General features: G+C 52.1%; 49 protein-coding genes (1 of these 49 cut by a window edge). 42 read left to right on the forward strand and 7 right to left on the reverse strand.

The window, feature by feature from the left end:
* The 10 genes from WB371_RS18645 to WB371_RS18690 all read left to right on the forward strand — a co-directional run.
* Positions 1-1,397, forward strand: partial view of a DNA topoisomerase III gene (locus WB371_RS18645; protein ID WP_336221526.1) — the 3' portion only. The gene continues 409 nt to the left of window position 1, outside the view; the window shows 1,397 of its 1,806 coding nt (coding positions 410-1,806); its start codon lies beyond the left edge, outside the window; the stop codon is at positions 1,395-1,397.
* 467 nt (positions 1,398-1,864) lie between these two features.
* Positions 1,865-2,164 (forward strand): hypothetical protein, encoded by a 300-nt coding sequence (locus WB371_RS18650; RefSeq protein ID WP_336221527.1) that lies wholly within the window; start codon positions 1,865-1,867, stop codon positions 2,162-2,164.
* A gap of 34 nt (positions 2,165-2,198) precedes the next feature.
* Positions 2,199-2,522, forward strand: a complete 324-nt coding sequence (locus WB371_RS18655; protein WP_336221528.1) for a hypothetical protein — start codon at positions 2,199-2,201, stop codon at positions 2,520-2,522.
* An 86-nt stretch (positions 2,523-2,608) separates the two neighbouring features.
* Positions 2,609-4,927 (forward strand): autotransporter outer membrane beta-barrel domain-containing protein, encoded by a 2,319-nt coding sequence (locus WB371_RS18660; protein WP_336221529.1) that lies wholly within the window; start codon positions 2,609-2,611, stop codon positions 4,925-4,927.
* Positions 4,928-5,052: 125 nt separating this feature from the next.
* The gene (locus WB371_RS18665) at positions 5,053-5,517 is read left to right on the forward strand and encodes a response regulator (protein ID WP_336221530.1); all 465 of its coding nucleotides are present in this window, start codon (positions 5,053-5,055) and stop codon (positions 5,515-5,517) included.
* A 10-nt stretch (positions 5,518-5,527) separates the two neighbouring features.
* Entirely contained in the window at positions 5,528-6,226 is a 699-nt protein-coding gene (locus WB371_RS18670) for a TIGR03759 family integrating conjugative element protein (protein ID WP_336221531.1), read from the forward strand.
* Positions 6,202-6,726 (forward strand): transglycosylase, encoded by a 525-nt coding sequence (locus WB371_RS18675; protein ID WP_336221532.1) that lies wholly within the window; start codon positions 6,202-6,204, stop codon positions 6,724-6,726. The genes WB371_RS18670 and WB371_RS18675 overlap by 25 nt, the downstream gene beginning before the upstream one ends.
* A 20-nt stretch (positions 6,727-6,746) precedes the next feature.
* Positions 6,747-7,250, forward strand: coding sequence for an integrating conjugative element protein (locus tag WB371_RS18680; RefSeq protein ID WP_336221533.1), 504 nt, complete (start codon positions 6,747-6,749; stop codon positions 7,248-7,250).
* Positions 7,247-9,313: a type IV conjugative transfer system coupling protein TraD gene (gene traD, locus WB371_RS18685; RefSeq protein ID WP_336221534.1), complete on the forward strand. Its 2,067-nt coding sequence runs from the start codon at positions 7,247-7,249 to the stop codon at positions 9,311-9,313. The genes WB371_RS18680 and traD overlap by 4 nt, the downstream gene beginning before the upstream one ends.
* A 25-nt stretch (positions 9,314-9,338) precedes the next feature.
* Positions 9,339-10,049, forward strand: coding sequence for a TIGR03747 family integrating conjugative element membrane protein (locus tag WB371_RS18690; protein WP_336221535.1), 711 nt, complete (start codon positions 9,339-9,341; stop codon positions 10,047-10,049).
* 9 nt (positions 10,050-10,058) lie between these two features.
* On the opposite strand, the gene WB371_RS18695 is transcribed toward WB371_RS18690, so the two are convergent.
* On the reverse strand, positions 10,059-10,880 hold the full coding sequence (locus WB371_RS18695; RefSeq protein WP_336221536.1) for a DUF6708 domain-containing protein: 822 nt from the start codon (positions 10,878-10,880) through the stop codon (positions 10,059-10,061).
* A 232-nt stretch (positions 10,881-11,112) separates the two neighbouring features.
* Here WB371_RS18695 and WB371_RS18700 point away from each other — a divergent pair, with 232 nt between their 5' ends.
* From WB371_RS18700 to WB371_RS18740, 9 genes are read left to right on the forward strand one after another with little or no spacing between them, the layout of a single operon-like run.
* On the forward strand, positions 11,113-11,427 hold the full coding sequence (locus tag WB371_RS18700) for an RAQPRD family integrative conjugative element protein (protein ID WP_336221537.1): 315 nt from the start codon (positions 11,113-11,115) through the stop codon (positions 11,425-11,427).
* Positions 11,417-11,650: a TIGR03758 family integrating conjugative element protein gene (locus WB371_RS18705; protein WP_336221538.1), complete on the forward strand. Its 234-nt coding sequence runs from the start codon at positions 11,417-11,419 to the stop codon at positions 11,648-11,650. Before WB371_RS18700 ends, WB371_RS18705 begins: the two co-directional genes overlap by 11 nt.
* Before the next feature lie 16 nt (positions 11,651-11,666).
* Complete coding sequence (locus tag WB371_RS18710) at positions 11,667-12,005, forward strand: TIGR03745 family integrating conjugative element membrane protein (RefSeq protein ID WP_420704063.1); 339 nt, start codon at positions 11,667-11,669, stop codon at positions 12,003-12,005.
* Entirely contained in the window at positions 12,005-12,364 is a 360-nt protein-coding gene (locus WB371_RS18715) for a TIGR03750 family conjugal transfer protein (RefSeq protein ID WP_336221573.1), read from the forward strand. Before WB371_RS18710 ends, WB371_RS18715 begins: the two co-directional genes overlap by 1 nt.
* A complete protein-coding gene (locus WB371_RS18720; RefSeq protein ID WP_336221539.1) occupies positions 12,361-12,996 on the forward strand; it encodes a PFL_4703 family integrating conjugative element protein in 636 nt (211 codons plus the stop codon). Before WB371_RS18715 ends, WB371_RS18720 begins: the two co-directional genes overlap by 4 nt.
* Positions 12,993-13,835 carry a TIGR03749 family integrating conjugative element protein gene (locus WB371_RS18725; protein WP_336221540.1) on the forward strand — a complete coding sequence of 281 codons (843 nt, stop codon included), beginning with the start codon at positions 12,993-12,995 and terminating at the stop codon, positions 13,833-13,835. The genes WB371_RS18720 and WB371_RS18725 overlap by 4 nt, the downstream gene beginning before the upstream one ends.
* The gene (locus WB371_RS18730; RefSeq protein WP_336221541.1) at positions 13,835-15,238 is read left to right on the forward strand and encodes a TIGR03752 family integrating conjugative element protein; all 1,404 of its coding nucleotides are present in this window, start codon (positions 13,835-13,837) and stop codon (positions 15,236-15,238) included. Before WB371_RS18725 ends, WB371_RS18730 begins: the two co-directional genes overlap by 1 nt.
* Complete coding sequence (locus WB371_RS18735; protein WP_336221542.1) at positions 15,238-15,633, forward strand: TIGR03751 family conjugal transfer lipoprotein; 396 nt, start codon at positions 15,238-15,240, stop codon at positions 15,631-15,633. Before WB371_RS18730 ends, WB371_RS18735 begins: the two co-directional genes overlap by 1 nt.
* Positions 15,633-18,329 carry a conjugative transfer ATPase gene (locus tag WB371_RS18740; RefSeq protein ID WP_336221543.1) on the forward strand — a complete coding sequence of 899 codons (2,697 nt, stop codon included), beginning with the start codon at positions 15,633-15,635 and terminating at the stop codon, positions 18,327-18,329. Before WB371_RS18735 ends, WB371_RS18740 begins: the two co-directional genes overlap by 1 nt.
* Before the next feature lie 50 nt (positions 18,330-18,379).
* Here WB371_RS18740 and WB371_RS18745 read toward each other — a convergent pair whose 3' ends face one another.
* From WB371_RS18745 to WB371_RS18755, 3 genes are all read right to left on the reverse strand, one after another.
* On the reverse strand, positions 18,380-19,411 hold the full coding sequence (locus WB371_RS18745) for an IS630 family transposase (RefSeq protein WP_336221544.1): 1,032 nt from the start codon (positions 19,409-19,411) through the stop codon (positions 18,380-18,382).
* Between the two features lie 133 nt (positions 19,412-19,544).
* The gene (locus WB371_RS18750; RefSeq protein WP_336221545.1) at positions 19,545-21,209 is read right to left on the reverse strand and encodes a BBE domain-containing protein; all 1,665 of its coding nucleotides are present in this window, start codon (positions 21,207-21,209) and stop codon (positions 19,545-19,547) included.
* A gap of 286 nt (positions 21,210-21,495) precedes the next feature.
* Positions 21,496-22,266, reverse strand: a complete 771-nt coding sequence (locus WB371_RS18755) for an IclR family transcriptional regulator (RefSeq protein WP_336221546.1) — start codon at positions 22,264-22,266, stop codon at positions 21,496-21,498.
* A 250-nt stretch (positions 22,267-22,516) separates the two neighbouring features.
* Here WB371_RS18755 and WB371_RS18760 point away from each other — a divergent pair, with 250 nt between their 5' ends.
* The 6 genes from WB371_RS18760 to WB371_RS18785 are packed head-to-tail and all read left to right on the forward strand — an operon-like array spanning position 22,517 to position 28,768.
* On the forward strand, positions 22,517-23,554 hold the full coding sequence (locus WB371_RS18760) for a 2-dehydro-3-deoxygalactonokinase (RefSeq protein ID WP_336221547.1): 1,038 nt from the start codon (positions 22,517-22,519) through the stop codon (positions 23,552-23,554).
* Positions 23,551-24,192 (forward strand): 2-dehydro-3-deoxy-6-phosphogalactonate aldolase, encoded by a 642-nt coding sequence (locus WB371_RS18765; RefSeq protein WP_336221548.1) that lies wholly within the window; start codon positions 23,551-23,553, stop codon positions 24,190-24,192. Before WB371_RS18760 ends, WB371_RS18765 begins: the two co-directional genes overlap by 4 nt.
* A complete protein-coding gene (locus WB371_RS18770; RefSeq protein WP_336221549.1) occupies positions 24,189-25,628 on the forward strand; it encodes a D-aminoacylase in 1,440 nt (479 codons plus the stop codon). Before WB371_RS18765 ends, WB371_RS18770 begins: the two co-directional genes overlap by 4 nt.
* A 13-nt stretch (positions 25,629-25,641) precedes the next feature.
* A complete protein-coding gene (locus WB371_RS18775) occupies positions 25,642-26,034 on the forward strand; it encodes a RidA family protein (RefSeq protein ID WP_420704064.1) in 393 nt (130 codons plus the stop codon).
* A 35-nt stretch (positions 26,035-26,069) separates the two neighbouring features.
* Positions 26,070-27,554, forward strand: coding sequence for a sodium:solute symporter family protein (locus tag WB371_RS18780; RefSeq protein ID WP_336221550.1), 1,485 nt, complete (start codon positions 26,070-26,072; stop codon positions 27,552-27,554).
* The gene (locus WB371_RS18785; RefSeq protein WP_336221551.1) at positions 27,551-28,768 is read left to right on the forward strand and encodes an amino acid deaminase; all 1,218 of its coding nucleotides are present in this window, start codon (positions 27,551-27,553) and stop codon (positions 28,766-28,768) included. Before WB371_RS18780 ends, WB371_RS18785 begins: the two co-directional genes overlap by 4 nt.
* Before the next feature lie 95 nt (positions 28,769-28,863).
* On the opposite strand, the gene WB371_RS18790 is transcribed toward WB371_RS18785, so the two are convergent.
* Positions 28,864-29,091 carry a hypothetical protein gene (locus tag WB371_RS18790; RefSeq protein ID WP_336221552.1) on the reverse strand — a complete coding sequence of 76 codons (228 nt, stop codon included), beginning with the start codon at positions 29,089-29,091 and terminating at the stop codon, positions 28,864-28,866.
* Positions 29,092-29,259: 168 nt separating this feature from the next.
* On the opposite strand from WB371_RS18790, the gene WB371_RS18795 reads away from it, so the two are divergent.
* Genes WB371_RS18795 through WB371_RS18815 form a run of 5 tightly spaced genes read left to right on the forward strand, consistent with a single transcriptional unit; the run spans position 29,260 to position 33,769 of the window.
* Complete coding sequence (locus tag WB371_RS18795; RefSeq protein ID WP_336221553.1) at positions 29,260-29,670, forward strand: TIGR03757 family integrating conjugative element protein; 411 nt, start codon at positions 29,260-29,262, stop codon at positions 29,668-29,670.
* Positions 29,667-30,596: a TIGR03756 family integrating conjugative element protein gene (locus WB371_RS18800; protein WP_336221554.1), complete on the forward strand. Its 930-nt coding sequence runs from the start codon at positions 29,667-29,669 to the stop codon at positions 30,594-30,596. Before WB371_RS18795 ends, WB371_RS18800 begins: the two co-directional genes overlap by 4 nt.
* Before the next feature lie 3 nt (positions 30,597-30,599).
* Positions 30,600-31,976, forward strand: a complete 1,377-nt coding sequence (locus WB371_RS18805; protein ID WP_336221555.1) for an integrating conjugative element protein — start codon at positions 30,600-30,602, stop codon at positions 31,974-31,976.
* Complete coding sequence (locus WB371_RS18810; RefSeq protein WP_336221556.1) at positions 31,977-32,297, forward strand: hypothetical protein; 321 nt, start codon at positions 31,977-31,979, stop codon at positions 32,295-32,297.
* Positions 32,294-33,769, forward strand: coding sequence for a conjugal transfer protein TraG N-terminal domain-containing protein (locus WB371_RS18815; protein WP_336221557.1), 1,476 nt, complete (start codon positions 32,294-32,296; stop codon positions 33,767-33,769). Before WB371_RS18810 ends, WB371_RS18815 begins: the two co-directional genes overlap by 4 nt.
* A gap of 15 nt (positions 33,770-33,784) precedes the next feature.
* On the opposite strand, the gene WB371_RS18820 is transcribed toward WB371_RS18815, so the two are convergent.
* A complete protein-coding gene (locus WB371_RS18820; RefSeq protein ID WP_336221558.1) occupies positions 33,785-34,132 on the reverse strand; it encodes a DUF3742 family protein in 348 nt (115 codons plus the stop codon).
* A gap of 292 nt (positions 34,133-34,424) precedes the next feature.
* Between WB371_RS18820 and WB371_RS18825 the strand changes: the two genes are divergently transcribed.
* The 4 genes from WB371_RS18825 (at position 34,425) to mobH (ending at position 38,010) form a co-directional block, all read left to right on the forward strand.
* Positions 34,425-34,904, forward strand: a complete 480-nt coding sequence (locus tag WB371_RS18825; protein ID WP_336221559.1) for a JAB domain-containing protein — start codon at positions 34,425-34,427, stop codon at positions 34,902-34,904.
* A gap of 333 nt (positions 34,905-35,237) precedes the next feature.
* Positions 35,238-35,867, forward strand: a complete 630-nt coding sequence (locus WB371_RS18830) for a ParA family protein (protein WP_336221560.1) — start codon at positions 35,238-35,240, stop codon at positions 35,865-35,867.
* 36 nt (positions 35,868-35,903) lie between these two features.
* Entirely contained in the window at positions 35,904-36,158 is a 255-nt protein-coding gene (locus WB371_RS18835; RefSeq protein WP_336221561.1) for a toxin-antitoxin system HicB family antitoxin, read from the forward strand.
* Between the two features lie 52 nt (positions 36,159-36,210).
* On the forward strand, positions 36,211-38,010 hold the full coding sequence (mobH, locus tag WB371_RS18840) for a MobH family relaxase (protein WP_336221562.1): 1,800 nt from the start codon (positions 36,211-36,213) through the stop codon (positions 38,008-38,010).
* Between the two features lie 40 nt (positions 38,011-38,050).
* Here the strand turns inward: mobH and WB371_RS18845 are convergent, their stop codons facing one another.
* Positions 38,051-38,320, reverse strand: coding sequence for a helix-turn-helix domain-containing protein (locus WB371_RS18845; protein ID WP_301709925.1), 270 nt, complete (start codon positions 38,318-38,320; stop codon positions 38,051-38,053).
* A 358-nt stretch (positions 38,321-38,678) separates the two neighbouring features.
* On the opposite strand from WB371_RS18845, the gene WB371_RS18850 reads away from it, so the two are divergent.
* The 8 genes from WB371_RS18850 (at position 38,679) to WB371_RS18885 (ending at position 50,267) form a co-directional block, all read left to right on the forward strand.
* Positions 38,679-40,100 (forward strand): APC family permease, encoded by a 1,422-nt coding sequence (locus WB371_RS18850; RefSeq protein WP_336221563.1) that lies wholly within the window; start codon positions 38,679-38,681, stop codon positions 40,098-40,100.
* Positions 40,097-41,785, forward strand: coding sequence for an amidohydrolase (locus WB371_RS18855; RefSeq protein ID WP_336221564.1), 1,689 nt, complete (start codon positions 40,097-40,099; stop codon positions 41,783-41,785). Before WB371_RS18850 ends, WB371_RS18855 begins: the two co-directional genes overlap by 4 nt.
* Before the next feature lie 72 nt (positions 41,786-41,857).
* A complete protein-coding gene (locus WB371_RS18860) occupies positions 41,858-42,793 on the forward strand; it encodes an endonuclease/exonuclease/phosphatase family protein (protein ID WP_336221565.1) in 936 nt (311 codons plus the stop codon).
* Positions 42,794-43,026: 233 nt separating this feature from the next.
* Positions 43,027-43,764 carry a Crp/Fnr family transcriptional regulator gene (locus WB371_RS18865; protein ID WP_336221566.1) on the forward strand — a complete coding sequence of 246 codons (738 nt, stop codon included), beginning with the start codon at positions 43,027-43,029 and terminating at the stop codon, positions 43,762-43,764.
* A 312-nt stretch (positions 43,765-44,076) separates the two neighbouring features.
* A complete protein-coding gene (locus tag WB371_RS18870) occupies positions 44,077-44,853 on the forward strand; it encodes a restriction endonuclease subunit S (protein ID WP_336221567.1) in 777 nt (258 codons plus the stop codon).
* 9 nt (positions 44,854-44,862) lie between these two features.
* Positions 44,863-46,242 (forward strand): Shedu immune nuclease family protein, encoded by a 1,380-nt coding sequence (locus WB371_RS18875; RefSeq protein WP_336221568.1) that lies wholly within the window; start codon positions 44,863-44,865, stop codon positions 46,240-46,242.
* The gene (locus WB371_RS18880; RefSeq protein WP_336221569.1) at positions 46,239-48,257 is read left to right on the forward strand and encodes an ATP-binding protein; all 2,019 of its coding nucleotides are present in this window, start codon (positions 46,239-46,241) and stop codon (positions 48,255-48,257) included. The genes WB371_RS18875 and WB371_RS18880 overlap by 4 nt, the downstream gene beginning before the upstream one ends.
* Positions 48,258-48,506: 249 nt before the next feature.
* On the forward strand, positions 48,507-50,267 hold the full coding sequence (locus tag WB371_RS18885; protein ID WP_336221570.1) for a DUF4209 domain-containing protein: 1,761 nt from the start codon (positions 48,507-48,509) through the stop codon (positions 50,265-50,267).
* The last annotated feature ends 592 nt before the right edge of the window (positions 50,268-50,859 follow it).

A 50,859-nucleotide genomic window follows, 5' to 3' on the forward strand; every position in this document is an offset into this window, starting at 1 on the left:
GCAAAGCCCTGGACTCGCTGAAAGCCGGTGAAGCGACAGAATCACTGTATCAGGCAGGGCTGGGACGCGCCCGCGCAGACTGGCTGGTCGGCATGAACCTCACCCGCTTGTATACTCTGAAAGGACAAAAAGCGGGCCAGAAAGGCATCTTTTCAGTCGGTCGTGTACAGACACCGACGTTACGATTGATTGTTGACCTTGACAAACAGATTGCCAGCTTTATCCCCCATGACTACTGGACGCTGGCCGTCGCACTCACCGGGAAAAATGTCCCTTTTCAGGCACAGTGGCTGGCACCAGAAATGATATGCGATGAAGAAGGCCGTTGCATTAATCAGTCAGCTTTGCAACGGGCATCGACGGAGATCAGTCGTACCAGACAAGCCCGGGTCATCAGCACAGAAACAAAGCGCATCAAAGAATCCGCGCCTCTGCCTTTTGACCTTGGCACTCTGCAACAGGTTTGCTCTAAAAAATGGGGGATGGGAGCACAACAGGTACTGGATATCGCCCAGAGCCTGTATGAAACTCACAAAGCAACAACCTATCCACGTACCGACTGCGGATATCTTCCGCAGTCCATGCAGGCCGAAGTACCACAGGTTTTCAACGCGCTGCAACAAACTGACCCGACATTAAACCCCTTCCTGGCGCAGTGTAATATTCAGCAAAAATCCCGCATCTGGAACGACAGCAAAATTACCGCTCACCACGCTATTATCCCGACCACACAGCCCGTGGATATCAGCAAAATGAGCGAGGATGAACATCGCGTCTATGACCTGATCCGCCGCCATTATCTGGCACAGTTTCTGCCGCTGTATGAGGTGGATAACACGCAAATACGGCTGGAATGCGCCGGGCATATGCTGGCGGCAGCCGGAAACGTAGTGGTCACACCTGGCTGGAAGATGCTGTTCAGCGAAGATAAAAGTGAGGCAGATGATAATAAGCATTCACTGCCGCAACTGGCGGAAAATGCACAATGTCCTGTTACCGGTACAAATATCCGGGAGCTAAAAACCAGCCCACCAGCGCACTACACCGAAGGAACGCTGATTGCCGCAATGAAAAACGCCTCCCGGTTTGTTAACGACGAACAGCTGAAACAGCGCCTGAAAGAAAGCGCGGGGCTGGGAACCGAAGCCACCCGCGCAGGCATCATCGAAACGCTGCTGAAACGCGGGTATATCCGTCGGGAAAAACGCCACCTGATCGCCACCCGCAGCGCCACCACGCTGATGGCGATGCTGCCGGATATCGTGAAAGATCCGGGGATGACTGCTTTGTGGGAACAGGCGCTGGATGAAATCGCCGGCGGTAAATTACCCCTGGCGCTGTTTTTACAGAAACAATCCATGTGGGTCAGCAAAATGGTGGAGCAGGCCCGGCAATAATCCCGGCACGCTTATTTTCTTTTTTTCCGGTTTTGAATTAACCGATCCCCTGCCTTATCAAATCCGGCATATTACCCGCACATGGCTATAGTGACATCCTGCCTTGCGCCGGGGCCGACCGGCAAAAAAACGGAGCCGTTTGTGCTGATAAAAAAGCGCCATGTTATCGATCCGTCTCCCCGTACGCGGATCGGTCCTGCCAGTTCGGCAGAATCCGGGGATTTGTTCACATTATTCTGTTTTCTCTTTCAGGCTCATCCCTGCCAGCGCCGTTCTCCGGCGCTTTCCTTTTTTATTTAGTCAAAAATGAGTTCTTTATTATTTTCCTCTCCCCGCCCTGTTTTACTTACCCGGCAACTGGCTGTCGCAGACAGCGCCTTTTTATCTCTGTGGTTTCCTGCAAACAGAGAGTCTCTCCGGACCGGAAACTATCATTACACTCCCCCATAACACCAGAGGAATAAACTATGATCCGCGATTTCACTGTTATGCGCCATTCGCTCAAAGATCCCGATACCGGAAAATATACTGAATATTTTCATGTCAGCCTGTATTACGCCAATGTTTCTGACGATCCCTGGAGTCGGTTCGATCACTATCTGCTGTTTCCGACGTATGAACTGGCCGAGAGTTTCCTGAATTATATCCGGATTGCCCGTAAACCGCTTGACTGGCGCTACTGGATATTACTGGATGCCGACAGTCCGGCAGAGCCCTGTAACCAGACCGCTGAGGTGGAAATGCAGATAGTGTCCCTGTCGTATTAATCCTTCCGTAAAATAATTACCGGAGCAAATATCAATGACAGTCATTCCCCCGGAATTACAGGCTGAACTGAACAGTCTTTTTGACGAAGAAAAAAATGCTGTCGGCCACATGCTGTTGCTTGCTGTACAGCACGGATTCTCTCTGACTGAACTTACCCGTCTGGCTGATAAATACCATGTCAGCGCCGCCTGGCTGGAAACACAGGCCGGTAATTATTATGTCAGTTATGCCACGGCTAACGGTTTCTTCCACCGTCGTTTTGGCAACAATAAACCTGACGCGGAGAACTTTACCGCTTCCTTTATTTTTCACAATAACTTGCCATTCAGAGAATTATCCTCCTGCCGCCATAATTAATGTTTTCATTCGATTATCAATATCCTCTGTTTCTGTTTGTTATTCACCGCTTCAATCTTCCGACCAGATAATGCCGGGAGAAAACAATGCCACGTCTTATTATCCATCTCTTACCACTCTGCCTGCTGCCCATCCTGTTACCAGGATGGGCAGCCTATACCTCTGAAGTCAGCGCCGGTACTACGGTTTCCGGCGAAACCATTGACGGCACTCAGGGCGATCAACAGGTTTACGGCACACTGACCGATTCCACCGTCACCGGAAACGGGAGCTACAGCGATATCAATACCGGCGGGAAAACTGAACGAATTACGGTCACTGACGGGGGCACTTTGTATTCCCTGCCCGGCGGGCAAACTGAACAAACGTATGTCACACAGAGCGGTTATCTGCAAATCAACGGCTCCGCGACGGATACCACCGTGGATAATGGCGGCCAGGTTTATATCAATGCAGGCACCAATGGCACTGAAGACGCCACACAGGGCGGATTTACCACGCAGACCACCGTGGGTAACGGCGGCGAGATGGTTAACCGCTACGGTGTCGATGAGAATACTGTCGTACAGGCTGGCGGCGAGCTGGATACCGGCTGGAACCAGCAGTATGAAACCCGCGACACGGGCATTTCCCGTAATGCGGAGATCCAGAACGGTGGCAAACAGCAGGTCACCAATGGCGGCACCAGTGAAAACAGCCAGGTGGATGCCGGGGGAACGTTGCTGGTCACCGGAACCCGGCATTATGACTCTGTCACTGACACGTCCACTGACTGGTATTACGGTACTGCCGTCAACAGCGTGGTCAGCGGTGAGATGCAGAACCTGGGCGGTATTGATCAGGGTACGCTAATTCAGTCAGGTGGTTTATACCTGCTGGATGGCAACGGGCAGAGCAGTAACCTGCGGGTCGAAGACGGCGGCAGCGTGCAAATCAACCAGGGGTCGCTGGATAACTTCTGGCTGGCAGGCTCAATGTATATCAGTGACCAGGCAACCCTGACGGGTAGCGGTGATGTGCAAAGCGGCGGCGAACTGACCCTCAGCGAAGGCGCGCAGACATCCGGTGCCAACCTGACGCTGGCAGGCGACCTGGTATTAAATAATTCCTCCTCAACCGCTGGTCACAGTTACTCGCTGGACAGCCTCGGCATGAACGATGGCAGCGTTTACTTCGATTCGGCGTCTTTCGCCACACTCAATCTGAGCACACTGTCCGGCAGTGGCAATTTTTATATGAACACCGATATCGCCGGAAAACAGGGGGATATGATTAACGTCTCCGGGGAAGCAAACGGTGATTTCGGCATCCTGATAGCCGACACCGGCGAATCACCGCAGGATAATCAGTCACTGCAAATCGTGCATACCAGCGGGGGTGATGCGCAGTTCAGCCTGCTTAATCCGGGCCAGCAGGTGGATATCGGCACCTGGGAATACCAGTTGACGCCGGATGGTCAGGGTAACTGGTCGCTGACGCCGGGCGGCACGCCTACGCCGACGCCCTCCACCGATGCCGTGCTGGCGCTGGCGAACGTCGCCCCGACTATCTTTCAAACCGAAATTGCCGCCCTGCACAACCGCCTGGATGTGGTACGCCCCCGTCCTCATGACGGAGAGTTCTGGATGCAGGCACTCAGCAACCGTTTCGATGTCAACCGCACTGGTAGCGCCACCTATCGCCAGATGCTTGGCGGTGTGGTACTGGGCTACGACACCCGAATGCCGCTCCGTTCAGGGGCGTTGACCCTGGGCGTTTCCGGCAGCTATAGCCGTTCAGACCTCGACCTGAGCAATGATGGCGACGGATCCGTGGACAGCTACAGTACCGCGCTGTACGGCAGCTATTATGACCGCAGCCACTTCTGGCTGGATGGGGTACTGAAGGGCAATATATTCAATCAGCACCTCACTGCACGGATGAGCTCCGGAGGACTGGCGGATGGCAGCTATACCACGCCTGGTATCGGTGGTAGCCTGACGACCGGCTATGATTTTCAGTTGTCCCGCACCACGCTCTCTCCATTTATCGGCTTCAGCGGCTTTACGGCGCAGGGCGATGATTACCGGTTATCCAACGGCATGCAGGCCCGTCCCGGCACCGCAAAATCAGCACTGGCGCAGGCCGGTCTGTGGCTCAGCCAGCATAATGTCGCTCAACGGGGCGCAACGTTCACCCCCTGGATAAAAGTCTCGCTGGAGCAGGAGTTCGTCCACAACAATGAGGTTCGGGTAAACGAAGACACCTTTAACAATGACAGTGCCGGAGTTCGGGGCAGTTACCAGCTCGGCCTCAGTGCCACTATCACGCCGCAGACCCGGCTGACCGCCAGCGCACAATATGAGAAAGGCGACGGCGTTGAGTCGCCGTGGGCCGGTATGCTGGGATTCAGCCACGCATTTTAGGATTTCAGGCAGCAGGCTCCGGTATCGGGGCCTTTTCTTTTTTCTCCGTTCTGGTTTTCCTGCTGAATCCACCGCCATACAACCGCATGCTGCTCCTCACATTTCTTCTGAAGGGAGCCCACATCATGAAAAAATTCATTCCATTCAGCCTGCTATTTCTGTCCGGCTGTGTCGCCCCACCCGCGCCGTCTGTTCCCTGTCCCGGTACACCACCGGTTCCTGAAGTACAGGCGAAAGAGCGGGTGCATACCGCGCGCTATACGCTGGTCGATATTGCGCCATCGCAGGCGCTGCGCTTCCCGTTGCAGCAGATAATTACCCGCACGCTCCCTGCACCGGGAAAATACCACCGTCGCCTGACGCGTGAAGAAGCAATTCAGGGCTGGCTGAATGGCAGCGGCTATGGCCTCTGTCTGCCCGTCACCACAACGATGAAGCTGTTCTATGGCAGTCCGCTGCCTGATGCCCAGCGCCGGATGGGGCCGGTACGCGTGGAACGGGCATTGCAGACCATCGCAGGCAGCGCCTGGATAATGACCACTGACGAAGTCAGCCGAACCGTCTGCTGGCAACCGGCTCCGGTTGTCTGAGGGGGTCATTATGCAAAACAGATTATCACTGGCCATTCCCCTCTATTGTCTCAGCCTGAACGTACTGGCTGCGACTGAAACCACGACGGTAACGCGCCAGAGTACAGAACAAACGCTCAGTGCTGAACAACAGGCACAAAGCTGGGGGCTGAGCCGGGAGGAATGGAGTCGTTATCTGCAACTCCGCCAGGGCGAACGCGGGATCTGGTCGCCCGGGCTCGATCCACTGACCACACTGGGTGTGGAAGCAAACAACGATGAAGAGCGGCGCAAATACGCCGATCTTCTGGTGGAAAAAGAGTCTCAAAGGGTGGAGAAAGAACTGGCCTTTCAGAGGGCGTACGATGCCGCGTGGAAACGACGCTATCCGTCACTGATGCCGGTGGCGGATGCTCACCGTCAGACGACGCTCTCCCCGACCAGCCGCCTGGCCGTTTTTGTGCGGGAGAACTGCCCGCCCTGTGATACACGACTGAAAACCCTGCTGCACTCGGCACACCCGCTGGATATCTGGCTGGTTGGCAGCCAGAACGATGATACCCGTCTGCGGCGCTGGGCGCTGACGCAGCACATCGATCCACAGCGGGTCAAAGCGCGGGAAATCACACTCAACCACGATGCCGGACGCTGGCAAAAGCTCGATGGCGGGCAGATCCCTGCGGTACTGGAACAACAGGAGGGGCAATGGCAAATCGTTACCTCCCCCTGATACTGTTGCTGCCTGCCCTGAATTGCCTGGCGGCACCACGGATCCCGGCAGGCTACCAGCAGGTGGCTCAGCGGGCGCGCGTTCCCGCTGAACTGCTCTATGCCGTCGCCCTGACCGAAAGCGGCACACAGCTTTCCCGCGGCATTCATCCCTGGCCCTGGACCCTCAATGTCGGTGGCCGGGCGTATCAGTATGCCACCCGCCAGCAGGCCTGTATCGCCCTGAACCAGTTTTTACGCACCCGCGATCCCCGGCGCATTGATGCCGGGTTGGGGCAAATCAATATCGGCTGGAACGGGCAGTTCTTCGCCACCCCCTGCGATGCACTCGATCCGTACCTGAACCTGCATGTGTCAGCACGTCTGTTACGGGAACATTTCGATAAACAGCACAGCTGGCTGCATGCCGCCGGACGCTATCACCATCCTGCCGGAGGGCCACCCGCCAGGCGCTATCGCCAGAAAGTCACTCGTTATCTGCAAAAGCTGTTGTCCTCATGAAAGAAGGAAAGCATGACATCATGAAAAACACATTTCCTGCGCTGCTGCTGATTCTGTCAGGACCGGCCTTTCAGGCCACGGCGGAACTCACCGTGGTCGGTGATTTGGGTGGAGAACCCACTGCGCCACTGTATGAAGCCATTCAGCCGGACAGCAACAATCCATCACCAGCGCCTTCCGGCCCGACCGCTTTCACTGAACAGGATGTGCTCCCCGTCACTTCACCTCATCTGCATCCCGGACAGCTGGAGCCCCGGCCACTGTCACTGCCCGGCTTTTCGCCGTTGTTTTTAATCGGCGTCGATCCCCTGTCGGTACGCTGGCTGAAACAGCGTAAAGAGAAGCTTCTCGCCCTTCATGCCACCGGACTGGTGGTCAATGTTTCCACCGCAGGACAACTGGATAACCTGCGCCAGCAGGCTCCCGGTCTGACGCTGCTACCGGTCAGCGGTGAGGATCTGGCGCAACGTCTGCAACTGACCACGTATCCGGTGCTCATCACCGAAAGCGGGCTGTCGCAATGAGCAACCGCCACGTCATTGAGACCCTGCTGCGCCCGGCGGTGGAGCTGTACAGTGCCATTACCGCGCTGGCGGCGGGATACCTGTGCCTGGCGGCTCCGTGGGCGCTGATGCTGTCACCATCCGTCAGCGTTGTTCTGGCGGGCGGATTTTTCCTGTTTGCCTGCATCCGGGGACGACAGGGGCTGACTGTCCTGCGCTACCGCCGCAATATTCGCCGCCTGCCCCGCTATGCCCTGAAAAGCCAGCAAATCCCGTTAAGTCACCGGACGCTGTTTATCGGCCTCGGATTTCGCTGGCAATCCCGGCATACCCAGCGTCTGCTGGCCTGCCGACGCCCGGAATGCGAGCACTATATTCAGCCCGGCTGGTTATACCGTCAGGCTCGCAGGCTGGAAAAATGGGGGGAGCATCATTTCCCGGCCCTGACCCGCCTGCTCTCCCGTGACCATATTCTCAATCCGGTTCGCCCCCTGCCGCCGGTCGGTGGCAGCAGCCTGCTGCACGGGATTGAGCTGAAAGAAACCGGGGTGACGTTACCGCTGGGTGAGCGCGTCGGTCACACCCTGGTGATGGGCACCACCCGCGTCGGCAAAACCCGGCTGGCAGAACTGTTTATCGCCCAGGATATCCGACGCGGTGAGGTGGTGATTGTCTTTGATCCGAAAGGCGATGCCGATTTACTGATGCGAACCTGGGCCGAAGCCAGACGCGCAGGACGAGAGGATGAGTTTTATGTCTTCCACCTGGCTTATCCTGATATTTCGGCGCGTTACAACGCGGTGGGCCGCTTCGGGCGGATCTCCGAAGTGGCATCACGCATCGCCGGGCAGTTATCCGGAGAGGGTAATTCTGCCGCCTTCCGTGAATTCGCCTGGCGTTTCGTCAATATCATCACCCGCGCCCTGGTGGCGCTGGGACAGCGACCGGATTACCTGCTGATTGCCCGCCATGTTCTGAATATCGACGATCTGTTTGTCAGCTATGCCCGGCATTATTTATCCCGCAATGAGCCAAAAGCCTGGGAGGTGATCGCAAAGATAGCTGGTCAGGTGAACGATAAAAACACCCCGCGAAATCTGCTGGGACGGGATAATCATGTGGTGGCGCTGGAGCAGTATCTGGCTTCGACAAAAGTGTATGACCCGATCCTCGATGGTCTGCGCTCAGCCGTGCGTTACGACAAGACCTACTTTGATAAAATCGTCGCGTCCCTGCTGCCGCTGCTGGAGAAACTCACCACAGGGAAAACCGCGCAGTTGCTGGCCCCTTCGTACAGTGATTTGAACGATCCCCGCCCGATTTTCGACTGGCAACAGGTGATCCGCAAACGCGGCATCGTGTATGTCGGACTGGACGCGCTGTCAGACAGCGAGGTCGCCGCCGCTGTCGGTAACAGTATGTTTGCTGACCTGGTCAGCGTCGCCGGGCATATCTATAAATTCGGCGTCAACGACGGCCTGCCCGGTCAGCCGGTGGCAAAAATCCCCGTCAACCTGCACTGCGACGAGTTCAGCGAACTGATGGGGGACGAGTTTATTCCACTCATTAACAAAGGTGGCGGCGCGGGTTTGCAGGTCACCGCCTACACACAAACCTTATCCGATATCGAAGCCGGGATTGGTAACGCGGCGAAAGCCGGCCAGGTAGTGGGAAACTTCAACAATTTAGTCATGCTGCGTGTGCGGGAAACCGCCACCGCTGAACTGCTGACCGGACAGTTACATGACGTTGAAGTGCTGACCAGTACCGTGATTTCCGGCGTGACGGATTCATCCGATCCGCAGAGCCAGAGCGATTTTATCAGCAACACCCAGGACAGAGTAAGCTCTCTCAGCGTGCCACTACTGGAACCCGCAGCGCTGATCCAGCTCCCTAAAGGTCAGGCATTTGCCCTGCTGGAAGGTGGGCAGCTCTGGAAAATCCGCCTGCCCCTGCCGGTTGCTGAAAACGACGGGCTACCGGAACATATCCAGCAACTGACTGAATATATGCGTCAACACTATCACACTGGTGAACAGTGGTGGACCGGAACAACGTCCGGTCCGATGAAGGAGCCGATATGACAAACAGGTTCCGGAGCGGGTGCTGATGAGCGATCAGAGCACAACGCTACAACCCACCACAGCCAGAGGGCTGATCGCCACGCCTCTGACCTGGCTGGGGCATATTGTTGCCACGCTGCTGACGGCATTGTTTTTACGTCTGGTGGTGGAATGGATGGGGATCGCTTTTTTCTGGCCTGAGCAGGGCGCAGAGCATGCCCGGGCATTGATGCACAGCGAACTGATGTGGTATTCCGACAACGTTATCCAAAGCGTTCTCATGGCCGATCCTGTCGGGCATCTGGAACTGGCATTATCTCAGGTCAGGCAGTGGCTGTTTGTGGATACCGGCATGTCCGCCTGGTGGCAGCAGGAACATTACCGTGTTCTGGCCGATACTACCTCATGGTGTCATGGCCTGAACACGTATATTCAGGCCACGGCCTGGACCATCATGACCTTTGTACTGCGTCTGTTTTTACTGCTGCTGACAGCGCCGCTGTTCATCCTGACCACGCTGGTCGGTATCGTTGACGGGCTGGTGCGGCGTGATATCCGCCGTTTTGGCAGCGGGTATGAATCAGCGTTTATCTATCACCATGCCCGGCGCACCGTTCGCCCGGTCTTGTTCTTGCCCTGGTTGATTTATCTGTCACTGCCCTTCTCTCTGCACCCCGGTGTTATTTTGCTGCCAGCAGCGTTATTGCTGGGGTTGTCGGTATCAGTGACTGTTGGCTCATTTAAAAAATATTTATAGCGCATAAATTCAATCAACACTACGTGATGCTTTGTCAAACTCGTCAGGCCACTTTATCAACCATTTGTTCGCCAGAAACCATGGTGATGGCGGTGACAGATATCCCATTGAGTCGATCCTGAACTCCATATAACGTTGACAAAAACACCATATTGACTCTATATAATTTATATATGTCATTCTTTTTTTAAGACTCCATGGTGTTCCTACTATATATAACACCGTATGCCCCATGATATATTCAGTTCCGCGCAATATGCTGACAAAATGAAGACCTCTGTAAGGCAGTCCTTTATAAACTTTTTCTGTCACATGAAATGCCTGAACATTTTCCCAATCCATTACATTTATTGTTACGGGCCAACGACTATAAGGGTTCATATTTACTTTCCGCTCATAGAAGTATATTTTTTGTTTATCCCTGTTAAATCTGACGGGTAGAACGTGAGGGGTAAAATACACATAACGAATGGTTAATGGTAAAAGATAAAAAACTGAAAGAATCAAAATAATTGCCAGAAAACCATAATGAAATAGCACCCCCTCTTTTATCATTAAGAAAAAAATAACGCTATTAATAATAGCTAAAAAAGAAAGCATAAACATCATCACGCCTTTCACGCCATAGACGACCCTTGGAAATTCTATATAATCCTCATTTATTTCTGTTAAGTAAGGCATGCAGGGAGTGGATGTATTATTCGAACTATCCCCGGGCAGTTTTTCGCAAATTAAAGATTCCGGAGCAAACATGGGATGTCCCAACCTGGCTTTTTCGTGAAAAAAAATCTGCATGCGTTTATGAGAGATCGTCTTCTCTGGTCGTAACATTATTAACTATCTCCAGTAATCCATATTATCTTAATTTATCACAAAAAAAGATGTTCTCTTCGTTTATCACGTACAGGGTTGAAATGAAATATCTTATATTGGACTAACAAGAACTGCGGTACTGAATCCAGTACTGGTTAAATATCACTCATCAAAAAACAATTTATTGAGGTAAACCTCTTTCAGTTACGCCATCTTTCGGTCTCCCGCAGACAACCCGGAGACATTTCTCATGAAAGGCATCGTACTGCTAACCGGCATGGTACTGGCCTGCACCGCCCATGCCGCCCCTACCACAGAGCAGGCTAATCTGGCGCTGCTGACTCAACAACTGAACCAGATTGAAAGCACGCTTCAACGTGCCGAAGCCCAGGCAAGACTCGCACCGGATACCCGTTATCGCTTCGATTATTCACAGGCATTCGCTGATATCCACACCATCCGGCGCGGCATTCACGATTACCTGTCACCAGCCCGCACTCAGCCCCGTAATGTTAATGCTCTTTCCGGACTCTACCGCCGCGAGGCTCACGCCGATGAGCGATGAACAGATGGCCGCCTTTCAGGCCGGGAGTTCAGCAAAACCCGGCGATGTCAGTCTGGTGCTGCTGGGGTTGCTTAGTGCTGCGTTGTTTTTGTGGGCCGCCTGGTGTCTGGTCAGCCTTTACCGGGGTTTCTCCACAAACACGCTAAGCCTGCGTCAGCTCGGCGGTACGACAGCTCGTCTTTTCTTATTGCTGCTGATCAGTTTCTGGCTCGTGCTCAGTTAACCCAGGGAGTCACATCATGAAGTTACGTATTCGCACGTTTATTACTTCACTCACAACATTTCTTCTCCCCTTCACTGCCCGGGCCGATCTGCCGGATATGGAAGATCCTTCACGAGGCAAAGGCGACGGCATCATGGAGACCCTGCAAAACTACGGCTATGACATCGTGATCCTGATGTCGCTGGCAATCTGCGCGGTGGGTTTCCTGGTAGTGGCCAACAGCTGCATTGGCACTTACGCCGAAATTCAGAATGGCCGCAAACAGTGGAAAGACCTGGGGGCGATGGCCGGTGTCGGCGCGATCCTGCTGGTGATCACCATCTGGCTGCTGACCGAAGCGGGGGACATTCTGTGATGGCACTGACAATTGAATTCCTGCCCGACAGGCTGAACCGGGAGCCGGTGGTTTTCCGGGGAATGACCACAACCGAGCTGTTGCTGGTCTTTCTCTGTGGATTTATAGCCGGTCTGCTGGTCGGCATTCTCCCGGCCATCACCCTGCATATCTGGGCGTTGATCCCAACAGGTGCTTTGCTTGGCTCCACGCTGTGCGTGCTGGCCGGAGGCCGCTTTATGTCGCGACTCAAACGGGGCCGTCCGGATACGTGGATGTATCAGGCCATCAGCGCTCATCTGGCGCGCCGTGGTTTTGGCGATCGCCGTCTGATCCAGCAAAGCACCGTCTGGACTGTCCGCAGGAGTGATAAATCATGAGCCCGTTTAAACACGCCCTGGCGGCAAGGGATGCGCATATCACGTCGCTGCGACTGGCGCTGGGGATCATGGCCGTGATGCTGCTGGCTTTCGGCTACGGCTGGTATCGTGCGCCGGAAGATCTCACCATCCATATTCCCCCTGATTTGCGCCACGGCAGCACCCGCCCCTGGTGGGAAATTCCCACCGGTGATGTCTATACCTTTGCCTTTTATATCTTCCAGCAACTGAACCGCTGGCCGACAAACGGTGAACAGGATTATCAGCATAACATCACCCGCCTGCGGGCCTGGCTGACCCCGTCCTGCCAGGCAAAGCTGAACCTGGACTGGCAGCAGCGAAAGGATCGGGGCGAACTGCGTGAACGGGTGCGCGGCATCTACGAAATTCCAGGCCGGGGATTTAAACCGGACCGGGTGGAAATCATCAGCCGCGACAGTTGGACGGTCACGCTGGATCTGAGCGTCGATGAATACTACCAGGCCGAACCCGTGAAACGGGCGCTGGTCCGCTATCCGCTGAACGTTGTCCGTCTCGATATCGATCCGGAGAAAAATCCCTGGGGACTGGCCCTTAACTGCTTTGCCAGTACGCCTCAGAAACTGGAAGCCGCCCCGGAGGCCAGACCATGAAACACGTCCGACTATTACCTCTTCTGCTGCTGATTTGTTCCAGCGCCAACGCCACTGAGCTGATGCAGTGGGAGCGCATTCCCCTGCCGGTTGAGCTGCATGTGGGTCACGAACGGGTGGTGATGGTTAACAAAAATGTTCGCGTCGGCTACCCCGCAGGACTCGATGACAAACTGCGCATTCAGAGCAGCGGCGGCACGGTGTACTTGCAGGCGCAAAAGCCCTTTCCTGATGCCCGCCTGCAACTTAAAGATGTGGACTCCGGCGAGCTTATCCTGCTGGATGTCAGTGCTACCGAGGGCGATGCACTTGAGCCGGTCGAACTGCAATACGCTGCCGTTTACGGTAATGATGCTGATGACACCGCTGACCATCCGTCTGACGATTCTGGTGCAAGTGATGACAACCTGAACTCAGCCCTCCCTGCCACACCTGACCCCGTGGCGCTGACGCGCTATGCCGCCCAGATGCTGTATGCGCCTCTGCGCACGGTAGAACCTCTCGCCGGAGTCCGCGAGGTCTCCCCCCGCCTGCCCGCCCGCATCACCACGTTGCTGCCGGGAGAGCCGGTCAGCGCCACCCCGCTGGGCGCCTGGCAACTGAATGAGGATACCGTTACCGCTATCCGGTTGCAGAATCAGGGAGCGCAACGCATAACGCTGGATCCCCGGACACTACAGGGCACCTTCTACGCCGCCACCTTTCAGCATTCCTGGCTGGGTGCCAGCGGTACGGCGGAAGACACCACCGTGGTCTATCTGCTGACCCGGAAAATGCAGGCAGATGAGGCCATTCTGCCTGAACCTGTGCCACCGAAGAGCAGTAAGGGGAAACAGTAATGCAGATAAAATCTAACCATTTGCTGAAACTGCTGATCCCGCTGGTACTACTGGCCGCCGGTTTTGTCGGCCTGAAAGCCTGCTCGGTATCGCATGAAAAAAAACCAGTACGAGCCGACACAGTGGCCGATCTCAGCGATGAAGAGCTGAAAGCGTTGGGGATTGATGGCGACACCCCTGCCGACACCGTCGCCACCCTGGTCGGCCAGATGAAGCAGTACCGCCAGGAAGTGGCGACGCTGCGTAAGGACAGTACCACCCTGCTTCAGGAAAACCAGCGGCTGCGCCAGCGCGATCAGAATGTGGAAAAACGCATCAATACCGCTGTTCACCGCGAACGGGAGCACTTCAGCACAGCGTTGCAACAGCAACAAGCTACTCTGCTGGACAGCTTCCAGCAGAAACTGGATCAACTGACCCGCAAACAGTCAGGCACTGACAGCGATATGCCGGTCGGTTTAGGTCTGGACGGCGAAAACCCGCCAGCCGGGGCCATTCGCTGGGTGGAACCCGCCGATGCCGTTATTGTCGATCCTCACAAACAGCACGGCAGCGAAACCCGCTATCCACGCCAGTTTAGCAATGCGACGGATAGTACCGGTGACAAAGCGGACAGCCATTCTGCACATACCACCAGCAACACAGTACCAGCAGAAAATGCCGTCCCCGTTTATACCCTGCCGGAAAACAGCACCCTGATTGGTTCGGTGGCGATGACCGCCCTGCTGGGGCGCGTGCCGATCAACGGCACGGTCAGCGATCCCTACCCGTTCAAGATCCTGATAGGCCGTGACAACCTGATTGCCAACGGCATTGAGCTGCCTGATATGGAAAGCGCGGTGATGTCCGGCACCGCATCCGGCGACTGGACGCTGTCGTGTGTACGCGGCAACGTCCATTCCATCACCTTTATCTTCCGGGATGGAACCGTGCGCACACTCCCGCAGCAGAGCGACAGCGGGAGTCTCAACAGTGATGGCAAATCACAGGACAGTACGATTGGCTGGCTCTCCGATCCCCAGGGATTGCCCTGTATTCCCGGCGACCGTAAAACCAATGCCGGTGAATACCTCTCCTCGCAGTTTTTGCTGGCAGGCTCTGCCGCCGCAGCCGACGCCTTCGCCAACGGCGAAACCACGACCACAGTCGAAGATGGTTCTGTTACCTCAGCCGTTACCGGCAGCAACGGCCAGTATGTGCTGGGACAGGCGCTGGGCGGCGGGCTGAAAGAATCCGCCGACTGGTTTAAGCAACGTTACGGCCAGATGTTTGACGCCATTTACGTCAAACCCGGCCAGGCGGTGGCCGTCCATATCACCCGACAGTTACGTATCGACTACGAACCTCACGGGCGAAAAGTGAAGTATCCCACTCAATCCTCACGTACAGGAGAGCCGGACTGATGAATAAGACCACCATTCTCATAGTGATGATGTTTCTGGCTGGCTGCTCCACGTCGCAGGAAACCCTGTTACCGGTGGATCCGGACACCAGCATGATGACGCTCTGGAACCAGCGATCCGGTGGCGCACAGGCTCTCGCAGAACAGCGCAGCCAGCTCCGCAGACCACTGAACGATCCCGCAGCATCAGCAAAGGAGCAGCAGAGCTATTCCCGTACTGCCGCCGATGAAATCCGCTCACAGTTTGTGCGCCTGCCGAATCCTGACCTGGTGATGTATATCTTCCCTCACCTGTCAGGGGAATCCCCCGTTCCGATCCCCGGCTACTCAACAGTCTTTCCGCTTTACACCAGAGTGCAGTACGCCATGCCCGGCGAGCGCACGGAGGATTTATAATGATGCAACAGACAACTGCACGTCCGCGCAGCGGCAGACTGACGCAGCGGGATGTGGATACGCTGTATCAGAAAGGCCCCTCATTTGCCGATCTGCTGCCATGGGTTGAGTACCAGCCTGAGAGCCAGACCCTGTTGCTCGACGACGGACGCTCTGCCGGCGCGGTTTATGCTATTACCCCAGTGGGCACCGAAGGCCGATCGCAGCAACATCTGGCACAGATCCGTGACATCGTGAAAGATGCGTTACAGGACTCGTTCGACGAACGGGATCGCAACCCGTGGGTGGTACAGTTCTTCTGCCAGAACGAAGAGGATTTGTCCGGTTATCTGGATACTTTACGCGACTACGTCACCCCGGCAGCACAGGGTTCCGCTTTCAGCGAAGCTTGGCTTAGCGAGATGGCAAACCATCTGCGGGGGATCTCAAAGCCCGGTGGATTATTTTTTGACGATGTGGTGACGCAAACCCCGTGGCGAGGTCAGCGGCAATGTACCCGAATGGTCATCTACCGCTGGTCAGAAAACAGCAGGCCGGGCGTTCTGACGCCGGAAGAGGTTCTGAATAATACCTGCGCCCGCGTGGTCGCGGCCCTTGCCGGAGCAGGACTGACAACACAGCGGTTGTCTGAAACAGCGCTGCGCCGCTGGCTGGTAAGCTGGTTTAATCCCGCCCCGGCAGGCGATTCCCCCCAGTCTTTTTATAAGACAGTGGCACAAGTCGATGTACCGGATGACGGCACTCCGCCGGTGCTTACTGATTTTGCCGAATCGCTGCTGTTCAGTGAGCCGGTATCTGATGCCACACAGGGGTGCTGGTACTTCGATAATCATCCCCACTGTACCGTCGTGGTGGACAGGCTGCGTAAAGCCCCGCACATCGGGCATCTGACCGGGGAAAATCGCAAGGGCGACAGCATTAATGCGCTGTTCGATCTGCTGCCAGAGTCCACCATCATGGCGTTAACGCTGGTGGTCAGCCCGCAGGATCTGCTGGAAGCCCACCTGAATCAACTGGCCAACCGCGCCATTGGCGAAAATACCGAATCGGAATACACCCGCAAGGACTGTCGTGAGGTGAAAAACTTTCTGAAAGACAGGCACAAGCTGTACCGTTCTTCACTGGTTTTTTATCTGTCGGCACCCGATATTTCTGCGCTGAATACACAACGCCGTCAGCTTAACAGCGTACTGCTGAATGCCGGGCTGGTGCCGGTTCAGGACAGCGATAATGTCGCCCCTCTGGGCAATTATCTGCGCTGGCTGCCGATGTGTTTTGATCCTGCCCGCGACAAACGCCACCTGTATACCCGGTTTAACTTTGTCCAGCACATTGCCAACCTGCTACCCGTATTCGGGCGGGAAACCGGCACCGGACACCCCGGTATCAGCTATTTTAACCGGGGTGGCGCACCGCTGGATTTCGATCCGCTGAACAAGGATGACAGATCAAAGAATGGTCATCTGCTGTTACTGGGGCCAACCGGCGCGGGTAAATCCGCCACCCTCAACGGCAAGATTGCGCAGCTAATGGCCCTGCACCGTCCCCGCCTGTTTATTATCGAGGCCGGGAACAGTTTTGGTCTGATGGCGGACTACGCAGAGCGCCACGGCCTGACGGTGAACAAAATCAGCCTGAAACCCGGTTCCGGTATCACACTGCCGCTGTTTGCCGACGCCTGGCGTCTGGTGGAGCAGCCCGTCAGTGATGAACTGCCGGAAGAGGATGAACAGGAAGAAACCGAAGGCGATGAGCAGCGCGATATCCTGGGCGAAATGGAAATCGCCGCCCGCCTGATGATAACCGGTGGCGAGGCAAAAGAAGATGTCCGACTGACCCGCCCGGACCGGGCGATGATCCGCCGAGCCATCCTCAGCGCCGCTGAAAAATGTTATCAGGAGAAACGCCAGACGCTGACACAGGACGTCCGTGATGCGCTGTTTGCGCTGTCTGCTGATACCACGCTGCCGGAAAACCGCCGGACCCGCGCTTATGAGATGGCGGAATCGATGAGCATGTTCTGCAACGGTTTTGAAGGCGAACTCTTTAACCGCGAAGGAAAGCCCTGGCCGGACGCCGATATCACCCTGGTGGACCTGGCGACTTTTGCCCGTGAAGGGTATGAGGCACAACTGGCGATTTCCTACATTTCGCTGATTAACCATATCAACAACCTCGGCGAGCGCGATCAGCATCTGTCCCGCGCTATCGTCAACATTACCGATGAGGCTCACATTATTACCGTCAACCCGTTGCTGGCCCGCTTTCTGACCAAAGGCTCGAAGATGTGGCGCAAGCTCGGTATCTGGCTGTGGCTGGCTACGCAGAACTTAAGTGACTTTCCGGACGAGGCAAAGAAATTACTCAATATGATCGAGTGGTGGGAACTGCTGGTGATGCCGCCGGAAGAAGTGGAGCAGGTCAGCCGCTTCAAGTCTCTGACCCCGGAACAGCGCCAGCTTCTGCTGAGCGCCGCCAAAGCGCCGGGGAAATATACTGAGGGGGTGGTGCTGGCGAGCAAGATTGAAGCCCTGTTCCGCGTGGTGCCGCCCGGTTTGTATCTGGCGCTGGGGATGACGGAAAAACACGAGAAAGCGGAACGTGCGCAGTTGATGCATGAGCTGGGGGTTAGTGAACTGGATGCTGCGATCACGGTTGCCCGTGAGTTGGATCGGAAACGAGGGCTGTCTGTTTAACAAACATTACCCTCGTCCTCCATGGCACTAAATAGCCGCGCCTAATACCGCTACACTTTTGCCAGCCCATGTTTGCCTCCGGGGAACGGGCTGACGGTTTCCATAAAATGGCGAACTTTTTTCAACAGTTGCCACATTGAGCGGCACTGATGATTGCGCGTTATTGTGTCGTGAAGCGCCTGCCATAGCCGTTCCACATGATTCACCCATGGCGAGTAAACCGGCTGATAAATGACCCTGAACTTCGGATTTTCCTTCAGCCAGCGCTGTGTTTCCCGGCTTTTGTGGATAATGTAGTTGTCCACGATCAGCGTGATGGTTTTCGCCCGACGGTATGTCGCTTTAAGCCGCTTCAGCAGGCTGATGAACAGCGCTGAACTTTTGCTGTTGCCGCCCACATAGCTGACTTTACCCGTTCCGCTGTGCAGCGCTCCGGCCAGATAATATTTTTCATTCTGCCCCGGCGTCACTACGCGTTTTTGTTGTCCGCGCAGCTGCCAGTCCGCACCGATTTTGGGATGAAGATGGATATCCACTTCATCTTCATAAAAGACCGGATGCGCTGCGCTGCATTCGTCCAGCGCTTTGTGGATTGCCGCCATCTTTTCATCTTTATGCGGGTCACGGATACGTAGAGTTGGCGCGGCCCTTCGCCACACCAGCCCCGCAGACGGCAACCAGCGGCGAACGGTTCCGGCATGTAACTGGCAGCCAGTTATCTCATTGATTTTTATTGCCAGAAGTTCTGTACTCCAGCGTGAGCGCTGGTAGCCAAAATCGCCGGGAGTATGTTTTATCAGCTCACGTAATAACGTGCAGATATGCTCAAAAGGCCAGTGACGGGTTCGTCCGGCAGGTAATGATTTCAGTCCTGCAGCCCCCGACAACGTGAACCAGTTAATCCAGCGTCCGACGGAGGAACGGGCACAGCAGAGCGTTCTGGCAACGTCGCTGACACGGTCACCCCGATGTAACATCAGCATGGCAGTCAGCCTGCGGGCATAATTTTTATCGTGAGTTTTATGAATGGCTTTCTGCATCAGGCGTCGTTCGTCACGGGGAATTGGTGCTATGATCGGCATCGCTCAGTCCGGTTGGTGATTTTGGTTGGTTTGGCGATTGATCAGATCGCACAATCCGGGCTGAGTTCCCTCAAAGTGATCTACTATTCCGCGCAGCTATTTAGCTATGCCACATATATATCGCATCCCCTCACTATGGCTGCTCAGGAGGAACCGACATCTCATGACGGAAAACATTATCAGGATCCACTATTTTTTTTGTCGCCACCAGGCTGTTAGCTTTATTGCCGTAATATAGTGTCAGCCATTGAGGATCAATGGCGGTATGCGTGGCATCAGTATATTTCATATCAATATCCGGGTAATTAATATAACACCCCTGAAAATGCCCGCTACCATCATCATACGGTTTTCCTCGGGTATCAGCGAAATAAGCAGAATATAAATTAGCCATCCATGTCAGAAAGAAATCATCATCTTCTGCATTATTCCAGTGGCTCTGGAACTGCGACTTCAGTATGGAAGCACGTTGATACACCGAGGTAGGATTGATGGTCTCGTCATTACTGTTTATGCACCCCCCATAAGAATCAATCTGTACCCAGGTTTGATTAAGCCGGATATCATCGCCAGCATTCAGATGTTCCCAGAGAGCCGTAATTTCCGTGTCTGTAAAATCAGCAATATGATAAGCCGATTTATACTTATTGCGCATGTTACCGCCTGAGCCATTAATGGTTTCCGTTAGCCATAACCAGTCCATCAACTGGGCATCACTGACCGGATCGCGGAGTGATTTTTGTCGGTTAGCCGTACGCGCCACCGCACCATGCCACACAGGTTGCGCCACAACCTCGGGCGTCACGCCAACGGCGGCCGTTATTGTGTTAACAAAATCGATAAAGGGCTGATCCTGACTTCCTCCCACCGTACCCTCCAGGCCGGTGTACTGAATGGTCATCACCACATCACCCGTCGAACGATGCTGCAATTTCAGTAAGGAGAAAAGCCCACCATTGGCCAGAGTGGGATCGCTGCTGTTCCATTCCGGGTCGTGATCGGAGAACCACTGCCAGTAGGTATGTAAAAAATTACCGAATGCTGCTTTACCCGTATCTCCGGTACCGAAGCTATCCCACGGCCAGGAAAGCGAGAGCAAATACGCCTGCTGGGGCGCAGGAGGTAAATCTGTATAGTAATAGTTCAGAATAATGCCGTAATTGCCGCCTCCCGCCCCCCTGCAGGCAATAAATAAATCGCGATCGCTGTCTGAGCTATTCAGATGAACATGCTTCACAACCAGTGTGCCACTTCCGGCAGTGTCAGGAACCAGGATATCTACACCGGAGAGCCAGTCCACCGTCAGCCCGTACAAACGAGAAAGCAGACCATATCCTCCTCCCGAAACATGCCCACCTGAACCAACCGAATAGCAAGAGCCGCCCGGAATCGTTTTGCCGGATAATTTATATAAGCTGACATAACCGTCCCAGTTCTGGTTGCCAGTAGCAAAAGAAAAACGATAGGAAACGGTGTTGTCCCACGGAGAAATAATATCTCCAGCATCACTGTACTGCAGTCCGGTCATTAACCCGAGATCAATGATAGCCAGTGGCTGACTACCGTCACTACTCAGCTTATTTGTGACAAATCCCTCATAACAATGGCCCCCACTACGAACCGTCAGCCGATATCCATTCTGTAAAGCATCATTAGCTGCATCAATGACTTCCTGCGCTGTTTTACAGACATAAATGAAATCAGCGCCTTCGCCAGCATCTGGAGAACGTAAATTGAACCCCTTCTGGAGAGTGTCATAGCGAGGATTTTGATTATCTATTACAATAAAATCTGTCATATTTTCACCCTTATTTTAATTTAAACAACACCGCCAATAGGTACAGAATATTATTTAACATCACAGGGAGTTGACAATTGCGACGAGATTCACACAAAATTATTTTATTACAACTCAGTCAAAATAACTTATATATTAACAGGTTGACAGATATGGACGTTAATAAATACACAAAGATATTTTTATAAAAATAACACAGTAATAAAAATTTTTTTTATAATTTTCAGAAAGCCAGGTATTTGCTACCTATCCACCTGGCTCGTTTTTAACAAAAATAGCAACAACGTTATCGATTAATAAAACCCAGCCGACGAGAAATTAATGAACAGGCCTGCTCTAACTCATCGTTAACTTCATTAATCTTACGCCGCATCCGATGTGTCGGGCCAGCCACGCTCAGCGCGCCGATAACGGTCCCGGTATAATTGAAAACCGGACGGGCCACGCAGGTTAATCCCTCTTCGTTTTCTTCATTGTCGAGTGCGAAACCTTTCAGGCGAATATCGGCCAGCGTTTCATACAGCGCTACACGGTCAACCACTGTCTTTTCGGTAAACGGAATCAGGGGTTCACTCAGCACCCGATCAATCTCTTCCAGCGGCTGAAAAGCCAACAACGCTTTGCCTATTCCGGTGCAATACGCCGGTAATCTGGCACCAAGACGAGCGTTAGTCTGAATAGAAAGCGTTCCCTCATTTTTAAACAGATAGACTACGTGCCCGCTGTTATAAACGCCCAGAAAACAGGTTTCTGACGTTTTTGCTGATAGCGTTTTCAGATACGGAATAGACACTTCCACCAGGTTCACATTCATCAGCCCCTTGATACCGAGTTCAAGGCTCTTCAAATCCAGGTGATAACGTTCTGTTCCGTTATCCTGCATAACGTATTGCCGTTCCCTGAGCGTTTCCAGGGTACGAAACACCGTTGTCTTCGCGATCCCGGTCCGTTTGACTAACTCCACCAAAGATATACCGTCAGAATGCTCGCTAATCTCTTCCAGGATCGTCAGGACCTTGTCAACGCCGGAAGAATTTACATTTTCGCCGTTAGACATTCATTCATCCCCAATCAAAAAGTCCAGTTATTGTAACTGCAATGCCATAGCCCGCAAAACATATTCATTTTTAAACAGTTACATCAATTCAGATCATTGAGTATTCCTTCATTGCTGCAACACACGCCATTGCTGTTTTGTGAATCTTATCACCAAATTAAAAAATACGGAATGACATTCCGATATTCGATCAATAACCTTTAAATAACGGAACTATATTCCATATAAAAATCTAAGCAGAGGAAACGGCATGCTGATTGTCACTATCGACACCGGTACGACCAACACGCGAGTACGCGTCTGGCGGGATAACAGGGTAATAGCACAGACCAGTGAATCCGTTGGCGTGCGTGATACAGCGATAACGGGAAATCGCAACAAGCTGATTACCGGGGTAAAAAATGCACTGGATCGCGCCCTGACGGGCATCAGCGAACACTATGAAATCGTGGCTTGCGGAATGATCACGTCAGAAGTTGGACTGTATTGCGTACCGCACCTGCGAGCCCCGGTCGCCTTCGACGATTTGGTGAAAGGTGCTGTCGCTCATACGATCCCCGAAATCTCACCGCAGCCCATCTGGTTCATCCCCGGTGTGAAAAACAATGCCTCGCAGGTGGATGCCGAAAACATAGACGCCATGGATATCATGCGTGGCGAAGAAGTCGAAACATTCGGCCTGCTGATGCAGCACAATCTGCCGGGGCCAGCGCTGATTGTGCTGCCCGGTTCCCATTCAAAATTTGTCCTGACTGACGAGAAAAAGCAGATTGTCAGTTGCGTCACCACCATGGCGGGTGAATTACTGGATGTCCTCACCCATCACACTATTCTTGCTAATTCGCTTAATAGCAATTTTGTCGCGGAACTGGATAACGAATATCTGCTGAAAGGCGCAGTATCCTGCCGCAAAGTGGGCCTGGCACGCAGTTGCTTTACCGTGCGCCTTCTGGATCTGTTTACCCAGGCAACCCATAGCCAGAGAGCCAGCTATTTACTGGGCGCGACACTTTACTCCGACCTCCAGGCAATGAAACAGAGCATGGCGCTCAATCTGCCTCAGGACATCACCATCATCATCAGCGGTAAAACCGTTCTTAAACAGGCGCTGGCATCGCTGATCCCTGCCGACCCCTTTTTCACTGGCGGCATTGTACTGGCAGATGACGATCCGCTGCGCCCGCTTTCCGGCGTGGGCGCCGTTGCGCTTATGGAGAAAATTCTCTCGCGTTCTCCTGTCAGCAAGCTGCCTTCTTTCAGTGCCATACATCAGGGAATTCCAACATGAACAGTAAAACAGCGCCTCTGGTCGCGATTCTGCGCGGCATCAGGCCAGAAGAGATCGATAACCATATTCCTTTGCTGATCGAGGCGGGTTTTCGCGCCATTGAAATCCCAATGAACTCGCCACAGTGGGAAATCAGCGTTGCTCAGGCCGTCAGCAAATACCGCAAGCAGGCCACTATTGGCGCCGGTACCGTACTCAGTGTGGAGAGCGTCGACCAACTGGCGACACTGGGATGTCAGCTCATCGTCACGCCAAATACCCGACCCGACGTGATTCGACGCGCGCTGGATCATCAGATGCAGGTTCTTCCGGGCTGTGCGACACCGACAGAAGCCTTCAGTGCCATTGATGCCGGGACGCAGCAAATCAAGCTGTTTCCCGCCAGCCAGTTCGGACCGGGCTATATCCGGGCGCTGAAATCGGTGCTTCCCGCACATATCGCCGTTTATGCCGTGGGCGGTATCACGCCGGAAAATTTACCCCTTTACCTTGACGCAGGCTGTTCCGGCGCCGGGCTCGGCAACGATCTGTACCGTGCCGGACAAACACCTGCACGAACCCGGGAACAGGCACACGCGTTTATCACGGCTTATCAGCTTTTTATCACTCACGCCTCCCGGGCTAAGGAGCACATATGAAAATCGACTGGTTGTTCAAAAACGCCACCGTCATTGATGGTTCCGGTAATGCGGAATATCGCGCAGATGTGGCCGTAGAGGGGGACAGGATTGTCCGCATCGCACCAGCTATCCATGAAATCGCAGAAAACACGGTTGATTGTCAGGGGCTGGTGTTATCACCGGGTTTTATTGATGTCCATACCCATGACGATCTGGTTGTCGTCAGGCGACCTGATTACATCGAAAAAACGTCGCAGGGCGTCACCAGTATCATCGTGGGTAACTGCGGCATCAGTGCCGCCTGCGCGGTACTGAAAGATGAAGTACCAGACCCAGTTAATTTACTGGGTGAACTAAACGAATTTCACTACCCGGATGTCGCACGTTACCGCGAACAGATCAACACCGTCACCCCTTCAGTGAATGTCGCCACGCTGATTGGCCATACCACGCTGCGCAACAACTGCGTGGAATCACTGCTGGAACCCGCCAGTGAAGCCAACATCAGTACCATGCGCGATACGCTTCGCCTGGCGCTCGAACAAGGCGCGCTGGGGCTGAGTACCGGTCTTTCCTATGGTAATGCGGTCAACGCGTCAACAGAGGAGATCTGCGCACTGGCCGGGTTACTTGCTGAACATCAGGGTATCTACACCACCCATATGCGCACAGAGTATGACGGCATTATTGATGCCATGCTTGAGGCATTTCACGTTGGTCGTCATGGCCGGGTACCGGTTCAGATCTCCCATCATAAATGCGCCGGGGCCAAAAACTGGGGTCGCACGACAGAAACACTGGCGCTGATTGAAAAATATCAGCAACATCAGGAAATTAACTGCGATATCTACCCCTACCGCGCAGGCTCCTCAAATCTCGATCTGAAACAGGTCACTGAGGATTACGACATTCTGATCACCTGGTCCACGCCGCATCCGGAGATGGCAGGTAAAAACCTGCAGGTGATCGCCGGAGAATGGGGAACCGATGTTCATGGCGCCGCTGCCCGGTTACAACCCGCAGGAGCAATCTATTTTCAGATGCATGAAGAGGATGTGCGCCGCGTTCTGCAACATCCTTCTTCTATGGTGGGCTCTGACGGTCTGCCCTGCGATCCGAATCCGCACCCACGCTTGTGGGGCACCTTCCCTCGTGTTCTCGGCCACTACAGCCGGGACGAAAAGCTGTTCCCGCTGACCACAGCTATCCACAAAATGACCGGCATGTCTGCCTGGCGTTTTGGACTGGAAAAACGCGGTCTGATCCGCGAAGGCAACTTTGCCGATCTGGTCATTTTTGATCCGCAAAATATCAACGAAACTGGCACCTTCCAGAACCCTAAACAGACAGCAGACGGGATTGAACACGTCTTTGTTAACGGCGTTCTGACCTGGAGCCAGCAACAAATGACAGGCCTGCGCGCAGGCAAATTCTTAAGCAGAAAAGAACAATAACAGGAGAACAATCATGATTAAGCGATACGGAATCGAAGGATCTGAAGGAACGGGCGGACAGGCTTTACCGTTTGCAAAAGCCGTTGCCGCCGATGGCTGGCTGTATGTTTCCGGTCAGACGCCGATGGTTGATGGCGAAATTATTGATGGCGGCATTGTGGCCCAGTCAACACAGGCGATCCAGAACTGCCTCGACATCATGACTGAAGCCGGGTTCGGCAAAGAAGACATTGTACATATGAAGGTCTTTCTGACCGATGCCCGCTACTTCCAGTCATTCAACAAGGTATTCAAACGTTTCTTTGCCGCCCATCCGCCTGCGCGTGTGTGCTGCGTTGCCGACCTGGTCGTCGACTGCATGGTGGAAGTGGACATTACCTGCTTTAACCCCAAATTCAAAAACTGACTGTTGATAACCCTCCTCATCAACAAGGATAAATTATGCTACACGAAAATTTCCTGATGTGGTTTTTGATCTACGCTTTCGCCATGATGATTGTCGGCTGGTACGTCACCCGCCATCAGAAAACCGGGGAAGATTTTATTCTCGGTGGTCGAAAACTACCGATGTTGTTAACGCTGGGTTCGACTGTGGGCACGATGGTCGGCACCGGTTCAAGTATCGGCGCAGTCAGTTTCGGTTACAGTAATGGCTGGGCGGGAATGCTGTACGGGATTGGCGGTGCGACGGGGATCCTGCTGACGGCCTGGCTGTTTGCTCCGGTGCGCAAGATGCGCTTTATGACCATGAGCGAAGAGATCTGCTACTACACCGGCGGCAGCCGGATTGTCAAAAACCTGGTGGCGCTGCTGATATTCCTCGCGTCCATTGGCTGGCTGGGTGCCCATATCCTCGGTGGCGGCCTGTATCTGGCGTGGGCAGCAAATATTGATATCACGACCGCGAAAATCATTATCGCCGTGGGTTTTATTTTCTACGTCGGTATTGGCGGCTACAAAGCGGTATCCTGGATCGACACGCTGCAATCCATCGTTCTGTTCCTCGGTTTTATCGTACTGGCAGTGATGTCCGTCAGTTACGTTGGCGGATGGGATGTGATCGTGGCGAAAACCGATCCGCAGGCATTCACCCTGTTTGGTATCGGCAAACTGGGGCTGCTGCCCGCGATCTCACTGTCAATCGTGATCGGGATTGGCGTGCTGGCAACGCCATCATATCGCCAGCGTATTTACTCAGCGGCATCCACCCGCGCGATTCGCCAGTCCTTCGTCATTACCGGTCTGCTGTATATGGGATTTTCCTTCCTGCCAGCGATCATTGGTATGGCAACCCGGGTCATGGATCCGACGCTGGATAACCCGAGCTTTGCCTTTCTCTATGCGACCAACGCTCTGCCTTATGCTCTGGCGATGGTGGTGCTGATTGCGGGGATGTCTGCCAACCTGTCATCCGGCAGTTCAGATGCCATTGCCGGTGTCTCCATTATTCTGCGCGATATTTACACCATGGTAACGGGTAAAATGCCGCCGCCAGAAAAAGCGATTAATCTGTCGCGTGTCTTCTTGCTGTGCGTCATCGCGCTGGCGTTGATTTTTGCCCTGACCTCCAACGACATCATCGGTTACATCACCAAAATGATCTCAATGATCATGTCCGGCATGTGCGTCACCGTATTGCTGGGTAAATTCTGGCTGCGCTTTAACTGGCAGGGCTGCATCGCGGCATTGCTCGGCGGTAGTCTGACGTCGCTGGCGGTGATCCTGTCGCCGGAATGGTCGAAAGCACTGGGAAATCCGGTTATTCCGGCATTATCAGTCAGCCTGGTTGCAGCGGTGGTGGTGACGTTACTGACACCACAAAATAAGCTCTCCCGTGAAGAGGTGCTGAAAATGATCACTGATGAACGTGAGAACAGCAGCCACGCGCCGCGTTCAGAGGCTACCCCGGTAAGGAGTGCAGAATGACAGCAGTTGCACATAAATCGGCCATCATGTTCGCTCCCGAAACGGGCTACGCCAGCGTACTGCGCGAAGAGGTGTGCCTGCCCGCCGCCGTGATCAAAGCCAGGGCACTGGAGAATAATATTTTATGGATGCAGCGTTATGCCGATAAACGAGGAGTATCGCTGGCGCCTCACGGGAAAACATCCATGACTCCGTGGATATTCCGTCAACAGCAAAAGGCCGGCGCATGGGCGATTGGCGTGGGCAGCGCCTGGCAGGCACAGGCGGCGATGGCTTGCGGTATCAATCGGGTATTGATGGTCAATCAACTGGTCGGCAACGCCAACATGGCGCTGGTATCACAACTGAAAAAACAGTATCCGGATACCGATATTCTCTGCCTGGTAGACAGTCTGGACAATGCCAGAACACTTGCCGCCTTTTTCAGTGAACGTCAGCAAACGCTGGACGTACTGATTGAGCTGGGCGTTTCAGGTGGACGCTGCGGATGCCGGACGACTGACGAAGCACTGGTGCTTGCTGGCAATGTTTCGCAACTACCGGGATTGCGCCTGCGTGGGCTGGAGTTGTACGAAGGTGTTCTGCATGGTCACGATCCGCAGCCGCAAATCGAAGCGCTGCTGCGTGAAGCGGCTGACCTTGCGTGTCGGATGGAAAAATATGTCGATGGCGAGTTTATCCTTACCGGCGCGGGTACCGTCTGGTATGACGTGGTCTGTAACATCTGGCTGGCGGCAGAAAAACCAGCCCATTGCCGGATAGTGATTCGTCCAGGTTGCTATATCACGCATGACAACGGTATCTACCAGCAGGCCCAAAATGAACTGATGGCGCGCGACAGTATCGCCTGCGACATTGGCGGTGATTTAGCGCCCGCTCTTGAGTTGGTTGCCATAGTGCAGTCTGTACCAGAACCCTCGCTGGCCGTAGTCAACTTCGGTAAACGAGACGCGGCATTTGACGCCGGGTTGCCGCAACCAGTAGCCCATTACCGTGAAGGCAAAGCGCTGGAGTTAAAATCTGGCGCTATCACCAGCACAGGGATTATGGATCAACATTGCATGCTGCATCTGACGCCGGGCAGTGACGTCCGGGTGGGGGATATTCTTGTTTTTGGCACGTCTCATCCCTGCCTGACGTTTGATAAATGGAAAACCCTGTATTTAGTTGATGAGGATTACAGGATACTGGAAGAGCTGAACACCGCATTTTAGGCGCGGCCAGCAAACCTGGCAACAATGCCATCATACCGAGGGGGCAACAGCGCCCTCTCAATTTTTGCGACATCACGCGTTAGACCCGTCGATAATCACAACCCCTGGCAATATTTGAACCCTTCTGGCGTCAGTAAATCCACCTCATGCGGCACCTCCTCCAACAGTCCGCAAAGATAGAGCTCCATCAACGCCTCCCCGATAGTCTCCGGGTTTTCCTCCAGCAGCAGGTCGAAAGCTTTCTCCGGCAGGACTTCACCTGCCTGGATATTGTGTTCAGCGGCGACACGCATGATTTCGCGTGCCAGTGGTTCATAAAGCATACCGTTATTCCTGATATCAATTATCGTCAGCCAGAAGTGATGCCCGGCATTCTACTGCCAGAATTCGCACGGGAAAATCCCTCGCCTCGCATAATCAGTTGTTTACTGCCTGTTCCCGGCCTTAAGCGTTAAATTCCTGGTCTGACTCATCAACCGGGGACGTTATGTATGCCGCGTTATCCTGTCGTTTTACTGACGTATTTACTCACCACGGTCCCGGCAGCGCTGGCGCAGACCGTCATTTACACTACCGCGCAGCACCCGGTAAAAAAACCAGAACCGGGCGTACTGGTTTTCCGGCTGGATAAGGTGGAACAACTGGAACAATCGCTGTTTCCGGGGCTGTCGGACAATCCTCTGCAGGCCGAAAAACAGGCCCGGCGCATCATGCAGCAACCGGACTGGAAAATACGGGAAGCACAACTGACCGGCGCGTATCAGTCCCTCCTCGCCGCCTGGTCTGCTGGCATTACGAGAACTCCGGCAGTGGTGTTTGACGACCGTTATGTGGTGTATGGCACCACCGATACCGCACTGGCACAGCAGCTACTGGAGAAATGGCAGGAGCGGCAGCCATGATATTACACCGCTATTTTTTGCCGCTTCTGCTGATGGCATTTCCGGCGCTGGCAGTAAACACCGCACAGATTATTGCCTCGTCGTTATCGCCCGACTGCCTGCACTATCGCATCGTCGGTATCTGCTACTGGCTGCACTGCACCGCGTTCGGCTGTTCGGTCAGAACCTCAGTCAAAGTGAAACACAATCTGCCAGATCTGGTGGTCTCCGCGTATGCCGTACCCGGGCATAATCCCTGGCAGGAAATGGCGTTTATCGGCAGCCCCATTCCCGGTGTGGCGGAAGAAGGCAGTGACACTAATCCCCGCGAGGGCAACCCCAAGACCAAAATCCGTTTTAAAAACGCTGATGCCTTCGGGCATCCCGGCGGGGAGACGTTTTACCGTTTTCTCAGTGGTTTTGGCTACAGTTGCCGCAGCCCGGTTGTGGCATTTCAGCCTTATTTCGTCAGCACGCTGGATGCCGCCGCCTGGCGTACCGGTATTCCGGAGAGTTTTTATCCCGAGGCACTGACGCCGGGTGAACGCGAGGTCGGCCAGACTGGCGATTTATGGGGCAATGTCTACCCCCGTGCCGGGGCGCTCGGCCAGACCCACGACTACAAGACCGGGGCCGTTATCGCCCAGCGCACCGCCGATATCGTGACCCGTACCGGCCAGCCGCATGTCTTTATTCCCCTCGCCCCCACCGCCCGTGACGGCTGGTGGCCTCCTGACCCGGTACAGGAAAACCAGCCTGACAATCATGGCTGGCAGATGCTTTCCCCGGCGATGAGTTCACAGTGCATCACCTTCCCCGACAGAACCCCCGAAGACAGCTACGCCGACCGACTTTCTGAGACCGGTGATTATGCCTGGACACTCTGGCGGCCCTACAGCTGCTGCCAGCGGCGGGGACAAACCTTTTTAGGCAGTACAGGAGACTGATTTATGCCACGCTATCTCTTATCCCTGCTGGTCGCCTGCACCCCCGGCATATCACTGTTCGTTCATGCAGAAAATGTCATTCCGGAAACGCACGGCGCAGTTGCCGATACCCTCTATTACCGGATTGGCGGTGGTTCCGTCGTCACCCCGGCAGCAAGCCGTCGCAACACGCAGCTTATCAATGTGGGCGTGGGCTGGCGTTCGGATTTGATGTGCGGCAATTTCGATATCGATACCACCGTCAAAAACCAGCTGAACGGCGTGACTGACGGCTTTCAGGATCTGATGGGGGAAGTTATTGAGAACGCCACCTCTGCCGTTGCCAGTCTGCCCGCCATGATAATTCAGCGCGCCAATCCCCAGCTCTACGATTTACTGACCAACGGCGTCCTCCAGGGACGGCTGGATTTTGATAAGTCGCAGCTCAGTTGTAAAAACATGGCGCAGAAAATGACGGACTATGCATACAACTCCGCCTGGACCCAGGCCGCCAGAGCTGAAAGCTACCAGGACATTGTTGCCGGAGAGCAGGATGCGGTACGGGCTGAACAGGAAGCCAGCAAAGCCGCCGCCAAAAATGGCAAGCGCTGGGTGGGGGGAGAGCGTCGCGGTGGTCAGGGACAACCGCCGATTAAGGTGATCACCGATACCACCACGGCGGGGTTCAACATTCTGAACAACCGCAATGTCACCGACAGCGGCGCGATTTCAGAGAGTGCCTGCGAAGGTGAACTGTGCCAGCTCTGGCCCTCTCCCGGCGATGCCGCGCAGTGGATGACCCGCGTACTCGGTGAGCAGAATATTAATGTGTCGCCGGAGAACGATGAATCCGGCAGCAGCGATAACCGCAGCGGGGCGCAGGCGGGCACCGGACTGACCCCGCTGATTGAAGAGGAACAGCAAAAAATAGCTCAGGCACTGAACGATCTGGTCAGCGGCAACCTGAAACCCACCGCCGAAAATCTGGCAAAAGCCAGCGGCGGGCAGATCAAGTTAACGCGGGGCGTGGTGGAAGCCCTGCGGGATGAGCCGGATGCCACCATTCTTGCCGAACGACTGACGGGAGAGATGGCGATTGCCAGAGTGATGGATCAGGCGCTGACCGCCCGCCGGATCCTGCTGGCAGGCATGCGTGAGCCCAACATTGCCGGAGAGAAAGAAGCGCAGACCCAGTTAAACCAGACCACGCAACAACTGGACAGGGAGCTGGATCAACTGCGTCTGGAGCTGGAAATGCGCCAGTCGCTGACCAACAACGCCAGCACCGCCATTCTGCAACGCAAAATCCAGCGTGATGCCACCCACGGGCTGGCGGTTGGCGTGGAGGACGACGGCAGTAAGCGGGTTAACGAGCTTCATCAGGATCAGTCGAAGGAGTAAATGATGCGAAACGCCTTAAAACACCTCCTGACCGGCGTACTGATGCTGCTTTTTATCGCCATCATTGCCGGATTAGCCATCAGGTTTGCCGGGCTGGCGGTCCACTGGCAGGACACGCTGAAACAGGCCCGGACGGCGTTATTTCTCTGGCGCCTGTGTCTGTATGGTCTGATGGCCGGTCTGTGGTTGTCCCTGCAAAAAAGCTGGAAAAAACAGACGTCGACACAGCTTCCGGCGTTGAGAAGGATCACCTGCTGGTCAATTATTCTGCTGGCGCTCGGCGAACTCAGTAACGCACTGCAGGGAGGAGACGTATCATGACTGCACACAGTTATCTGGAATACGCCCTCACCCTGCTGGGCTGGCTGATTAGTAACGGGATCTGGAGTACCATCACCGCCACCGGCCTGTTTGCCCTGCCGTTGCTCATTAAGCTGGTTTCTGTCTGGCTGAAAGCCCGCGAACAGGGCGCGGATGAAGGCAATACCGGTGCCCTGACCGTCGCCTGGATGGAGAACGTGGTGTATGTCGCCATTATCGTCATTATGTTCACCTGCGTGCCGTTACTGAATGTCGATATCACGGAAATGAAGTTCGATATGACGCGCTCAAAACAGTGCAATATCTCGCTGGCCCAGCCCGACAATACCGGCTACAAACCACTGATTAACGAAGTCAGCGGTAAAACCGCCGCCATCCCGGTGTGGTGGTATCTGATACATACGCTGTCAAAAGGTCTGGTCAACGCCGCCACGGCCTCTCTGCCCTGCCAGCCCGACCTGCGGCAAATCCGTTTTGAGGTACAGCATACCCGGCTGTCCGATCCGGTGCTGGCACAGGAGTTACAGGATTTTGTGCAGGAGTGTTACTCCCCGTCGCTGGCGCGTCTGAAACAGCATTCCACCGGCCTGTCGCAGGAAGAAACTGATAATATCTCCTGGATTGGCTCCTCCTATTTTTTGTCGCAGCCGGGTTATTACGATACCGACCACGCCCGATCACCTCGCTCCCGGTGGCCCTATGACGAGGACAGGGATGCCGGGCTGGTGGATACCGGCAACGGCGGCTATCCCACCTGTACACAGTGGTGGTCCGATGCCGATATCGGGTTACGGTCACGGGTACTGGCGCTGGTGAACACCACTGTCTGGCAGGCGCTGCAAAAACTGAGCTACAGCCAGGCGGAATATGAAGAGGCGGTGCTGCGCTCGGTAGTCAGCCAGCGCAATATGGAAGTGTCACAAACCGGGCGGGTTTATCCCGGCTTTGGCGGGAACGTTGACACCACCATGATGAACCAGCTAACCCGCGATGGCGCAACCGCCGGTCAGTCACTGGCCTCACTGGCGGCGTTCCCGGCCTTTGATTCCGTGCGTCAGGCGTTGCCAATGGTGCAGGCCGTCCTGCTGATGGCGCTGGTGATTTGTATTCCGCTGGTCACGGTGTTTTCCGCCTACAGCGTCAAAACCGTACTGACGCTGACATTTGCCCAGTTTGCTCTCTTCTTTCTCACTTTCTGGTGGGAACTGGCCCGCTGGCTGGACGGCACGCTTCTGGATTTACTCTACGACAGCGATACCCACAGCTACTGGAATATGGCCGGACTCCAGAATACCCAGGACGATATCGTGATGATGTTTGTTACCGGCACGATGTTTATTGTACTGCCAGCCTTCTGGATGGGGGCTTTAGGCTGGGCGGGAATACGTTTAGGGGGAGCGTTGGAAAATATGGCTCATTCAGGAACACTTGAAATAAAGCAAGCGGGTTCGAAAAGTGGAAACATTCTATAAAACATAGAGTAAAAGTCATTCATCTCCACTAACCTTCTTTCCTCCCATATAATAACCGGGGCCTTCAGGCCCCACAGCATGCCCACCGTCCAGATCTTCATCCTGATGATGTTTATCTGTAAATGCGCTGGCACAATAAATGCCAATAAACAGCACCAACATCATAAAGCCAGCCAGAAACACAGCCCCGGCCAGCAGTAATCCGGCAATAGCCGCCAGAACCAACAGTGCCGGAATTCTTGCCACCCAGCAAGGAATACCACGTTGCTGAGCTTTATCAATCAGCCGGGCATCCCATGCGCGCACACGGCGGACGAATAAACCGAGGCGATAGCCTGCATTACGATTTTGTTTCTGCTTCATAGCGCCTCCGTTTATTTTTCTGAATCAATAACACATGCTACGCCTGCTTAAAAAACATGCAATTCATTTTCCTGTGATGCATATATAGTTTCCACTATTTTTATGCAGCTTTAAATATCACACTGATCCGGCATTCTGCTGCTGTGCAGCGCCCGGTGAACCTTGTTGTTCACGCCTTTTAAATGCTCACGCACCTGAAAACGAGCGACGTTGGTAAATATCCACGCTGGTTGCCTTAACTTCCCACATCTTAAATTTCATTCTCAATTTACCAGAACAAGGAAACAGGATTATGTTGACTGCCTGCACACATTTTTCGCCCTCTGAATATAAAATTATCAGAAGAGCCATTAATATTCTTTCCAGTGCCTTACGGGAAGAACCCGAACTTTGCGCCACATCCCCAGAAACATCCATCGATTATATCCGGCTACAGTTTTATAGCCGCCATGAACGCGAGCATTTTCTGGTGTTATTTCTCGATAACCAGAATAAACTGATTACCAGTGAATTTTTGTTCAGCGGCACCATCAACCATGTGGAAGTGCATCCCAGAGTTATCGCCCAGCAGGCGCTGAAGTACAACGCTCAGGCTCTGATTCTGGCACATAATCACCCCTCGGATTCGTTATCACCTTCCCCCGCTGACATCCGGATAACGGAACAGATCCGGCAGGCTATGACATTGCTTGAGATCCGTATACTGGACCACTTTATCGTCCCTGCAACGGGTGCAGACTATTATTCATTTGCTCAGCATGGACAATTATAATCGCCTCCCCTGCCAGTATTCTGGCGGGGGATTTCCTGTTAAAAGGCCAGGACTAAAAGGCTAAAGGGTAAGGGCTATTAAGGGTAACAGGCTTACCCTAAAAGGCTAAAGGCACACACCCTATTTGTATCCCGACACAAATCATGAAAGTATTATTTTCATGAACTCATGAAAACATTTTTTGTTGAATGATAACTTTCATGAAAAAACCTTTTCTCCGTTAATTCAGTTTATTACTGCTCCACGCATTTATTCAGCACACCATACCACCAGCATTATTCATCATGTTTTCCCGCTTTCCCCTTTTCATGAATTCAGCACGGAGAAGGTATTATGATTATCAGCTTTATCAGCCAGAAAGGCGGCGTCAGCCGTTCAACGCTCGCCCGCGCTACTGCCGTTGAACTGGCCCGTTCCGGACAACAAACGCTGCTGGCCGATCTCGACAGCCAGCAGCAGACCAGCGCAAAGTGGGCCGAACGCCGCGACCATGCCGGGATATCCCCTTCTGTGGAAACAGCCGTCTATCGCCGGCACAGCGTGGCGCTGAAAGCCGCCAGCCAGTACCCCTGTCTGGTGATTGATACCCGCCCGTTTGTCGATATCTCGTCATTTGATATTGCCCAGCAATCCAGCCTGGTGGTGATCGCCACCGGCACAGCACTGGATGATCTTGAGCCCTCGCTGTTGCTCGGTCGGGAGTTGCTGCACCGGGGTATCCCGCTGAAAAAAATCCTCTATGTCATCTGTAAAGCCCCCACCGCAGCCGAAGCGCAGTCAGCCATTCAGACCATCACCGCGTGGCAGTTTCGCTGCGTGAAGTCATTTCTGCGTTTCAAAGCCGGTTACAGCCTGGCGCTGGATGCAGGGCAGTCAATCACGGAAACCCGCTACCCTTCCCTGAACCACCATGCCAGAAACATCGTCCGCGAAATCTGTACCCGCGCGGAGGCTGTCGCATGAATGCAGGAAAGCAGGAATGCGTGAAAGGCTGTTTTCATGATTGCCACCCTGCCAGACCGGGAAGCTGAGGCAACTATGGTCAAAAAAATCCTTTCCAAACTGAACCCGATGGAAACCCGGCCCGTTAATGTCACTACCGCGCTTCATGAAGAAAGTCGCGTCAAGCCCATCCAGATCCGCATTGATCCGGCTCTGCACCGGGAAATCAAAGCCTGTGCCGCCGAACAGGGAAAGACGATTACGGCACTGCTGCTGGAGGCATACCGGTTGTACCGACAACTCCATAAATAGCGTCATGAATGCAGCCATTCATGAAAGCAGCGAATCATGAAAGAGAGAAAATATGCGTTACTGGTTTACCCGCCGCCCACAACCACAGCCGGATGCTGACATAACCCCGTCCATTGCAGCACCGCGTGATGGCTGGTTTTCTCCTGAGCCAGCAGAAAAGTTACTCGGCACGCCGTTGCGCAAACAACTGCTGCATACCCTCTGGCAGCGTACTTCCCTGCCCCGGACATTGTTTGATGAACTGTATCTGCAACCCATTTATCGTTATGCCGGACTGGTACAGCAACTCCCTGCATCAGAAAGCCATCACCACGCCTTCCCTGGCGGTCTGCTGGAGCACACGCTGGAGGTGATGGCTTTTGCTGCCAGGATGCGCCAGAGTCATCTGCTGCCGGTGGGGGCCGCGCCTGAAGATCAGGCCAGGGAAGCTGAAGCCTGGACTGCTGCTGTCATTTATGCAGCCCTGCTGCATGATGTGGGGAAAATTGTCACGGACATGGAAATCGAAACTGATAACCACCAGCGCTGGTATCCGTGGGAAGGCGCGCTGGACCGTCCGTACCGTCTGAAATTCCGCCGCACCCGCGACTATCATCTGCATCCGGTCACCGGCAGTCTGCTGTGCCTGCATATCCTGCCCGTCTCTGCACTCACCTGGCTGGCGCAATACCCGGCCCTGTTCAGCGCCCTGCTGTACTGCATCAGCGGACACTATGACAAAGCCGGGATCCTCGGCGAACTGGTGCAGAATGCCGACCGGGCCTCTGTGGCACAGAATATGGGCGGTGATGCCAGTCAGGCGCTGGCCCGTCCCCGCACATCGATGGCCGGACAAATCACTACGGCGGTCCGGGAGCTGGTCAGAACTCAGCTTACACTTAACAATACCGCCGCAGGATCGGACGGCTGGTTTACCGGAGAGGCACTGTGGCTTGTCAGTAAAACCGCCGCCGACAGGATCCGGGCCTGGTTATTGCAGAATGGTATCGCTGGTATTCCCGACAGCAACGGTCGCTTGTTTGATGAGATGCAAAGCTACGGACTGATTGTTGCCGCACCGGACAGCAAGGCTATCTGGCACTGTAACATAACTGCCCACGGCGGCTGGACACCCGGCTGCCCGCTGACGCTGCTGCGTTTTACGCCGGAGGTTGTCTGGCCCGACGTTGATGCACGCCCGACAGTATTTGAGGGATCCGTCATCCCCGTTAATGCGCCACTACCGCAGGATGAATCCGCACCCTCTGCCGCAGCAACCACCACAGCAGCCCCAGAAAATCCCAACCGCGATCTGGACGAACTGGCGTTCTCGTTATTTGAGCCCCCGGACCAGTCTCTTCCGATTGCATCAGCAACCATCGTTCATCCCCCTGAATGCCTTGTCGAAACGCCAGACACAATCACGCCAGTGACCACCGCTCCCCTGCCATCCCCTGTTACAGCCCGGGCAAAAGGTATCCGCGCTGTCAGCCAGCCACTGTCAGCGAGCGGATTTGTTGACTGGCTCAGAAAAGGAGTCGCGGAACATCGTTTTGTCGTCAATGATGTACTGGCCCGCATCCATATGGTGGACGGGGCTGTCCTGCTGGTCTCACCGGGAATTTTTATTATGTACGTCAAATCGATGACCGGGCAGACCGGCGACGAATGGCGACAACTGCAGAAGGATTTTCAGAAACTGCAATTACACCGCCGCAGTTGGGACGACGGTGTCAATATCTGGGATATTGAGGTTCGTGGCCCCCGCAGAACGCGCAGAGTGAAAGGTTTTCTGCTGGACAATCCGGCAGAGATATTCGGTTCAGCGGTGCCGGAGGATAATCCGTATCTGTCGATTGTGACGCATAAGTGATCATCCGGATACACCGATTCAGTATGCCATTAGCCCGCATTCACGTTACAGTGGGAGCACGACTTTTTTCCCGGTGGAAGTTGAGGATAAGCGCTGCCAGTTCATCGTCATCGGCATAAAAATAACAAACCGGCACATCAAAAATACGGGCAAACTGCTTCACCAGTTCAAATTTCGGACGGTATACCCCATTTTCATACTGAGAGATCCTCGACCTTGCCGTTCTTTCCTCGATTCCAGCCATAACAGCCAGTTTCTCCTGAGAGAATCCTGCTTCATTTCTTAAATACTTAAGACGTTCCGGAACCATGATCACATTCCCGCCATCGACCAGATTGACAGCATGTTTAGCATTCCTTAACATCCGTTATGTTTAGAAAAACTGAACATCCATATTCACCACTTCAGGAGGCCATAGCGAAGAAGATAACTGCTTCTTATCTGACAAGGGGATCCGTCCAGACGCTCTCTGCTTATAGATCTACTTCTCCACACGAAGCAGAAGCCTCCAAGTGAATCCACAACCACTCGTGGATAGCCGTTCCATAAAATTATCCCCGCCCGAACGCTTCTGAACACCGTTTTACAGATGTACCACATCTGTAACGGGGAGCTTTTGTCTCAATTATCCCACTCAACTGCTGACAACGTCAGGCAGGGAGACTTTTATGACGCAATCTTCTCAGGGAAAAATGGGTACCCCTCAAATCACCTTCTTCTGCATCTGTGCCGTCATTGTACTCGGCACCCTCACCGCCTCAGCTTCCCTCGGCCCGTCCGGGCTGACGCTGTGGGTTATCGCCATTGTACTGTTTGTGATCCCCAATATGATGATCATCTCAGAGCTGGGCACCACCTACCCGGCAGAAGGCGGTATCTACGACTGGATACGCCGCGCCTTCGGCAAACGCATGTCCACCCGCGCTATCTATCTGTACTGGGTATCGAATGGTATCTGGATGGCAGCCAACTTCATTCTGCTCACCGGGTTGATTGCCGACACCTTCTGGCCCGGAATGCCGTTGTGGATACAGTTGCCGCTGGTGATTGCCCTTATCTGGATGACCGTCGCCATCATTAATAAACAGGTGGAAGTCGGTATTGGCGTCACCGTCACCGGAGCGCTGTTCAAAATCATCATTATTGGCACCGCAGGAATTGGCGGGATGGTTTACGCCTTTCACCACGGCGTCGCCACACCCTTCACGGTGGAAAGTTTAATTCCCTCCTCCTCAGCCAGTGGCATCGGCTTCTTCTCTGCCATTATCTACAACATCACCGGCTTTGAACTGGTGGCCTGTATGGGCAGCGTGTTGAAAAATCCAGCCCGCACCATGCCGCGTGCGATTCTGTACTCCAGCCTTGCCGTCGTCGCCCTGTATATCTTCGGCTCGCTCGGCATCATGATGGCGCTGCCACTGGATCACATCAATCTCGTCTCCGGTATCACCGATGCCATCCGCCCCCTGTTCGGTAACGACAGTCCGGTGGTAATGATTATCACGGTACTGTTTATGTTGTGCATCGTCGGTGATCAGGTCACCTGGTCGATGGCCCCGTCACGCGCCGCCGCCGAAGCCGCCCGCGAAGGGTGCCTGCCTGCGGTCATCGGTAAATGGCATCCGAAGAACCACACCCCCAGCGGCGCCTGCACCACGCTGGGCTGGGTGGGTACCTGCGTCAGTATTCTCTACACCTGTTTTGCCGCCGGAAACAACGCAGATGCCTTCTGGTCGGCGTTTTCGTTCTCCAGCACCTGCATCATCTCCAGCTATCTGTTGTTTTATCCAGCGTTTATTAAGCTGCGCCTCAGCGATCCCGACACTGCCCGCCCGTACCGGATGCCCGGCGGCGCGGTCATGGCGTGGGGATGTACCCTGCTGTGTGTTGCCTTTATTGCCATTGCCATCGTGCTGTTCGTCTTCCCGGACATTCTCTCCGGTTCCGTCAACTGGTCGCACAGCGGCCCGATTGTCATCGGGATGGCACTCATCCTGACGGTCGGTGAGGTGATTATTCGCCGTTCAGAAAAGCACCATGACCAGCAACAGACCGTATCCCTTTCTCCCGTAAAGGAGGCTTCATCATGACAGAGAATTACAGTCACCACGCCGATATCCTGCTGTTTAATGGCGACATTCACAGCATGGATATCCCCGGCAATGTCCACCAGGCTATCGCCGTGCATCACGGACGTATTCTTGCCACCGGCAGCAATGAGGAGATACTGCCGCTGGCCGGCCCCCGGACGCAGCACGTTGATTTACAGGGCCGCACAGTTCTGCCCGGCCTGATTGACAGTCACATGCATCCCTGGTGGGGCGCAAAGCTGCTGGCCGGGTTCAGTCTCAACTATGAATCTCTGACGCCGGACGAAACGGTGGCACGTATTCAGGCACACCTCGGGCACAGTGAAGAGACTGCAGATGATGACTGGCTGCTGGTGCGCGGCTGGCTGCGAATAGGCGGCAGCGACGTGACCCGCCACGATCTGGACCGGCTGGCCACACCACGTCCGGTGATGCTGTTTTCGAATGACTGTCACTTTATCGCCCTCAACAGCCGGGGGCTTGAACGGCTCAGCATAACGAAAGAAACCGCTGATCCGCCGGACGGTAATATCCTGCGCGACGACGACGGCGAACCGACGGGGATCCTTGAGGATGCCCCCGCCATGCGCTGTTATGACCGGGTTTCACGTCTGACACCTGAACAGGGCGCACAGATACTGATGCAGGCCCAGACCGCGCTGCACCGCCAGGGCGTCACCACCATTATGGATGCGCGGGCAGAGCCGGAAGCGTTTGATGCCTTTTACCACCTGTGGCAGGAGGGGAAATTACAGTTGCGGGTTTATGGCGCGAAGGAGATCACCCCGGAAGAGGTGGTGCCGCCACGTACCTGCGCACAGGCCGTGGAGGATGTCCTGAATTTTGCCCGGAAATATTCCACCAATGCTCATTCCCCTCAACCGGGGATCAGTATCCGGCAGGCAAAATTCTTTATCGACGGCATGCTGCCGAACCATACCGCCCATCTGCTGGAACCCTATGCCGACACTCCGGAGACCTGCGGTCACAGTTATTTCACTGAACGCCAGCTCACACGGTTGTTTATCTGCTGTGCCAGAGCAGGCCTGCACCCGCATATGCACATCATCGGCGACGGTGCGGCGGAAATGACGCTGGATGCGCTGGAGATAATGCGTGTCTGCCACCCGGATGCCGATATCCGTCCCGGCATGGCGCACAACGATCTGATGGCTTCACATCAGTACCAGCGCTTTGCCGGGCTGGGCGTAACGGCGAATCTCTCATGGCAGTGGGCAGGTTTACCACAAGGATTGCCGGAGGCGTATCAGCAGTTGCTGGGAAGCCGTCGGGCTGAAACCTGTCTTGAAACCCACGGTAAGTTTTTCGATGCCGGGGTAATGGTGGCCTACAACAGCGACTGGCCCATCGATCCGCTGGATGAGTGGGGCAACTTTCAGGTGGGGCTGACTCGCAGACTCAGTGCTGAGCATTCCCGGCTGAACAGTGACCGCAATCTGACCGTTGACGAGGTACTGCGTGCCACAACGATCCACGGTGCCTTCGCACTCGGCGTGGATAACGTTACCGGCTCGCTGGAGGCCGGGAAATTTGCCGATCTGATTATTACCAGCCGTAACCCGTTTACCACCCCGGCAGAGGAATTCGGGCAGATTAAGGTGCTGCTGACGATGGTGGGCGGGAAGGTGGTGTGGCAAGCCGAAGACATTTCAATTATTCCCTGAGCGCTATAACCGGCAGGGCATCGTCCCTGCCGGACTGGCCGTATTTAATATAATGAAATCTGAGGAACAGCAATGAATAACAACCTTAATATCAGAATCCTGGTGCTTTGCGCTTCCGCCCTGCTGATTACCGGGTTTTCTGTCTGTCACGCGAGCGATACCGCAGCCGCAAAGGAAAGCGAACTGGTGGTGCTGACGCCATCTAAAGGCGGTGTCCCTGACAAGATTTACCCCGTTTCGCAGGCGCCAGAAATCACCGTTGCTGCTTACAATATCGCTGCGGGCCGGGTTGGCAGCCTGGATGCCATAGCTGGCGCAATTAAAGCACTGAACGCCGATGTTATTGCCCTGAGCGAAGTGGATAAAAACACCCGTCGTAGTGGAAATGTCGATCAACTGGCAACGCTGAAAAAACTGACCGGGATGTATGGCGCATTCGGTAAGGCGATTGATTTTGAAGGCGGTGAGTACGGTATCGCGGTGCTCTCCCGCTACCCCATCACCCGGCAGGCCACCATCTCGCTGCCGTCACCGAAAGTGGAACAAAGCGTGCTCCTTGCGACGGAGATCCACAAACCCGGCTTTGACAGTCCGGTGGTCTTTATTGCAAACCACCTGGACTGGCACGAGGCTCCGGCAGTCAGGATGCAACAGATGTATGCCATCAATGATTTCGCCATCGGTAATACCCTTACCTCTTTTCCCAATATTGAGTCGTCGGTGAAAATACTGGCGGGCGATTTTAACGATGTACCGGAAAGCCAGGTCATGGCAGGATTTGCACGCTACTGGAGTAATCCGGTCCCGCAGCAACCGGATGCGAGAAGCTGGCCCGCCGTCAACCCGGCAGTCGCTATCGATCATATCCTGACGTTTAAAGGGCAGCGCTGGCAGACAGAGAAACTGCTGTTACCTGTCGCAAAGCGGCAACAACTGGAAGGGATCCGCTGGGCGGAAGTCAGCGATCATCTGCCGCTGGTGATGACGCTGAAACTGCTGGAGCAATAGCGCATATCGTGTTCAGGAAACACCTTTTAGCTACACCTTCACAACAATGGCCTCTGTGACGGGATATGCTGTTACAGAGGTTTTACACTTCAGGTACCCTTGATGTCAGTGTTAATTCGACAAAAAATCACATTTCTGCCCGCAGACAACGGATGCAGGCCTTGTCCCGCAGACTGACGGCTGTCGGTTTTACCAACCTGACCGGACCTGTTCCTGCTGAACGGAATTTGCATATGAAGAAAGCGATCAATCTCAACGATAAAGCAACGATTATTTGCCCCGGACCGCTCAACGTGAATAATTCAATACCAGAACGCGATTTACCATTCCTGACTCACCAACATCCCCCTGCCAGCAATACGCTTTTCAGCCCACATCACTTCACCTCTCAGGCTATGGTAAGAAATATCGGATTGACTACCGGAGAGTCAATTTACCGACAGGAGCAACTTTACCAGGGCTTCTGGTACCTGCATTCCGGTGTTGTTGGACTGTATCATTCTGTCAAAAATGGCGACGATATCCTGGTACGAATATATCAGCATAATGAGTGGTTCGGTTTTGCCGGACTGGCAGGACAAACGCCATACCATTGCACTGCCAGACTTATGCTTGATGCCCGGCTCAGTCATATCATTCCTTATAACGAAAATGAATTCCTGCTTCATTTTCCAGCATTTTGTCAGTTTTTACTGATACAAATGGCAAATGCATTGTCTGATGCTGAGCACAGACTGGCGTGGATTGCCCGCTTTCGCACCCGGTATCGGGTACTGAGCAGCCTGTGGTATCTGACACACCATTTCCCTGGCTACCACTGGACATGGCGTGATGTAGCGGAATTCGCCGGATGTGAAACAGAAACAGCCCTACGTTTCACAAAAGAGCTCAGGACAAAAGGGATACTTGATGATACACAACGCCGGTTGCACGTCTGCAACGCGGAACAACTTGCTGCATTGCTGATATGACCAACGTTCATACCGACAGCAGAAGACAGATATAATCCGACTCAGGATTGTTTCTCCCTGACTCCCGAATTCAGCTGTTTCAACAGTCCATCAGCCCACTTTGTAATCTGGAATATCAGCCGGATATTCTTCCCTGGAAAGCCGAACAGCAACCCGGATCTCTGTTTTAAACAGCACCAATAAGAATGTTGTAACTAATTACATATTTTCATACAGACAAGGACAAATGGCCCAGGTTAAAACTTTCATGCCTGTGTTATCCTGCCACCATTAGTTTCAAGGAGATGGGCTGATTAAGTCACTGTCAGTGTAATGAAAAATTCCTCTAAAGATATCCTCTCTGCATGGCAGGATTATTTGAAATTCAGCGGTGCGGAAAAGAGTAAAATACCGGCCAGCCAGGTACATGAGCATCATCAGCTCATGCTCGGTAAAGATAACTGTGAAGAAAACCAGAGCGGCATAGTACTCCGCGTTACGCCTGAAATGTGCGAAAACTGGCGCAGGCGTTTCGTCAAATATGGTGAAAAGGGTGAGATTACCCATATTGAGCCAGTCAACCTGATGTTTCCGGTGTTGCGCTGTATAGAAAATGAGCGCAACAGAACCAACGTAAAGTACCTGCCCCTGTTCTCTTTTCCACTCCCCAAATCCTTCTTTGAACAGAGCAGTACCTCGCTGCTGGTTCAACAGAGTAAGTTGTGGCCAAAGGACACTATCTGTCTAACAATAGCAGCCAATATTGGGGATGTTGCAATTCTAGGAATGGATGCGTGTTTTCCTGATAGTATTGTTGGTATTTCTTCTTCGGAGCTAGAAACCGATTACCTTTATTACTTCCTAACAACACTTCAGCAGCAACTGGACAATAAAGCGAATGCCGCAGCACAGAAGAACATTAATCTAAAAATTCTATCCGAAATAGAAATTCCAGTTCCCACTCTTAATGAGCAAAGGGACATTGTGAGTAAGATCAATGCTGTCGACCAAATTTCTGTAAGAGTGAAGGCTGAAATCTCTGAGAAAATAACAATGATGCAGCAACTGAAAGTATCAATTCTCGATTCAGCCTTTAAAGGCGAGCTCTAAGGAGGGAGCATGGCTAAGCTATTACCCGAAGATTTCAGCCCTGAAGAGCTGAATATTGAGATTGAAGAAGTATTCCCTAACTGCACGGAAGTATTCTATCTTCCGAGTATAAGTGATCTAGAAGAAGCAGGAATAGACTCGGCTGATCCTAGTAAGTATAAAAGAAAGATTGCACTATTTAACGGTCAGGATAATTTTATCTTAATTTATCCCATATATACCTTACCCACCCATCCTAATTATTTAAAACAGAAGTATGACGAAATAAATGAAATTGGTGTTGAAGTATACCTTGGTTCAGCACCCTATACCAAAGAAGAGGTTTTTGAATGCTTGCAGCTTTTGCCGGCAGGTTTTGTCAAAGACATTCGCTATGGCCTAGGATTAACAAAAGAATACAAGGCGATTATTTCATCTATTGAAGAGCACGCGAAGCACCAATGCCTTGTGATTGGCAAGGAAAAAACGGGCGGCACTGAGTATGAATATTTTCATCTAAATTTGAATGATTATGATGAAATGCGTCGTGCTTGTAACCGCATTACTGAAAGAGCACGGAAAGTTGCGCGCATCACGAAGATAGCTGCCACCTACAACCATATCGCTTATCGATTGGGTGTGGAGCAAAAACGATTGCCTACAGATAATGACGCCATTAGCAAAATGCTTCGGATCAAGGTAACGGATACTGATAAGCAAGCAGCTATGAGTATGGTTACGGAAGACAAATCAGTGGTAAAACAAACCGACTCACTCACCTTGGCCAAGTTGAAAAATGATATCGAGTTGGTCTCATTAGAGCGTTTGATTAGTTCTTATGAAGACTTGCTAAGCCAAAAGACTAAAGAAGATACCTGGCAGAAACTCTTCAATCAGAACCCATTTATCCTGAGCCTTGCCTTCGGATACCCGGCAATAAAAATATCAGACCAAGCAAGTGTTGGCGGCAAACGTTTGACTGGTGATGGCGAAAAAATCACGGACTATCTAATTAAAAATGGTATAACGAACAACTTAGCTCTCATTGAAATCAAAAAGCCTTCTTCCGATTTACTGAACAAAAAACCCTACAGAGACTCAGTTTATTGCGCCTCTACAGAACTTACCGGCTCTGTAACACAAGTACTCGATCAGTGTTATCAGCTACAGCAAAACATCGCCACGATAAAGAACAACAATCGAATTTATGACATTGAATCATATGCTGTTCACTGCATTTTAGTGATTGGTACTATGCCAAGTGATGAAGACGAGAAGAAGTCTTTTGAGATGTACCGACGTAATTCGAAGAACGTGCAAATCACTACATTTGATGAGCTATTACTCAAGTTAAAGCAACTGCACGAGTTTCTCGACAATAGCGATGAAAAAGAGGAGGCTGCACCGTGAGCCTACAAACAAATTTAAAGGGCCGCCTACGAAATACTTCTTTGCCTAAGAGTCACGGCCTAATGCCAGTATTTGAGGCGGTGGTAAACTCCATTCATTCTATTGAGGAAACTAATAATACCACTGACGGAAAGATTATTCTTCGCATCAATCGCACTACTCAAGGCAGCCTTAATTTAGACGCTAAATCCCAATCGCCAATCATCGGCTTCACTATAATTGATAATGGCTGTGGATTTGACGAAGCCAACTTTAAGTCATTTGAAACCCTAGATTCTGACCACAAAATTGACAAGGGGTGCAGGGGTGTTGGCCGTCTGATGTGGCTCAAAGTATTTGGTCTGGTCGAAGTGGAAAGCCACTTTTTCGATGTTGATGATGAGCTTAAAAAACGCATATTCCGCTTCGACGATAAATCGGGAGTCCATGGTGAAAAGGTTGTAGAAGCCACATACCAAAAACCTGGCACCATTATAAAACTTCTCGATTTTGATGAAAACTTTCGAAAGCAGGTTCCTGCAAAAGGCCAGTCAATAGCCAATCAGTTGCTGGAACATGTTTTATGGTATTTCGTACGGCAGGGAAGCGCACCCAAGATACTTCTAGAAGACGCGGACGAGGTGTTTGACCTAGATCTTTTGCTCCAAGAACATATGCATGCCAGCGCCTTTCTCGAAACAATAACAATTCGTGGCCACAAGTTCGAATTAACTCATATCAAATTTCGTGCATCCGTTAATAAAAAACACCAACTGGCACTCTGCGCAGCTAATCGGCTGGTTAAAGAAGAGTCCATTCAAGGAAAAATTCCTGGACTGTACGGAAAAATTTCTGACGTTTCCGGTGAGTTTACTTATACATGCTACATATCCTCCGACTACCTGAACCAACATGTACGTAGTGAGCGTACCTCCTTTGATATTTCTGAAGATGTTGAGGACATGCTCAATGAAGTAAGCTTTAAAGACATTAGAGAAGCCGTGTTGACTCGTACCAAAGAGTACCTGCAAGATGTTCTGGCAGAAAACGTGTCGGCTGGCCGCAGACGAGTGGATGATTTTATCAACAATCATGCTCCACGCTATCGCCCCATTGCCAATTATGTTGCAGAAGAATTTTTGATCGTTGACCCAGAAAAATCAGACAAAGAGCTGGAGTTACACCTGCATGCTCAGTGGTATGAGGTGGAGCGTCAGTTGGTGAGCGAAGGCCATGACATCATGCTGCCTCAGAATAAGGAGCATGTAGAAGAATATAAAGAACGGTTAGGCGACTACCTACACAAAGCAGGAGATCTTAAAAAATCAGATCTTGCCAATTACGTTTCACACCGCAAGGTTATTATCGACCTGTTACAAAAATCTATTGAGCGGCTAGAGGACGGAAAGTACGCCCGTGAAGATATGATTCACGAACTAATCATGCCTATGCGCAAGGATTCCGTCGAGGTTTTCCTAGACTCTTGTAACCTTTGGCTAATTGATGAGCGCTTGGCATTTCATAACTATTTGGCTTCTGATAAAACGCTCAATTCGATGCCAATCACTGGTAATGAATCAACCAAAGAGCCAGACTTGCTCAGCCTAAGAGTATTTGATAATCCACTTCTTGTTAACGACCAGATCAGCTTTCCACTTGCAGCCATCACAGTTATCGAAATCAAACGCCCCATGCGTAATGATATGCGAGAAGGTGAAGATAAAGACCCTATTGATCAGGCGCTCAGTTATTTAGAGCGGATACGCGAGGGTAAAGTAACTACAAAATCCGGTCGCCCAATTCCGGGAAATAATGATATACCGGGCTATTGTTATGTACTTTGTGACCTTACTGAATCCATGCACCGGCGCTGTCGTCGAGCCAATCTGCGGATCACATCTGATGGGATGGGCTATTTCGGTTATAACGAACCTTCCCATGCCTATATTGAAGTGATTAGTTTTGACCAATTAGTAAAAGCGGCCAGAGAGCGTAACCGGGCATTTTTCGACAAGCTTGGATTGCCTGCTGCTTAGGAGCGTTAAGTGACGATATATAATGTTTATCACGGAGAGAGAGGTCATATATCAGATCCTTCGCCTTCCCCTACATTGTTGTCGGAGCTATTAAGTGTCCTTAGGAAGAAAAACGACGCATTGACGATCGTTGATCCTGTGATGGTGTCTAATCCAGCTGAACCGCATAAACATCTTACGGCTTGTAATATCATCTATGAGTTTGAAAGTTAGATTTTAAGATAAATTTTCCGCATAAGGGTAGTACTCATGAACAATAACCAGTCCATTTCAAATGCTATCGATAGATTCGATTACTCCATCATAAACATCAATCACAAATTAGACTTCACACCAATTAAGAAACTTGAATTTTATATTAAAGAGGTTGATGACAAAGCATTAAGTATTATTGCTTCTACATTTAAAAAAACGTTCTCATTTTTAATTCATCACCACAGGATAAACATATATCCTGACAAAATATCTATGAAGGAAGATGAATGCATACTTTCTCAAGATGAAATAAACTTATTAAAAGAAACATTGTCATTCCTCCCAGGAAAAATTGTTAAAGCTTATATTTATGATGTGCTTTATTTTTTCAGCAAAAACAATCAATTTTCATTGATGGCAATTGAATGTTATCTGTCACACAAATCGATAGTTGAGAATGAAAGCGAAGAATCTTTGTTTTTTTACCGAATGGCGATGTTATTATGCAATATAAAAGGCGATAAATTTAGCACTTACAGGGAAAAAATAAAAAAAGATTTAATAAAGTTAACTAAAAACAAACAAATATCATATCTTGAAGTGTATAGTATACTGTCCATAGATAAAAAGTTAGAACGTGAAACTAAGGTTATGTTTGCTGAGTTGATTTCAGATATCCCTATTAAATTAATTGAAAGAGAGATTAGTATAATTCATGAAAATAAAAAAATTTCGCCACTTTTATTAAGCATTCAGCAAAATGTAAACATTTATGCGGAACATGCTAGTCGTATTTATAAAGAAATTGAATATTCAAATAACATCGTTTCTTTAAATGCCAAGATAGTAAAAAACATCTTATTTCTTATCGAGTCGATAGAGACACTTGAGAAAAGAGATATAACTGAAGGATTAAAAATTCAATTATGTTTTCTTGCTGAAAACTATAAAAATAATAGTTCCAAAAATGCTTTATCTGAGATTGGCTGTAACAGCCATAATATTGAAATGATGATTAACAGAGTAAAAGCAAACGCAGTAGTAAAAGGTGAAATGGTCACTATGCAGATTAATGATTATATTGAGGAAATTTCCGAAATAATTGAAAGGACAGACTCAGCCAGTGAAGCCCTTTCATTATTCGGTCAGTATAAATTTAAAGACATTCATCCATTAGATTATATTAATGATAGAGAAAACTCGAACCAATCTTTTGAAGAACTTTTCAAAAAAACTACAATATCAGATGATGGGAGGACAATATCACACAACCAAGAAAACACTCAATATACAATATTATTTTATTCTTTATACGGTGCAATCTTCAATGCTTCACTGAGGGAAATTGTTACAAAATTTTCTAACACCACGGAGACACTTAAAATATTGGTAGAGAAATCCAATATTTTACCTGAAAAAATGAAGCCTTTTTTATTTACTGGCCTCGAACGATGGCTTAAAGAAGATATTACTTCCGCCATATTTATTCTCATCCCACAATATGAATCTTTTGTCAGGGATCATTTAAAAAAACACTCTATCAGTACAATTACCACTAATAAAGGCTGTCAAGATGAACTCTCATTACCAAACCTTATGAAAAAACCAGAAATTTCCAATATATTCATTAGAGAGTTTGTTTTTGAAATAGAGCAATTACTTACTGATTCTTCTGGCACAAACCTCAGGCACAAAGTAGCACATGGTTTACTGACATCTGACGATTTAAAAAATAGTATTCTCGACTACATCTGTTGGCGATGGTTATCTGTGGTTACAGGAAGTTTCAATCCATTTCTTATCGATGGCAAATAAATATCTAAATTCAATACAACCTCATGCTATCGTATAGTAATAGATCGATAGCATGGTTAATTTGGATACTTTATTAAAGTCACGACAGTAAATGTAATCACTTTACGAAAATCAGTAATAACTTTTATCGAAAAACCTTTTTCTGTTGTGAAATTGATGCTGACCCTGCACTTCTCGATCGTATAGCTATCGTCGCTTTAGCACGATTAGGTGAAGCCTTATCTATACGACATGAAAACATGAGCGGAGGATAGCAAAAGCATAGAAGATTAGCGTCATCATTCCACTCAAATAGGCTGCTGGACAAGGCGTAATTTCTTAATAATTTCACTCAAATTTTCACTTTTGATAAAGGTGGTCATTATGGTGGTCTTGACAGAAAGGGAATTCAGGTTTAGCTTAAATATTAGCCAGTTAATGGCAAAGGCGATCCCAGTCAGAGGAGCCAGATTTAAAGAAGCCCGCTTTAGCGCTGAGGAATCCCCAGTAATGGGCGGGTGAAAAAAGACAGGCATAGAGTTTTGTGATCTACTGATTGTGCTATCAATTCAATGAGATCACCTCTATGCCTGCCTGCCGAGTATGTCAGAAT

The organism is Citrobacter amalonaticus (assembly GCF_037053465.1).
GTDB lineage: Bacteria > Pseudomonadota > Gammaproteobacteria > Enterobacterales > Enterobacteriaceae > Citrobacter_A > Citrobacter_A amalonaticus_H.

Coding starts and splice junctions, on each gene's coding strand:
- WB371_RS18680 (WP_336221533.1), top strand. CDS start 6,747: ATGAAAAACACATTTCCTGCGCTGCTGCTGATTCTGTCAGGACCGGCC.
- WB371_RS18655 (WP_336221528.1), top strand. CDS start 2,199: ATGACAGTCATTCCCCCGGAATTACAGGCTGAACTGAACAGTCTTTTT.
- WB371_RS18855 (WP_336221564.1), top strand. CDS start 40,097: ATGACAGAGAATTACAGTCACCACGCCGATATCCTGCTGTTTAATGGC.
- WB371_RS18825 (WP_336221559.1), top strand. CDS start 34,425: ATGTTGACTGCCTGCACACATTTTTCGCCCTCTGAATATAAAATTATC.
- WB371_RS18715 (WP_336221573.1), top strand. CDS start 12,005: ATGGCACTGACAATTGAATTCCTGCCCGACAGGCTGAACCGGGAGCCG.
- WB371_RS18830 (WP_336221560.1), top strand. CDS start 35,238: ATGATTATCAGCTTTATCAGCCAGAAAGGCGGCGTCAGCCGTTCAACG.
- WB371_RS18860 (WP_336221565.1), top strand. CDS start 41,858: ATGAATAACAACCTTAATATCAGAATCCTGGTGCTTTGCGCTTCCGCC.
- WB371_RS18875 (WP_336221568.1), top strand. CDS start 44,863: ATGGCTAAGCTATTACCCGAAGATTTCAGCCCTGAAGAGCTGAATATT.
- WB371_RS18650 (WP_336221527.1), top strand. CDS start 1,865: ATGATCCGCGATTTCACTGTTATGCGCCATTCGCTCAAAGATCCCGAT.
- WB371_RS18780 (WP_336221550.1), top strand. CDS start 26,070: ATGCTACACGAAAATTTCCTGATGTGGTTTTTGATCTACGCTTTCGCC.
- WB371_RS18690 (WP_336221535.1), top strand. CDS start 9,339: ATGAGCGATCAGAGCACAACGCTACAACCCACCACAGCCAGAGGGCTG.
- WB371_RS18720 (WP_336221539.1), top strand. CDS start 12,361: ATGAGCCCGTTTAAACACGCCCTGGCGGCAAGGGATGCGCATATCACG.
- WB371_RS18820 (WP_336221558.1), bottom strand. CDS start 34,132: ATGAAGCAGAAACAAAATCGTAATGCAGGCTATCGCCTCGGTTTATTC.
- WB371_RS18885 (WP_336221570.1), top strand. CDS start 48,507: ATGAACAATAACCAGTCCATTTCAAATGCTATCGATAGATTCGATTAC.
- WB371_RS18765 (WP_336221548.1), top strand. CDS start 23,551: ATGAACAGTAAAACAGCGCCTCTGGTCGCGATTCTGCGCGGCATCAGG.
- WB371_RS18665 (WP_336221530.1), top strand. CDS start 5,053: ATGAAAAAATTCATTCCATTCAGCCTGCTATTTCTGTCCGGCTGTGTC.
- WB371_RS18725 (WP_336221540.1), top strand. CDS start 12,993: ATGAAACACGTCCGACTATTACCTCTTCTGCTGCTGATTTGTTCCAGC.
- WB371_RS18745 (WP_336221544.1), bottom strand. CDS start 19,411: ATGCCGATCATAGCACCAATTCCCCGTGACGAACGACGCCTGATGCAG.
- WB371_RS18730 (WP_336221541.1), top strand. CDS start 13,835: ATGCAGATAAAATCTAACCATTTGCTGAAACTGCTGATCCCGCTGGTA.
- WB371_RS18835 (WP_336221561.1), top strand. CDS start 35,904: ATGATTGCCACCCTGCCAGACCGGGAAGCTGAGGCAACTATGGTCAAA.
- mobH (WP_336221562.1), top strand. CDS start 36,211: ATGCGTTACTGGTTTACCCGCCGCCCACAACCACAGCCGGATGCTGAC.
- WB371_RS18675 (WP_336221532.1), top strand. CDS start 6,202: ATGGCAAATCGTTACCTCCCCCTGATACTGTTGCTGCCTGCCCTGAAT.
- WB371_RS18845 (WP_301709925.1), bottom strand. CDS start 38,320: ATGGTTCCGGAACGTCTTAAGTATTTAAGAAATGAAGCAGGATTCTCT.
- WB371_RS18785 (WP_336221551.1), top strand. CDS start 27,551: ATGACAGCAGTTGCACATAAATCGGCCATCATGTTCGCTCCCGAAACG.
- WB371_RS18700 (WP_336221537.1), top strand. CDS start 11,113: ATGAAAGGCATCGTACTGCTAACCGGCATGGTACTGGCCTGCACCGCC.
- WB371_RS18865 (WP_336221566.1), top strand. CDS start 43,027: ATGAAGAAAGCGATCAATCTCAACGATAAAGCAACGATTATTTGCCCC.
- WB371_RS18770 (WP_336221549.1), top strand. CDS start 24,189: ATGAAAATCGACTGGTTGTTCAAAAACGCCACCGTCATTGATGGTTCC.
- WB371_RS18705 (WP_336221538.1), top strand. CDS start 11,417: ATGAGCGATGAACAGATGGCCGCCTTTCAGGCCGGGAGTTCAGCAAAA.
- WB371_RS18850 (WP_336221563.1), top strand. CDS start 38,679: ATGACGCAATCTTCTCAGGGAAAAATGGGTACCCCTCAAATCACCTTC.
- WB371_RS18870 (WP_336221567.1), top strand. CDS start 44,077: ATGAAAAATTCCTCTAAAGATATCCTCTCTGCATGGCAGGATTATTTG.
- traD (WP_336221534.1), top strand. CDS start 7,247: ATGAGCAACCGCCACGTCATTGAGACCCTGCTGCGCCCGGCGGTGGAG.
- WB371_RS18800 (WP_336221554.1), top strand. CDS start 29,667: ATGATATTACACCGCTATTTTTTGCCGCTTCTGCTGATGGCATTTCCG.
- WB371_RS18815 (WP_336221557.1), top strand. CDS start 32,294: ATGACTGCACACAGTTATCTGGAATACGCCCTCACCCTGCTGGGCTGG.
- WB371_RS18750 (WP_336221545.1), bottom strand. CDS start 21,209: ATGACAGATTTTATTGTAATAGATAATCAAAATCCTCGCTATGACACT.
- WB371_RS18790 (WP_336221552.1), bottom strand. CDS start 29,091: ATGCTTTATGAACCACTGGCACGCGAAATCATGCGTGTCGCCGCTGAA.
- WB371_RS18660 (WP_336221529.1), top strand. CDS start 2,609: ATGCCACGTCTTATTATCCATCTCTTACCACTCTGCCTGCTGCCCATC.
- WB371_RS18810 (WP_336221556.1), top strand. CDS start 31,977: ATGATGCGAAACGCCTTAAAACACCTCCTGACCGGCGTACTGATGCTG.
- WB371_RS18805 (WP_336221555.1), top strand. CDS start 30,600: ATGCCACGCTATCTCTTATCCCTGCTGGTCGCCTGCACCCCCGGCATA.
- WB371_RS18670 (WP_336221531.1), top strand. CDS start 5,528: ATGCAAAACAGATTATCACTGGCCATTCCCCTCTATTGTCTCAGCCTG.
- WB371_RS18795 (WP_336221553.1), top strand. CDS start 29,260: ATGCCGCGTTATCCTGTCGTTTTACTGACGTATTTACTCACCACGGTC.
- WB371_RS18735 (WP_336221542.1), top strand. CDS start 15,238: ATGAATAAGACCACCATTCTCATAGTGATGATGTTTCTGGCTGGCTGC.
- WB371_RS18755 (WP_336221546.1), bottom strand. CDS start 22,266: ATGTCTAACGGCGAAAATGTAAATTCTTCCGGCGTTGACAAGGTCCTG.
- WB371_RS18710 (WP_420704063.1), top strand. CDS start 11,667: ATGAAGTTACGTATTCGCACGTTTATTACTTCACTCACAACATTTCTT.
- WB371_RS18775 (WP_420704064.1), top strand. CDS start 25,642: ATGATTAAGCGATACGGAATCGAAGGATCTGAAGGAACGGGCGGACAG.
- WB371_RS18740 (WP_336221543.1), top strand. CDS start 15,633: ATGATGCAACAGACAACTGCACGTCCGCGCAGCGGCAGACTGACGCAG.
- WB371_RS18760 (WP_336221547.1), top strand. CDS start 22,517: ATGCTGATTGTCACTATCGACACCGGTACGACCAACACGCGAGTACGC.
- WB371_RS18695 (WP_336221536.1), bottom strand. CDS start 10,880: ATGTTACGACCAGAGAAGACGATCTCTCATAAACGCATGCAGATTTTT.